The organism is Brevundimonas sp. Soil_N_31 (genome assembly GCF_057655995.1).
The window spans coordinates 1-55254 of the sequence record NZ_JBDGLE010000006.1 but is presented as its reverse complement, the minus strand read 5'-3'; the positions used below and the strand labels follow the sequence as shown (position 1 = coordinate 55254).

Genomic DNA, 55254 nt, shown 5'->3' with positions numbered 1-55254 from the left:
GCAGGGGTGTCGTCCAGGAAGCCGCGCTTATCTTCGGAAAACGCGCGAATGTCCAGCGTCTGCAAGTCCCACAACCCCTTCTCGCGCCAGGCGGTGCCGATCAGCGACACCCCCAGCGGTCCGGGAAAGGCCTCGGGGAACATGGTCAGGACGGTGGCGGTAAAGGGCATGGCGGCGGCTCATACACCAGAAACGCGGAAAAGACTGCCACCCTCTCCAGGCGGGAGAGGGCTTGAGCCTCCAAGAGCGAAGCGATTGGCTAAGGCGAAAGGGTGAGAGGTTTGTCCTGTCAGTCGGCGTTAGCCGTCACGCGACGACCCTTGGCCGACTTCCGCCGCGAACCCTCACCCTTTCGCGCAAGAACGATCGCTGACGCTCTCGTGCGCTCAATCCCTCTCCCATTGGGAGAGGGAAGCAGGTCAGGCCGGCGCGCCGCCGCCCTTGGCGATCCAGGCGTCGACCAGGTCGCCCAGAACGTCCAGCGGCACGGCGCCCGAACCCAGGACCACGGTGTGGAAGTCCTTGATGTCGAAGCGGTCGCCCAGCGCTGTCTCGGCCTTGGCGCGCAGCTCCTCGATCTTCAGCTCGCCGATCTTGTAGCTGGTCGCCTGGCCGGGGTTGGTGATGTAGCGCTCGACCTCCTTCTGGATGTCGCGCTCGGACAGCAGGGAGTTGTGGCGGAAGTAGTCCATCGCCTGCTCGCGGCTCCAGCGCTTGGCGTGCAGGCCGGTGTCGGTCACCAGACGCACCGCGCGCCACAGCTCGGTCGAGAGGCGGCCGAAGTCGGAATAGGGATCCTGATAGAAGCCCATCTCCTTGCCCAGGCGTTCGGAATACAGGCCCCAGCCTTCGGAATAGGCGCCGTAGCCGCCGAAGCGGCGGAAGCTGGGCAGGTGCTCCATCTCCTGCGCATAGGCGATCTGGAAGTGGTGGCCCGGCGCGCCCTCGTGATAGCTGATGCCCTCGATCTGGGGCTTCAGCACCTGGGTCATGTCCGACAGGTTGACGTAGTAGATCCCGGGGCGCGAGCCGTCGGGCGCGGGCGAGTTGTAGAAGGCGATCGAGGCGGTCGCTTCGCGGAAGGGTTCGACCGCACGGACCTCCAGCGGGGCCTTGGGCAGGTTGGAGAACCACTGCGGCGCCACGGCCATGACCTGGGCCACGAAGGCGCGGGCGTCGGTCAGATAGGCTTCCTTGCCCTCCGGCGTGTTCGGATACTGGAACTGCGGGTCCGTCTTCAGGAAGGCGAAGAAGTCCTGCAGCGAGCCGGTGAAGCCGACCTGGGTCTTGATCGTCTCCATGTCGCGCTGGATGCGGGCGACCTCGTCCAGGCCGATCTGGTGGATCTGGTCGGCGGTCAGGTCGGTGGTGGTCGAGAGCTGCAGGCGCGCGTTGTAATAGGCCTCGCCCTGCGGCAGGCGCCACACGCCCGCGTCGCTGTCGGCCTGGGTCTGCACCTGGCCGAGCGCCGCCAGAACCGTGTCGAAGCCGCGCTTGTAGGGGCCGGTCAGGGCCGTGCGGGCGGAGGCCAGCAGGCGGTCCTTGGTCGCCTGATCGGCGTCCAGGGCGGCGATCTTCTTCTGGAAATCGGCCCAGACCGGGTTGTCGGCGCCGCCGTCGAACGGGGCGCCGGCGACCACCGCGCGGGTGTTGTCGATCGAGGGCTCGAAGACGAAGCGCGGCGAGACCACGCCCTTGCCGGCGCGCGCCGTCAGGGTGTCAGCCACCTGACCCATATAGCGTTCGGCGGCGTTCAGGCGGGCGACATAGGCCTCGGCGTCCGAGACGCTGCCGATGCGGTGGTTGTTGATCAGGAAGACCGGCAGGCTGGTGGTCGGGTTGCCGTTGGCGGCGAACTGGAAGCCCCAGTCGCGCCACTGGTTCGACAGGCGGGCCTGCTGCACCCCGTGTTCGAACAGGCGCCAGGACAGGCGGCTCTGCTCGCTCAGCTTGGTCGGATCGAACTGGGCCTTCATCTGGGCCAGCTGAGCTTCCTGCAGGGCCAGCGAGCGTTCGGCGGCGGCGTCGGAGACGTCGTCCAGCTTGTCATAGTCGGTCTTGCGGCCCAGCGAGGTCATGCGCTGAGGGCTGAGGGCCACGCGCGCCTCGAAGGCCTGTTCGAAGAAGGCGTTGAGCCGGGCGTCCTCGCTCTGGGCCTGAACGGTTGCTGCGGCCGGCGCGGCCCCCTCGGCCATGACGGCGGGCGCGGCGGCGCAGAGCGCCAGCACGGCGGCGGATGAAATCAGAAGACGACGCATGAGAAAGACCCCCTCGGTACAATAAGGGCGGCACTCTTCCCCGAAGCGCCGCCGCAGGCAAGCTGCGGCGGCCAGGGGTCTGTTGCGATCAGCCGCCGCGCAGGTCGGTGATCGTGCGGCCCGGCGCGATCTGCTCGGCGTCGGTGATCAGGTGGACCAGGGCGGGACGGCCGCTCGCCGCCGCCTCGCGCGCCGCCGCCAGGGCCGCCGGGAAGTCGCCGGTCGTCTCGCAACGCACGGCGAAGGCGCCGAAGGCTTCGGCGAACTTCACGAAGTCGGGGTTCTTCAACTCGGTGGCGATGACGCGGGTCGGGTATTCCCGCTCCTGGTGCATGCGGATGGTGCCGAAGGTTCCATTGTCCACGACCACGACAATGACGCCCAGCCCGTACTGGGCGGCGGTGGCCATCTCATTGGCGCTCATCATGAAGTCGCCGTCGCCGGCGATGCAGACCACTTCGCGCGACGGATGGACCGCCTTGGCCCCCAGCGCCGCCGGATAGCCATAGCCCATGGCGCCCGAGGTCGGGGCCAGCTGGGTGCGGCGGGCCTGATGACGGTGGAAGCGGTGCAGCCAGGCGGCGAAGTTCCCTGCGCCGTTGGTCAGGATGGCGTTCTCGGGCAGGGCCTGCGCCAGATGGGCGATGACTTCGCTCATATTGACCGCGCTCTTGACCTCGATGGGCGAGGAGAAGGCGAGGAAGTCGGCATGGGCCGTCGCGCCCTGTTCGGTCCAGACGCGGCCCGGATCGATGGTCGACAGGGCCTGGGCCGCCAGCGAATTGTCCGCCGCCGCCGACAGGGCGGGCGCCCAGACGCGGCCCACCTCTTCGGGCCCCGGATGGATGTGGATCAGGGTTTCGGCCGTCCGGGTGCGGTCCAGCAGGGTGTAGCCCTGGGTCGGATTCTCGCCCATGCGCGCGCCGATCACCAGCAGCAGATCGGCGTCCTTGACCCGCGCCACCAGCTTGGGGTTTGGCCCCAGGCCGAGGTCGCCGGCATAGCCGGGGTGGTCGTTGCGGATCAGATCCTTGCGACGGAAGGACAGGGCGACCGGCAGGCCCAGGCGTTCGGCCCAGCCGGAGATCGCGTCGGTCGCCTCATCGGTCCAACCCGAACCGCCCAGGATCAGCATGGGGCGTTCGGCGCGCGACAGGCGCTCGCGTACCTGTTCGACGAAGGCCGGGTCCAGCGTGGCCTTGGCCGGGACGACGGGGCGGATCGGCGAGGGGCCGCCGTCCTCGTGCAGGATGTTCTCGGGCAGGGCGACGACCACCGGGCCCATGCGGCCCTGCTGGGCCGTGGCGAAGGCGCGTTCGACGACTTCCACCGTGCGCTCCGGGCTCTCGATCTCGGTCGCCCATTTGGCCAGGCCGCCGAACACTTCGCGGTAGTCGACTTCCTGGAAGGCGCCGCGGCCGCGGTCGGTCAGGGCGATCTGGCCGACGAACAGGATCATCGGCGTGGAATCCTGATGCGCCGTATGCACGCCGATCGAGGCATGGGTCGCGCCCGGTCCGCGCGTGACCATGCAGACGCCGGGGCGGCCGGTCAGCTTGCCGTAGGCCTCGGCCATGTTGGCGGCGCCGGCCTCGTGGCGGCAGACGATGACCTCGATCTTGTCCTGGACGTCGGCCAGAGCGTCGAGCACGGCGAGATAACTCTCGCCGGGCACGCAGAAGACCTTGTCGACCCCGTTCATCACCAGGGTTTCGACCAAACGGCGGGCGGCGGTTCCGGAAGCTTGCGTCATGCTTTCGCCGTTAGCAGATTGAAGGATGAATTGGCCATGCAACCTTATGGTCAAGCTTCACGTTGAAGCGTCAAATCGATCCACGGGGATTTCATCATGCGCAAGCTCATCGTTCTCGGCGTCATCGCCGCCGCCCTGACCACCGCCGCCTGCAACACGGTCGCCGGCGTGGGCCGCGACGTCTCGGCGGTCGGCCAGGCCGTCACCTCGGGCTCGGAGCGCGCCAAGAGCTGAAACTGACGGCGACGCGGCGGCGTTGCCTTGTTTTGCGTTTTCGCCACAAATCCACAGACGAAGTCCGTCATTCTGACGCGGCAATCGGAGGAATTGAGATGGGACTTCTGGACAATATCCTGGGCGGCCTCGGCGATGACGCCGCCGGCGGCCTGGCGGACCTGCTCAAGGGGCAGGGCGGCGTGGCGGGCCTGGCCGAGAAGTTCGGCCAGAACGGCCTGGGCGACGTGGCGGCCTCGTGGATCGGCAAGGGCGGCAACGCCGCGATCTCGCCGGAACAGATCGCCGCCGTCATCGGCTCGGGCCCGATCGCCGACTTCGCCCAGAAGCTGGGCATTTCGCCGGAACAGGCCAGCGAGACCCTGGCGGGCCTGCTGCCGGAAGCCGTCGACCGTCTGACGCCGGGCGGCAACGCCGATGGCGCGGACGACATGCTGGGCGGCCTGCTGGACAATCTGCCGGGCGGCCTCGGCGGCGCGCTGGGCGGTCTGTTCAAGCGTTAAGGCTTGGCGCTAGGCCTCGGCCTCATAGGTGACGCCCGTCAGATAAAGCCCGTCTGACGGCGCCACCGGGCCGCAACGCGCGCGGTCCCTGGCTTCGAGCGCATCGGCCAGGTCGACGGGACTCCAGCGGCCCAGGCCGACCTCGGCGATGCTGCCCGCCATCGAGCGCACCTGGCGATGCAGGAAGCTGCGCGCCTCGAACACCAGATGCACCTCTTCGCCGACTCTGGCGACGCGGGCCACGTCCAGTGTTTTGACCGGACTGGCCGCCTGGCAGGCGGCGTCGCGGAAGGTGGTGAAGTCGTGCAGACCGATCAGGGCCTGCGCCGCCGCATGCATGGCCTCGGCGTCCAGCGGCTTCTTGACGTGCCAGACCCGGCCCCGGTCCAGCGCCGGGCGGCCGGGCCGGTTGAGGATGCGATACAGGTATTTGCGGCCGTTGGCGGTGAAGCGGGCGTGCCAGTCGTCGCTGACCGGCGTGCAGTCCAGCACCGCCACCGCCTCATTCATCAGATGGGCGTTCAGCGCGTTCATCACGGTGCGCGCAGGCCAATCGCGTTCCAGATCGACGTGGCAGGTTTGGCCCGTGGCGTGGACGCCTGTGTCGGTGCGTCCGGCGGCGGCGATCCGCACGGTTTGGCCGCTGAAGGCGGTGATCGCCGTCTCGATGGCGCCCTGCACGGTCGGCTGGCCGGGCTGAGCCTGAAAGCCGTTGTAGGCCGAGCCGTCATATTCGACAGAGAAACGATACCGGGGCATTAGCCTTGGAGGCCGCGATCAGAAGGCTCCGCCTTCTCGACCCGACGCGGCCCGTCCAGCATGGCGCCGGCTGGGACCGCAAAGCCACGCAGCATTTCGTCGGCGGGTTGCGCCGCCTTGCCGGGACGCTGCACGCGGGTCAGGCGCACGGCGCCGGTTCCGCAGGCGATCGTCAGGGCGTCGTCCAGCACCTGACCGGGCGTCCCTTGTCCTTCGGCCAGAACCGACATCAGGGCCTTGATGCGCACCGGCTCGCCGTCGACCTGGACCTCGAACCAGGCGCCGGGGAAGGGCGACAGGCCGCGGATGTGGGCGTCCACCTCGGCGGCGGGGCAGGTCCAGTCGATGCGGGCTTCGGCCGAAGTGATCTTCCTGGCGTAGGTCGGCTCGCCCGTCTGCTCCGTCTCGGTGAAGCCGCCGCGTTCGATGGCGGCCAGGGCGCGGGGCCACAGGGCGGCGCCGACATGAGCCATGCGGTCGCCCAGCGAGGCGGCGGTGTCGTCGGCGTGGATGTCCATCAGTTCGGACAGGATGATGGCGCCTTCGTCCAGGCCTTCGCTCATCCGCATGATCTGGGCGCCGGTCTGGCGGTCCCCGGCCATGATGGCGCGCTGGATCGGGGCGGCCCCGCGCCAGCGCGGCAGTAGTGACCCGTGCAGATTGAAGCAGCCCAGACGCGGCGCCTCCAGCACTTCCGGTTTCAGGATCTGGCCGTAGGCGACGATGCAGGCGGCGTCGAGGTCCAGGCTCTTGAAGACGTCGATAGCCTCCTGCGCCTTCATGCTCTCGGGCGTGAAGACCGGCAGGCCCATGGCCTCGGCGAAGGCGTGAACCGGCGACGGCGTCAGCTTCTGACCCCGGCCCTTGGGGCGCGGCGGTTGCGAATAGACGGCGACGATCTCGTGCCCCGAGGCGATCAGCTCGGCCAGGGACGGCACGGCGAAGTCGGGGGTTCCCATGAAGGCTAGGCGCATGGGCAGGCCTTTAGACCGTGAGGCCGATTACATCCAGCGGGTATAGACGCCGCCGCCCTCGTCCCACTCGCCGCCCGCATCCAGGGCGTCGTCGAAATCGAGCAGGCGGTCGATGACCACGCCCGCCACCACGCCGACAGCGGCGACGGCCAGCAGGGTCGCGATGCTGGCGACGCCGACCTTCTCGTTGCGGGTCAGGCGGCGGCGACCGCGTTGATCAATGATGCGGGTCTTGCGAGCCATCAGGCGGCCATCCTCGCGTGCTTCTTGACCTTGGAGACCGCCCGGTCGCGACGCAGGCGCGACAGGTGGTCGATGAACAGGACGCCGTTCAGGTGATCCAGCTCGTGCTGGAAGCAGACGGCGTACAGGCCCTCGATCTCTTCTTCGATCGTCTCGCCCTGATAGTTCATGTAGCGCACGCGCACGCGCGCCGGGCGCTCGACCGCATCGTAATAGGTCGGGATCGACAGGCAGCCTTCCTCATAGGAGAACATCTCCTCGGACGACCACAGGATTTCCGGGTTGACGAAGAAGCGCGGGTTGCGGCGCTCCAGCGCCTCTTCCTCGGTCTGCGGCTCATCAGAGGCGCCCTCGACCGGCTTGTCGCCCAGGTCCATGACGACCACGCGGGTCAGCTCGCCGACCTGCGGCGCGGCCAGGCCGATGCCCGGCGCGTCGTACATCGTCTCCAGCATGTCATCCATGAGGGCGCGCACGGCGTCGGTGACGCCGCCCTCGACGGGCGCTGCGACGGTCTTCAGGATCGCCAGATCGGCGGCGTTATCGATAGTCAGGATACGACGAATGGCCATGCGGGGGAGGTAGGGCCGCCGCCCCCGAACGTCAAGAATTTCCGACCGTGGCGCTCGGACTTCTCGGCCGGCTTCAGGCGGACGGCACTTCGCGCGGCTTGCGGTCCTGGTCGATGGCCACATAGGTGAAGACGCCCTCGGTCACGCGGACCGACTGGGCCTCGGCCTGGCCGCGAGCACGCTTCCACGCCTCGACATGGACGCGGATCGACGTGCGGCCCGTGCGGATGATCTTGGCGTAGATCGACACCTCGTCGCCGACCGACACCGGCTGGTGGAAGACCATGCCGTCCAGGGCCACGGTGGCGCAGCGGCCGCCCGCGCGCTCGAACGCCGGGGTCGCCCCGGCCAGGTCCATCTGCGCCAGCAGCCAGCCGCCGAAGATGTCGCCCTCGGGGTTGGTGTCGGCGGGCATGGCGATGACGCGGCCGACGGGCTGGCCTTCAGGCAGGGTGGCGATGGGCTTGTCGTCGGACACGGCGATTTCTCGATCAGGCGAAGAGGAGGGTGGATTTCATGCGCCCTTGGCCGTCAGGTCGCAAGTTCGTTGCGGCTTCTTTCAGGGGCGCGCGACGAAACGCAGGATGGCGGGCAGGCTGGCGAACGGAGCCGACCCGTGGTCCTCGTCGGCCAGTATGGTCAGGGCCGCGCCGGTGGTCGCCGCCAGATCGCGCAGGTTGGAGACCATGCGTCGCGCCAAATGCGGGCCGGGCAGGCCGGGGGCCTCTTCTTCGGCGCCGACGGCCAGGAACAGGTCGCTGCGGCGCTGTGGCGGCTGGGTTTCGATGACGGCGGGGTTCCACCAGATCGACGGGCTGACGGCGACGAAGCGGGCGAAGGGGGCCGAGCGGGCGCGCGCCTCCAATACGAACTGGCCGGACATCGAGTGGCCCATCAGGGCGGCGCGCGCCGGATCGGCTCCATGCCGGATCGCCAGCGGCAGGACGCCTGCGACCAGTCGGCGCAGCAGGTCGGGCCCGCGCGCCTCCATGGTTCGCCCGCCCTTGTCGGCGCCGGAAACGAAGGCGAAGGCGCCCAGACGTTCGGCGTCGGGCGCCAAGGCGACGCCCAGCACCATCATCGGCCCTACGCGCGTCTTTTGCGGGCGGCGGGCCAGGCGATGCGCGGCCTCGGCGGCGGCGGTGAAATAGGCCTCGCCCTCCAGCACGATCAGCAGGGGCCAGCCCTGAGCGGGCGGCTCGCCCTCGGGCGCGCTCAGCCACAGGGTCAGGCCGGGCGCCTCGCCATCGGCGGACAGACTCAGGGCGCGGCACCCGCCGGACAGGGGCGGCGCGGAGGGCGAAAAGACGCAAGAGGCGGAATCCATGGCTTCACCCTAGCCCATCCCGGCCCCGAGATGTATTGCGACGCAGTCGCTGAATGGAGTGTGCTGTTGGCGAGTCTTGAACCTGCCGCGTCGAAAGCGGCGTCTAGCGCGACGCCCAGCCGAACGCCCGACGCGATTGCGGCCTATGGACGCGACGTGCGGCTGCGGTTTCTCGCCATCGGCGGGCTGGCGGTTCTGGCCGTATGCAGCCTGCTGCTGGACGTGGTGACGGGGCCGTCGTCGATCTCGCCCCTGGCCGTGCTTCAGGGCGTGTTCGACCCGGCCAGCCTGTCCACGGCCCAGCAGGCCATCGTCTGGCAGGTGCGCCTGCCTTACGCCCTGATGGCGATGATGGTCGGCGCGGCCCTGGCCCTGGCGGGCGCTGAGATGCAGACGGTGCTGAACAATCCCCTGGCCAGCCCCTTCACCCTTGGGGTGTCGTCTGCCGCCTCGTTCGGCGCGTCGCTGGCCATCGTGCTGGGCGTGGGGGCCGGCTTCATCGGCGCCGACTGGCTGGTGCCGCTGAACGCCTTCGTCTTCGCCTTCGGCTCGGTGCTGGCGCTTCAGGCCCTGGCGCGGATGAAGGGGTCGGGGGTCGAGAACATCGTCTTGTTCGGCATCGCCCTGGTCTTCGCCTTCAACGCCCTGACGGCGCTGGTGCAGTTCCTGTCCTCGGCCGAGGCGCTGCAGCAACTGGTGTTCTGGACGATGGGGTCGCTGTCGCGCGCCACCTGGGGCAATGTCGGGGCTCTGGGCGTAGTCCTGGCGGTGGTCGCGCCCTTCTCCCTGCTGTCCTCACGCGGCCTGACGGCGCTTCGCCTCGGCGAGGACCGGGCCATGAGCTTCGGCGTTGACGTGAAGCGCCTGCGCTTCCTGTCCCTGCTGCGGGTCAGCCTGCTGTCGGCGACGGCCGTGGCCTTCGTCGGCGCCATCGGCTTCATCGGTCTGGTCGGACCGCACATCGCCCGCCTGCTGGTCGGCGAGGATCACCGCTTCTTCCTGCCCGCCAGCATCCTGTCGGGGGCCGTCATCATGTCGCTGGCTTCGGCGGCGTCCAAGATCATCGTGCCGGGCGTACTGATGCCGGTCGGCATCGTCACCGCCGTGATCGGGGTGCCGGTCTTCCTGGTGCTGATCTTCCGCAACGGGGGACGCGCATGACCGGGCTGGATATCCAGAACCTCAGTGCCGATTACGGCGGTCGCCCCATCGTCGAGGGCCTCAGCCTGCCGCCGCTCAGTCCCGGCGAGGTGGTGTCCGTGGTCGGGCCGAACGGCGCGGGCAAGAGCACCTTCCTGCGGGCCCTGGCGGGTCTGATCCCGGCCAGAGGCGCGATCCGGCTGGACGAGACCGAACTGACCGGCCTGTCGCTGGCCGACCGGGCCAAGCGCGTCACCTACATGCCCCAGACCCTGCCGCAGGGCGTGGCCCTGACGGTGCTGGAGACCGTGGTCGCCTCGATCCGCGCCACGCCGCTGGGCGGCGCCAGCTTCACCGACAGGCAGGCCGTCGAGCGCGCCTATGAGGTGCTGCAGCGCATCGGCGCCGAGACTCTGGCCGGGCAGCGTCTGGACCGACTGTCGGGCGGTCAGAAGCAGTTGGCGGGCCTGGCCCAGGCCCTGGCGCGCGAGCCGCGCCTGCTGCTGCTGGACGAGCCGACCAGCGCGCTGGACCTGCACTATCAGTTGCGGGTGCTGGACCTGGCGCGCGAGGCGGCGGCCGAGCGGGGCATGACGGTGATGATCGTCCTGCATGACCTGCAGGCGGCGGCGCGCGTCTCGGACCGGATCGCCGTCATGGCCAAGGGGCGGCTGGTTGCCTTCGGCGCGCCCGACGAAGCCGTCACGCCCGAAATTCTGGGCGAGGTCTACCGCGTCTCGGCCCGCGTCCAGCGCTGCGATCGCGGCGTGCTGCAGGTCATGATCGACGACGTGCTGACGGACTGAGCGCCTCGGCCGCCAATCTCTTCAAGCCAAGAAAAAGGCCCGGCTGCATCTGCGGCCGGGCCTTTCCTTGTGCGGTCCTGATCGGGATCAGGGGCGGATCAGCGTCACAACGTCGCCGGTCGGGTCGACCGGGACCGGCGTGCCGGCCGGGGCGCCGCGCGGCAGGCCGCGAGCCTTATTCGAGACGTAGACAGCGTTGGTCGCGCGGTCGATGGCGATGGTCTGGGGGAAGGTGCCCGTCTGCAGGTTCGCCTTCACCGCATAGGTGTCCGAATCCAGCACCGTCACCGTGCCCGCCTGGCGGTTGGCGACGTAGATCTGCTTGACCGCGCCGTTGTAGGCGACGCTCAGGGCGCCCGCGCCGGTGGCGACCTTGTGGATCAGGGCGCCGGTGTCGGCGTTCAGCACCGTCAGCTCGCCCGACTTCTGATTGGCGACGAACAGGCGGCGGCCTTCGGAATCGACAGCCACGTTGATGGTCGAGTCGCCGTGCGACGGCCATTTGCCGACCGTCTCGCCGGTGGCCAGGTCGATGGCGGCGACTTCATTGCTGCTCATGCCCGTGACGTAGAGGCGGTTGGTCGCGGGATCGAGCGCCGCGCCCGTCAGGCCGCCGACCGTGGCGGTGATGGTGCGTTCGACCGTGTTGGTCGCGCCGTCGATGACCCAGATCAGGTTCGGCTTGGAGGCGTCGCCCGCCTCGCCGCCGACCACGCTGACATAGACCTTGTTGTTCGCCTCATCGACGACGACCTGGCGGACGTGGGCGCCTTCTTCGTCGCCGTTGCGGATGGCGGCGATCACCGCGCCCGTGCGGGCGTTGATGGCCGTAATGACGCCCGCGCGGGTGTCGGTGCCGTACAGCACCTGGGTGCGGGTGTTCAGGTTCAGGCCGTAGAGCGGATTGGCCGAGACGTCGACCGAGGATTCCGGCGCCAGCGTCTGGCCCTGCAGGCGGACGATCTGGGCCTGGTTGGCGCCGCGCGGGCCGACGGCGGCGACATAGAGGTCGTTGTCGGTCGGGTTGAAGACGATCTCGTACAGGCCGCCGGGGGCGACCTTGACGGTCTTCTCGATCGTCTGGGCCGAGGCGGTCGAAGCCACCGCCAGGGCGGCGAAGGCGGCGGCGGTCAGAATGCCGTTGCGAAGGGTGATCATGACGGTTCTCCGGGATGAAATCAGGCGGCGGAATATCAGGGAGTGGGGACCAGATCGGTCCAGTAGTCCCCGCGATAGGGGACGGCCAGGAAGTCCTTGTTGATCGTGTCCAGCGTCGCGCGCGGGTCCAGATCGGCGAACAGTTCGGGCTGGATCCACTTGGCCAGCACCTCGGTGGCGACGATGTCGATGGGCGAGTTGATCAGCTGGTGCGACAGGCCGTGCACCTTGCCCTCGCGCACCGCCTTCAGGGTCGACAGGCCGCGCCGCCCGGCTACGCGGCGCAGCGAGGCGCGCGAGGTCTCGGCGTCGTATTTCGGGCCGACGACGAAGCCGCCGGTCTTCTCCAGATGCGGGCCGCCGGTGGCGATGTAGATGTCGGGATCGCGCTCGACCACGAACTCCAGGTTCAGCTTGCCCGACGGCTGTTTCAGCACCTCGGCGCCGATGTTGCGGGCGCCGACGAAGGTCAGATAGTCGCCGATGTTCCCGGCCCCGACCGAGTTGCAGCAGTCCGGCCCGTTGCCCGCGTGAGCCTCCAGGAAGACGGTCGGCTTCTGCTCGTCCTCCAGGCCCGCCACGCGGTCGGAGATGACCTTCAACCGGGCGGCGCGGAAGGCGTTGTAGGCCTCGGCCTGTTCCTCACGGCCGATCATGGAGCCCAGCAGGCTCAGGCTGCGCGGCTGGTTCTCGAAGGGGTGCTGGAAGAAGTCGATATAGGCGACGCGCACGCCCGCCTGCTCCAACTGGGCGGTCTGGGCGTCGGTCGGGCCGGAATCCAGCGACACCAGGGCGACCTGCGGCTGGGCGCCTAGCACCGCCTCGACATTGAAGGCGGCGGCCGAACTCGGCGTCTTGGGCAGGGTCGCCAGCGTCGGGGTTTTCTCAAGATAGGCGGCGTAGATGTCCGGGCTGAGGCGGTTCACGTCGCCCGCCCATGCGGCCAGCAGGCTGACCGGATCGGGATGGATCAACGACAGGGCGATCAGGAAGCGACTGTCGTCGATCGACAGCTTCGTCACCGGCGGGGTGATCGCCAGCGGCCGGTCGCGCAGGTCGGTCAGCAGGGAGGTCGGTGCGGCCTGGTCGCGGCGCGTGCAGGCGGCGGCCCCGGTCGCCATTAGGGCGGCGGCGCCCAGCAGCAGGGCCCGACGTCCCGGGTTGAAATCGGCCATCAGCCCCATCCTCACAAGTCCCAGCTCATGCCCATCCAATAGCGACGCCCATCGCTTTGGAAGCCGCAATCGACGGCATGCGGCGTCTTGCTTTTCAGACGGAGGCAGGGATGCGTCGCAAGGACGCGGGTGGCCGCGAACGAGGCCAATATGCTTGCGGCGCCGGTCTTCAAGCTGGTCGCTCCGTCCTCAGATCGTGAGGATGGTGGGTAGTAATAATCACTCGCACTTGCAAGCGCGGTGTATCGGACAAGCTGACGAAAGACGCCCGGGGGCATCGAAAAGAGGTTAGGCGGCGGGCGTGGCCTGCAGCGCCGCAGGCGGTTCCTGCACCATGAAGGGCCCCATGGCGAAGGCCGCCACGGCGGCGCCGGCCGACAGGGCCAGAACCGCTACGACGACATAGGCCGTCACGGCGCGCGAACGGCGGCGGCGAAACCCTCCCGGCCTGACGTTGCGGACCAGCACATAGGGCTGATTGCTGAAGGCCTCGGAGCCCACGATGTTATGCTGAGACAAGAATACGCTCTCGACTGTCCTGTGACGGACCGTTCAGAGAGCGGCCACATGAGGCCAAAGGATGGCGAACGGCGCTCGGCTTCTACAAAACTACAGCGAAGTCAACTGCCAAGGTTGACGTTGATCGCTCGACCGCCGCGCGTCTGGACCCGGCGCATCACCACCATGATGTCGTCTCCCGCCTTGACCGGAGAGATCAGGAACCAGCTGCCGTCCGGCAGACCGCTGAAGCTGAAGGCGCCGTCGGCGCACGCTTCGGCGCGCTCGAACGAGCGGTAGTCGGCGCCCTGTTCTCCTGCCGAGCGGGCGCGCACTACGGCGGCGGGCACGGCGGCGCGGTCGGTCGAGCCGTACAGGCGCTGCATCCGGGCGCGGGTGTAGGGGGTGTCGGGGATCAGGCCCACATTGCCGACGCAGTTGAAGCTGCGGCCGTCCTGGGCGAAGGCGACGCGGCCGTTGATCGAGGCTTGGCCGGAGCGCGTCGACCAGGTGAAGTCGTCGGCGCTGAACTCGGCCGGGCCGCTCGTTCCGCCGCCCATCGGCGTTGTGGCGCAGGCGGCCAGGGTCAGGCCGGCGGCCGCTGCGGCGGCCAGGGCGGCCAGGGCGGTCAGGCGCGAACGGCGCGCGTTCGAGGGGCGGTCGGTCATCGTGGGTCGGCTCCCGGCTTTCTCGGATCAGGCGAGTTTCGGCATGACCCCCGTCGCAGGGGCGAGTCAAGGTTGCCCGGCGTCGCGGCCTGCTCCACAAGAGGCGTCGGAGACCGGACGACAGAGGCCGGCCGAAGTGAATTCAGGGATTTCATGACCGTCACCATCGACGACATCCGGGCGGCGCAACAACGCATCGCCGGCCAGGTCGACCGCACGCCCGTCCGCTATTCCCGCCGCTTGTCGCAGCTGACCGGGGCGGAGATCTGGATCAAGTTCGACAATCTGCATTTCACCGGCAGCTTCAAGGAGCGCGGCGCCCTGAACCGGCTGTTGCAGCTGACGCCGGACGAGATGAAGCGCGGCGTCGTCGCCGCCTCGGCGGGCAACCACGCCCAGGCCCTGGCCTATCACGGCGGCCGTCTGGGCGTGCCCGTGACCATCGTCATGCCCGAAGGCACCCCCTTCGTGAAGGTGGACGGCACCCGCGCCCACGGCGCCAACGTCGTCATCCACGGCCTCGACTTCTCGGGCTCGACCGAGGAGGCCAAGCGGCTTCAGGCCGAGCATGGCTATGTCTTCGTCTCGGCCTTCGACGACGAGGGCATCGTCGCGGGGCAGGGGGTCTGCGGCCTGGAGTTTCTGGAGGACGCGCCGGACCTCGACGCCCTGATCATCCCCATCGGCGGCGGCGGCCTGATCGCGGGCAGCGCCATCGCCGCCAAGGCGGTCAAGCCGGACATCAAGATCTTCGGCGTCGAGGCCGCCCGCTATCCGTCCTTCACCGCGCGCCGTCGCGGCGAACCGGCCAAATGCAGCGGCCAGACCATCGCCGAGGGCATCGCCATCAAGGCCGTGGGCGAGATTCCCTTCGCCCTGGCCGACAGCCTGATCGACGAGGTCTTCGTCTGCGAAGAGGCTGACTTCGAAAAGGGCGTGGCCCTGCTGGCGACGCTGGAGAAGACGGTGGCCGAGGGCGCCGGGGCCGGCGGCCTGGCCGCCATCCTGGCCAACCCGGAACGCTTTAAGGGCATGAAGATCGGCGTCGAGCTGACCGGCGGCAACATCGACGCCCGCATGCTGGCCGTGGTGCTGAACCGTGAAATGGTCCGCGAGAAGCGGCTGATCGTCTATCGCATCCTGGGCGACGACCGCCCCGGCATGCTGTCGGCCATGGCCGCCGTGATCGGCGGGCTGGGCGGCAACATCATCGACGTGGTGCACAACCGGCTGGCGCTGGACGTGCCCGCCAAGGGCGCCGAGTTCGACATCATGGTCGAGACCCGCGACGCCCGTCATGCCGAGGAAATCGGCGCCGCCTTGAAGGACCAGGGTTATGAACTTCGCATGGGCTAAGCGCCCCCTCGGCGCCGCTATGGCCGCGACCGCCCTTCTGGCTCTCGCCGCTTGCGGCCGTCCCGCCGCCGCGCCTGAAGACCTGGCGAAGAATGCGGCGGAATCAGCCGTCTACATGAAGAAGAACGCCTCGGAAGAGGGGGTGCAGACCCTGCCGTCCGGCCTGCAGTACAAGGTCGTGGCCTCCGGTCCGGCGGGCGGCGTCAGCCCCGATCGCAACGACCTGGTCAGGGTCGATTATGAAGGCACGCTGACCGACGGCACGGTGTTCGACAGCTCGTTCAAGCGCGGCGCCCCGGCGGTCTTCTCGCCCGAGGGCGTGGTGCCCGGTTGGACGGAGGCCCTGCAGCTGATGAAGCCCGGCGACGAGTGGATTCTCTTCCTGCCGCCCGAACTGGGCTACGGCGAGATGGGCGGCCCGCCGATGATTCCGGGCAACGCCGTGCTGGTGTTCCGCCTGAAGCTGCTGGACGTTGCGCCGGTCCCCGGCGGCGGGCGCGGCGTCGGCTCGGCGATGGGGTAAAGCGTCTTCCTTCTCCCCTTGTGGGAGAAGGGCTTTAAATGCGTTCGCTGATCTTGATGGCGGCCTTGCAGCCGACCTTGATGACGCTGCTGAGCAGGCGATAGGCGGGCGCCTCGCGGCTGCCGTGCTCGATGGCGTGGTCGTGGTGGGCCAGTTCCTCTTCGCGGAACTTGGTCAGTTCGGCGGCCAGTTCGGGATCGCGGTCGCGGATCTCCTCGATCTGATCGGCGTAGTGTTTCTCGATGACGCTCTCGACCGCCTCGGTGCAGGCGTGGGCGGCCTTTTCCGAGATCAGGGCCGTCCCGGCGCCCAGGGCCGTGGCCGCCAGCTTCCACAGCGGGATCATGGCCGTGGGGCGCACCCGGTTCTCGTTCAGCAGCGTCTCGAAGCGGGCCAGGTGGACGGCCTCGTGTCCCTCCATCTCGGTCAGATCGGCGGCGATGGCGTCCTTGCCCTTGCGGCCTTCCAGCACGGCGCGCTGGGCGCGGTAGATGTGGACGGCGGCGAACTCGCCCGCGTGATCGACGCGCAGCATCTCGGCCAGGCGCGCCTTGTCCTGACCCACGCCGGGGCGAGCCAGGGGGATGCGGCGGGCGGCGGAGACGGCTTCGGCTGATTGGGTCATGACGCCTCTATCCTAGCTCCTCGGCGCGCGGGCGTCCTTGGGACGTTTCGCCGCCAGCAGGCTGAAGATAGCCAGCGCCAGGGAGATCACAAAGTTCCAGCCCGCCATCGACAGGCCGGCGAAGCTCCACGGAATGTCGCCGCAGGAGACGAAGCCCGTGCTTCCGCCCGTGCCGTCGACGAGGGCCGTCAGCGCCGACAGGTCGATGGTGGTGCTCGGCGCGGCCATGCAGGTGGCGGGCAAGGCCCACCAGCGCAGCTCGCCCCCGGCGTGATAGCCCGCCGTAATCGCCCCGGTCAGGAAGATCGCCGCCAGCAGGAAGGAGGCGATGCGCGGCGTGCCCCGGCTGGCCCGGCTGAACAAGGCCCAGAAGGTGGCGGCCCCGGCGATGGCGACGGCGGCCCAGTAAACCTCGCGTTGCTTCAGGCACAGGTTGCAGGGCGCCAGGCCCGCGAACCGCTCGAACGCGTGGGCCGCGCCCAGCATGGCCAGGGCGGCGGTCAGGGCGAAGGCCGTCCACCAGCGGGTCAGCAATTTGTAGATCGCGCTCATCTGCGCCTCACAGGAACCAGGCGCCTCTCATAAACTGAGCGGGGACCGGCGTCGATCAGTGACCGATCAGCTTGACCATAAAGAAGGCGCCGACCAGCAGCGCCAGGAACAGCACGGTGAACAGGGCCAGCCGCTTCTCGACGATCGCCAGCATGGGCGGGCCCCAGCGCTTGAGCACGAAGGCCACCAGGAAGAAGCGGGCGCCGCGCGTCACGACGCACAGAGCGATGAACAGCGCCAGATTGAACTGGAAGATGCCCGAGGCGATGGTGATCAGCTTGAAGGGGATCGGCGTCAGCCCCTTGATCAGGATGACCCAGGCGCCGTGCTGCTGGAACAGGGCCTTGGACGCCTCGAAGGTGTCGGCCTTGCCCAGCAGGGCCAGCATCCACATGCCGACGGGCTCCAGCCAGTAGCCGATGGCGTAGCCCAGGATTCCGCCCAGCACCGAGGCGATGGTGCAGACCGTGGCGTAGAAATAGGCGCGTTCCGGCTTGGCCAGCACCATGGGGGCCAGCATGACGTCGGGCGGAATCGGGAAGAAGGAGCTTTCGGCGAAGGAAACGACGGCCAGCGAGCGCGTGGCGTGACGGTGGCGGGCCAGGGAGAAGACCCAGTCGTAGAGCTTGCGAAGCATTCAGGCGTCCCGATCGAGGCCCCCGCCTCTCGTCCCTCGCCCGATAGCAGGCCAGACGAAACGGCGCGAGAGGCGAACGATCGCCTGCGACACCGGAACGTGTGCCGTTTCAGTCCACAGCCGCCTTGCGCCCGACACCGCCCCGCCAGTAGGTTCCGCCCCAATCAGCGGCCGCGCCATGCAGGCCTGAGCCGCGTCAAACCAAAAGAGAGAGGAGACGCGCCATGCAGGATGCCGCCAAACTCGACCAGGAAAACCCCCTCGGCGTCGACGGTTTCGAGTTCGTCGAATTCACCGGCCCCGAGCCCGAGGCGATGATCTCGCGCCTGGAGCTGATGGGTTTCACCCCCACCCATGTGAACCCGGCCAACGGCGTGGTGCGCCTGAAGCAGGGCGACATCACCATGCTGGTCCACCGCACGCCCGCCGGCCAAGCGGCGGACTTCGCCAAGGATCACGGCCCCTCGGCCAACGGCATGGCCTTCCGCGTCGCCGACGCCAAGGCCGCCTATGAGGGCGCGCTGGCGCGTGGCGCCCGCAAGGCCGAAGGCACGGGCGGCGGCGCCCTGGCCGGCGACTACCCCTATGTGCTGCAGGGCATCGGCGGCAGCCTGCTCTATGTCGTCGACCAGTACGGCGAGACCGGCTCCCTGTATGACGCCTGGGATGAGATCGAGGGCTGGGAAGAGGCCGAGCGCAAGAACTCCATGGGCCTCGAAATCCTGGACCACCTGACCCACAACGTCCGTCGCGGAGAGATGCGCACCTGGTCGGGCTTCTACAGCTCGGTGTTCAACTTCGAAGAGCAGAAGTATTTCGATATCAAGGGCAAGGCGACGGGCCTGTTCTCGCAAGCCATGATCGCGCCCGACCGCGCCATCCGCATCCCGCTGAACGAGAGCCAGGACGAGAATTCCCAGATCGAGGAATTCATCCGCCGCTACAACGGCGAGGGCATCCAGCACATCGCCCTGACGACCGAGAACATCTTCGAGACGGTCGAGGCCATGCGCGAACGCGGCGTCGACTTCCAGGACACCATCGAGACCTATTTCGAGCTGATCGACAAACGCCTGCCGGGCCACGGCGAGGACGTGGAGCGGATGCGCAAGAACCGCATCCTGATCGACGGTTCGGACGAGGAAGGCCTGCTGCTGCAGATCTTCACCCAGGACACCTTCGGGCCGATCTTCTTCGAGATCATCCAGCGCAAGGGCAATGAAGGCTTCGGCAACGGCAACTTCCAGGCCCTGTTCGACTCGATCGAGCTGGACCAGATCCGTCGCGGCGTCATCAAGGTCGACGCCTGAATGCGGTTTCGGCCACCGCACTGGCTGCCCTGGCTCGGGCCCGCGTTCGCGGGCTTGGCGGCAGGCACGGTCTCAAACCGATGGCCGGAGGGCGGATTCTGGGGAATCCTCTTGATCGCCCTCATCTGCGGTTTCGCACCCATCGTGGCCTACCGCATCTGGAAACGACTACACCACCGTTGAGGCTTTCCTCCCCACTGCGTGGGGAGGGGGACCACGAAGTGGTGGAGGGGCCTTGCGACGGTAAAACCAAGCTGCCCCTCCGTCTCGTTGGCTACGCCGCCGATCCACCTCCCCATGTCATGGGGACGAGAAAAATAATGGGGAGCCTGAAATGAAATCCATCGCCTTCGCCGCCGCTGCGGCCGCCGCCTTGCTCGCTTGCCCGGCCGTCGCTCAGGATGCGCCGCAATGGTCGCTGGCCATCCACGGCGGCGCGGGCGTGATCGAACGCGCCCAGCTGAGCCCGGAACGCGACGCCGCCTATCGCACGGGTCTGCAGGCCGCGCTGGACGCCGGGTCGGCCGTGCTGGCGCGGGGCGGCTCGTCGCTGGACGCCGTTCAGGCCGCCATCGAGGTGATGGAGGACAATCCCCTGTTCAACGCCGGGCGCGGCGCCGTCTTCACCTCGGCCGGTAAGAACGAACTGGACGCCGCCGTCATGGACGGAACGGACCTGAACGCCGGGGCCGTCGCGGGCCTGACCCGCACGCGCCACCCCATCGCCGCCGCCCGCGCGGTGATGGAGAAGTCGCCCCACGTCATGCTGATCGGCGAAGGCGCCGAGACCTTCGCCCGCACGGCCGGGCTGGAGGAGGTGGCGCCGTCCTTCTTCTTCACCGAAAGCCGCTGGCAGGCCCTGCTGAAGGCGCTGCGCGACCGGGGCGAGCCCCTGCCGCCGCGCCCGGAAGGCGCGCCCGCCGAACCGGCCCGCCTGGGCCCGGCCGCGCCGCTGGCCTTCAACCTGCATGAAGCCCCGCTGGACGAGCGCAAATTCGGCACCGTCGGCGCCGTGGCCGTCGACAGCCAGGGCCGCCTGGCCGCCGGCACCTCGACCGGCGGCACCACGGCCAAGCGCTGGGGCCGGGTCGGCGACGTGCCGATCATCGGCGCGGGCACCTACGCCTCCAACGCCGACGGTTGCGCCGTCTCGGCCACCGGCACGGGCGAGTATTTCATCCGCGCCACGGTCGCGCGCGACATCTGCCGCCGCACGGCCGAAGGCGCGACCGTCCAGGCCGCCGCCGACGCCGAGATCGCCGAGGTCGGGACCATCGGCGGGGACGGCGGCGTCATCGTCATGGGCAAGGACGGCGTCCACGCCTTCTCGATGAACACCTCGGGCATGTATCGTGGATCGGTGTCCTCAAGTGCGCCTGCCCGCGTGGCCATCTACGGCGACGAAGTGTCGCGATGACCGGCCAGGTCGTCGATCTCGAACAGAAGTTCGCGGCCTTCTCCGATCACTGGCGGCCGCGCGTCGCGGCGCAGCTGAACGGTCAGGACGTGCGACTGGTCAAGGTGCAGGGGATCTTCCCCTGGCATAGCCATGTCGAGGCGGATGAGATGTTCCTGGTCTGGAAAGGCCGGTTCCGGGTCGAGTTCCGCGACCGGATCGAGACGCTGGAGCCCGGCCAGTTCATCGTCGTCCCGCGCGGCGTCGAACACCGCACCGCCGCCGACGAGGAGGCCGAGGTGATGATTTTCGAGCCGTCCGAGGTCGTAAACACGGGCGACGCTCCGACCTCCGACTTCACGGCGCCGATGGGGCAGGCGATATGAGCAAGGGCGACCATTCCGGCGTCGTCGTTCCGCCGCCCGCGATCTATTTCGCCTTCCTGCTGGGCGGCTGGGGGCTGGGCCAGTGGCTGGTCGAGCCGTCGCTGGGTCTGGCGACCGAGGTTCGGCGCGGCGCGGCCCTGGCGTTGATCCTGGGCGGCCTGTTTCTGGACGGAGCTGCGGCCGGCTATTTCCGTCGTCTGGGCACCCCGCCCGAGCCGTGGAAGCCGACGACGGTCCTGGTCACGGGCGGCCTCTACCGCTTCAGCCGCAACCCCATCTATCTGGGCTTCGCCATTACCTATCTGGGGCTGGCGATCGCCATGGACAGCCCGATCGCCCTCGGTCTGCTGCTCCCCTGCCTGATCGTGGTCGACCGCTTCGTCATCGCCCGCGAGGAACGCTATCTTTCCGTCCGTTTCGGCGCCGAATACGACGCCTATCGCCAGAAGGTCCGTCGATGGCTGTGAGCCCTGAAACCCCCGCGCCCCACGCTGACGAACTGTCGGAAATGGCCATCGAGGAATTGGACGCCGCCTGCGGCCTGCGCTGGGTCGAGCTGAAGGCCGTCACCCCCTGGGGCGACACCTATGAAGGCATGGCCCCGTCCGGCCGCACGGTCGAGATCGAGCGCCGCTACCTGTGGGCGCACGAACCCGCGGGCGCCGTCATCGTCGAGGTCGAGGTCCGCGACCCGGCCCAGCAGACCGGCGCCGAAGCCCGCGCCGTCATCTCGCCCCCGAACAGTTGATCGAACGGCGTCCGCCCCGCTCATCTCCCCGCTTCCCAATCGCCTCAGCCAAGACTAGCCTCGCCCTATGAAACTCGCCTCGCTCAAGCACGGCCGTGACGGCCGCCTCGTCGTCGTCTCCAACGACCTGAACTGGTTCACGGACGCCTTCCTGATCGCCCCGACGCTGCAGGCGGCGCTGGACGACTGGGAGCGGTGCGAGCCGCTGCTGCGCGCCCTGGCCGAGAGCCTGGAGCACGAAGGCGTGCCGCGCGGCCGCTTCCACGAGCGCGACGCCGCCGCCCCTCTGCCCCGCGCCTATCAGTGGGCGGACGGCTCGGCCTATGTGAACCACGTCGAACTGGTGCGTAAGGCGCGCGGCGCCGAGATGCCGCAGAGCTTCTGGACCGACCCGCTGATGTATCAGGGCGGCTCCGACGGCTTCCTGTCGCCGCGCGACGCCATCCCGCTGAAGGACGAGGCCTGGGGCTGCGACCTGGAGGCCGAGATCGTGGTTGTGACCGGCGACGTCCCGCTGGGCGCGACGCGGGAAGAGGCCCTGGCGGCGATCCGTCTGGTCGGCCTGGTCAACGACGTCTCGCTTCGCAACCTGATCCCGGCCGAACTGTCCAAGGGCTTCGGCTTCGTCCAGTCCAAGCCGGCCAGCGCCCTGTCGCCGGTCTTCGTCACGCCGGACGCCCTCGGCGACCGCTGGAAGGACGGCAAGCTGTCGGGCGCGCTGCTGGTTCAGATCAACGGCCAAGACTTCGGCAAGGCCGACGCGGGCGTCGACATGACCTTCGACTTCGGCACGCTGATCGCCCATCTGGCCAAGACCCGCTCCTTAAGCGCCGGGACGGTCATCGGCTCGGGCACGGTGTCGAACAAGGACGCCGACGGCGGCCCCGGCAAGCCGGTATCCGAAGGCGGCCTGGGCTATTCCTGCATCGCCGAGATCCGCACGGTCGAAACCATCCAGACCGGCGCGGCCAAGACCCCCTTCCTCAAGCACGGCGACACCGTCCGCATCGAAATGCTGGACGACAAGCACCACACCCTGTTCGGCGCCATCGAACAGACGGTGGCGGCGGCCTGAGCCTTCAGGCCTCCCTCATCCGATAAAAACTGGCGGCGGCGGCGCTTCACCGATTGACGGAGGCTTCGCCGCCGCTAGATTGCGCCGCCTTGAGCCTAGCCGTGCCGGTGTGGTGAAATTGGTAGACGCGCCGGACTCAAAATCCGGTTCCGCAAGGAGTGTCGGTTCGAGTCCGACCACCGGCACCAGCTGACTTCAAGTCTCCGCTGAGGATTGGAGCGACGCTCTCCTCGGCGCATCGTATCGCGCATGACGATCCGCTAGCGGGATCGCGGACGCTTCAACGGACAAGGGAGCGGCGCCGACCAGGGCGCCGTCCTCGGCGCAGAACGGATTCATTTGCCGCTCCCAGCCGCCGTTGAGCGAGCAGGAATAGCAGCCCGACAGCATCACGCAGCCGCCGAGGACCGCGAGGGCTTTCCATGGGCGTGCGGGCATCATCGTCCTTCCTCGTCCCTCGTCTGCAACGCGACTTGTAGCACGGCGATGCGCCCGGCGGGCCGTCGCGGCGCAGCTTGCGCGCGTCTTGCGCATTCAAGAGACGAATGCCTCTTGAACAACCGGACACAAGTGTCCACTTAGCGTCTCATGAACCGTCCCTTGCGACAAGACGCCGCGGAACGCCGCGAAAGGCTGCTGAAGGCGGCCGAGGAGGCCTTTGCGCGCGACGGGCTGGACGTGCCCCTGCACCTGATCGCCGAAAAGGCCGGGGTGGGGCGGGCGACGCTGTATCGAAATTTCGCCGATCGGTCGGCGCTGGTGCTGGCGATCTTCGTCGAGCAGATCGAGGATCTGGGCCGCCGCACGCGCGCGCGGCTGGATGATCCCGACGCCTTCCTGTGGTTCCTGGAACAGCTGGTCGCCCTGATGATGACCAGCGCCGGCCTGTCCGCGCTCATCCGCGACCTGAAGGTCGAGGCGATGGAGCCGGTGCGCCAGGGCGTGCGCGAAGCCGGGGCCGAGGCCCTGGCCGTGTCCCAGGCGGCGGGGCGGGTGCGGCCCGACCTGACGGTCGAGGACATTCGCGTCCTGGCCCTGATGCTGGGGGCGCCGTCGCGGGCGGTCGTCTCGCCCGAGGACCGCATCGCCCTCAGCCGCCGCTCGCTGGAGCTGGCGCTGGACATGGTGCGCCCGCAAGGCGGGGCCCGCGCATGAGCCGCCATCACTGGAATCTGCCGTGGGAGGATTTCTTCGCCACGCTGAAGCCGCACGAGCGGCCGGTCATGCCCGGCTCGCCGTCCACGCCGGACCACGCCATGCCCTGGCGTCTGGCCTATGGCCTGGTCGGCGCCCTGGTCACTCTGACCGGCAGTCTGGGCAATGCGGCGGTGACGGCCAGTCAGCCGCAACTGGCGGGATCGCTGGGCGTGACCCTGGCCGAGGCGGCCTGGCTGCCGGTCATCTTCGTCATGACCAATGCGAGCATGAACCTGCTGCTGGTCAAGTTCCGGCTGCAATACGGCCTGCGGCTGTTCGCCGAGATCGTGCTGATCGTCTTCCTGGCCGCCGCCCTGGCGCACCTGTTCCTGCAGGACTTCGTCTCCACCCTGGTGGTTCGCGCGGTCGCCGGGGTCGCGGCCGCGGGCATGACGACCCTGGGCATCCTCTACATCATCCAGGCCTTCCCGGCGCAGCACCGCCTGAAAAGCATCATCCTGGGCGTCGGCCTGTCCAGCCTGGCCATCCCCATGGCGCGGCTGGGTTTGACCACCCTGCTGGACCGCGACCTGTGGCGGGCCTTCTACATGTTCGAGGTCGGGCTGGTGCTGGTGACGCTGGCCGCCGTCTTCGCCCTGAAGATGCCGCCCGCCCAGCGCATCAAGAGCTTCGAGCCGCAGGACTTCATCACCTTCGCCCTGTTCGCGCCGGGCATGGCGCTGCTCAGCGCCGTGCTGGGCCTGGGGCGGATCGTCTGGTGGCTGGAGGCGCCGTGGGTCGGCTGGGCCCTGGCCGCCGCCGTCCTGTTGCTGTCGGCCGCCGCCATTCATGAATACAACCGCGCCAACCCCCTGATCGACCTGCGCTGGCTGGCCGGACGCGACATCGTGCGGCTGATGCTGGCCATCCTGCTGGTGCGGATCGTGCTGTCGGAACAGACGACCGGCGCGGTCGGCTTCCTGCAGCAGATGGGGCTGGGCAACGACCAGATGCATGACCTGTTCTGGGTCATGCTGGCGGCCACAGCGGCGGGGTCGCTGGTCAGCGCCTTCACCCTGAACCCGACCAAGCTGTGGAAGCCGATCTCCATCGCGCTGGGCCTCATCGCCCTGGGCGCCTATCTGGACAGCCACGCCACCGTGCTGACGCGGCCGGGCGAGCTGTACGTCAGCCAGGCCCTGCTGGCCTTCGCCGCCGCCTTCTTCATCGGGCCGACGATGATCATCGGCTTCGGCAAGGTGCTGCAGGGCGGCGGCAAGAGCTTCATCAGCTTCATCATCTTCTTCTCCCTGTGTCAGAACGTCGGCGGTCTGATGGGCTCGGCCCTGATCGGCACCGTCCAGACCCTGCGCGAGAAGTTCCATTCCAACCAGCTGGCCGAGAGCATCGGCCTGGGCGATCCCGAGACGGTGCAGCGGCTGCAACAGCTGGGCGGCGCCTACGCCCATGTCATCGACGACCCGGCCCTGCGCCAGAGCGCGGCCCTGCGCCTGCTGCACCAGCAGGTCAGCCAACAGGCCCAGGTGCTGGCCTACAACGACGTCTTCCTGATGATCGCCGTGGTCGCCGCCGTCGGCGCCGTCTGGGTCGCCGTCAACCATTACCGCCCCCGCATCGAGGCGCTGTGCGCCCGCCGTCGCGACGCCGCCCAGGCGAGCCAAGCGCCGGCGCCCTCCGCCGAGTGAACCGGATACGACCATGACCGACGCCTCCCCCTCCGCCCCGCCGCCTCCCGCCCAAGCCCCAACGCCGGCTCCGGCGCCGCCGCCCGCGCCCGCCGCGCCCCCGCCTCTCGTCTCCAAGGAGCGGCGGATGATGTGGGGCGTGGTCCTGGGCGTGATCGCCCTGATCGGGGCCGGGCTGATCCTGCACGCCTGGGGCCTGCCGCCGTTCTCGGGCGGACCGCAGACGACGGACAACGCCTATGTGCGCGGCCAGGTGACGATCATCAGCCCCCAGGTCAGCGGCTATGTCACCTCAGTCGAGGTGCAGGACTTCCAGACGGTGAAGCAGGGCCAGCTGCTGGCCACCATCGACGACCGCATCTATCGTCAGCGGCTGGAGCAGGCGCAGGCGTCGCTGCACTCGGCCGAGGCGGCCCTGGCCAACTCGGCCCAGAGCCAGGCCTCGGCGCGCGGATCGGTGGCCCAGACGCGCGCCGCCATCGCCGCCGCCCAGTCGGCCGTGACCAAGGCCCGCGCCGATGCGACGCGCGTGCGCACCCTGTTCGAGGGCGGCTGGGTCGCCCAGGCCCAGGTCGACGTGGCCCAGAACGCCCTGCGCGCCGCCGAGGCTCAACTGGCCGAAACCCGCGCCGCCGAGGACGTGGCCCAGACCGGCGTGACCTCGGCCGTGGTCAGCCGCGGCTCGCTGGAGGCCGCTGTCGAGAACGCCCGCGCCCAGGTGCGCCTGGCCCAGATCGACCTGGACAATACCCGCATCGAGGCGCCGCGCGACGGCCGGCTGGGCGAGATCTCCATGCGTCAGGGCCAGCAGGTGGCGGTCGGCACGCAGATGACGGCCCTGGTCCCCGACGTGGTCTGGGTCACGGCCAATATGAAGGAGAACCAGATGCGCGACGTGCGCGTCGGCCAGCCGGTCAAGATCACCGTCGACGCCCTGGGCGGCCGCGTCCTGACCGGCAAGGTCGAGCGCATCTCGCCCGCCACCGGCTCGGAGTTCAGCGTCATCCGCCCCGACAACGCCACCGGCAACTTCACCAAGGTGGCCCAGCGCATCCCCGTTCGCATCGCCGTCGATCCGGGGCAGGAAGGCGTCGAGCGTCTGTCGCCCGGCATGTCGGTGACGGCGCGGATTCAGGTGAAGGACTAGGCTCCAGGTCTGGTCCCGCTCATCGCCTGACTTATTGTTGCAGCGCGAAAAACTTCACCTTTGCAGGGTTGCGTCAGCCTGTCGCAGGCTGCATCTGCTCTCCATGACCCGAGCCCCGACCCCGCCCGCCGAGATCGAGGCCAAGCCGTCGCTTCCCGCCAAGGGGCCGGGCTTCGCCGAATTCGTCTGCCTGATCGCCGTGATGATGGCGCTGAACGCCCTGGCGATCGACGCCATGCTGCCGGCCCTGCCCCACATCGGCGAAGACCTGGGCGTGACCAATGAGAACAGCCGCCAGTGGGTGATCACCGCCTATCTGCTGGGCTTCGGCGTGGCGCAGCTGCTCTACGGCCCGTTGTCGGATCGGTACGGTCGCCGCCCGGCGCTGTTCGCGGGCATAGGGATCTATGTCGCCTTCAGCGTGCTGGCCGCCTTCGCCCACACCTTCGACATGCTGATCCTGTCGCGGGTCGGCATGGGGATCGGGGCCGCGGCGACGCGGGTGCTGGCCGTCTCCATCGTGCGCGACCGCTATGCCGGGCGGACCATGGCGCGCGTCATGTCGCTGAGCTTCCTGGTCTTCCTGGGCGTGCCCATCCTGGCGCCCGCCGTGGGACAGATGATCATGCTGGTCGCGCCCTGGCCGTGGATCTTCGGCGTCTTCGCCCTGGCGGGCGGCGCCTTCATGATCTGGGCGGGACTGCGCCTGCCCGAGACCCTGCACGCCGAGGACCGCATGCCGATCAATCTCGGCCGCATCGCCGGCGCCTTCCGCTTCGCCCTGACCAGCCGCCAGGGCATGGGCTACACCCTGGCCATGACGGTCATCAGCGGGGCGCTGTTCGGCTTCATCAACTCCTCGCAGCAGATCTTCTTCGACGTGTTCAAGGCGCCGGGCCTGTTCCCGGTCGTCTTCGCCCTGGTGGCGGCGGGCATCGCCGTGGCCTCGATCCTGAACGCCCGCCTGGTCGAGAAGCTGGGCTCGCGCCTGATCGCGCATACGGCCCTGATCGGCTTCATCGGCTTCAGCGCCCTGCACGCCGTGATCGCCTGGCTGGGCCACGACAGCCTGTGGATGTTCGCCGCACTGCAGGCCTGCAAGATGTTCTGCTTCGGCTTCATCGCCGGCAATTTCGGCGCCATGGCCATGGAGCCGATGGGCCATATCGCGGGCACGGCCTCCTCGGCCCAGGGCTTCATCTCCTCGATCGGCGGGGCGCTGCTGGGCTTCGCCATCGGCCAGCAGTTCGACGGTTCGACCGTGCCGATGACCGTGGGCTTCGTCCTGCTGGGCGTCGCGGCGTTGGCGCTGGTGCTGGCGGCCGAGAAGGGGCGGCTGTTCAAGGCGCAACACCTGCCGCCGCCCGCAGCAAAGGCTTGATCTTTCGGGCGCGAGGGGGCCTTTTCGGGCGCATCTGAATACGGAGCGTTCGATGACCCTGAAGCTGGTCGGGCGGGTTTCCGCCCTCGCCCTCGCCGCCGCCCTCGCCACGTCCCTGGGCGCCTGCGCCACGACCGGAGAGATCACCCCCATGACTCCTCTGGTCCCCGCCACGCCGGCGCCGGCCCCCGCGACCGACTACGTCAACGACGCCCACTCCTACGCCCGCCCGGCCGAGGCGCGGGTGACGCACGTCGACCTGGACCTGGCCGCCGACTTCGCCGCCAAGACCTTGGCGGGCAAGGCGACGCTGGACGTGACCGGCCGTCCTGGCGCGACCGAGGTGGTGCTGGACGCCAAGATGCTGGACATCAAGGGCGTGACCGACGCCCAGGGCCGCGCCCTGCAATGGAGCCTGGGCGCGTCTGATCCGATCAAGGGCCAGCCCCTGACCGTGCGCATCCCGGCCTTCCAGGGCGGCGAGACGCAGAAGATCGTCGTCGACTATTCCACCCGCCCCGACGCCTCCGCCCTGCAGTGGCTCAGCCCGCAGCAGACGGCGGGCGGCCAGAAGCCCTATCTGTTCAGCCAGGGCCAGGCGATCCTGACCCGCACCTGGATTCCCACCCAGGACAGCCCGGGCATCCGCCAGTCCTACAGCGCCCGCATCACCGCCCCCGCCGACCTGACCGTCGTCATGTCGGCCGAGCAGCTGACGCCGAAGGGCGAGGCGGCCGGCGCCGGGACCAAGGCCTGGCGCTTCAAGCTGGACAACCCCATCCCGCCCTATCTGATAGCCATCGGCGTCGGCGACCTGGCCTTCGCCCCGTTCGACGAGCGCACCGGCGTCTGGGCCGAGCCGAGCCAGCTTCAGGCCTCGGCGCACGAGCTTCAGCCGACCGCCGAGATGGTGGACGCGGCCGAGGCCCTGTACGGCCCCTATCGCTGGGGCCGCTACGACCTTCTGGTCCTGCCGCCCAGCTTCCCCTTCGGCGGCATGGAGAACCCCATGCTGACCTTCGCCACCCCGACCATCATCGCCGGAGACCGCTCGCTGGTCTCGCTGGTGGCGCATGAGCTGGCGCATAGCTGGTCGGGCAACCTCGTGACCAACGCCACCTGGGACGACTTCTGGCTGAACGAAGGCTTCACCTCCTATTTCGAGAACCGGATCATGGAGGCCGTTTACGGCCGCGACGCCGCCGTGCAGGAGCAGGTTCTGGCCTGGGGCGGGCTGCAGGACGAGCTGAAGGAGTTGGCCCCGGCCGACACCCGCCTGCACCTGGAGCTGACCGGGCGCGATCCCGACGACGGCATGAACACCATCGCCTATGACAAGGGCGCCGCCTTCCTGCGGACCATCGAACAGATCGCCGGGCGCGAGGCGTTCGACGCCTGGCTGCGCGGCTATTTCGAGCGCAACGCCTGGCGGCCGATGACGTCGGAGCGTTTTCTGGAGGACATCCGCACGCACCTGATCAAGGGCGACGCAGGCCTGGAGCAACGGCTGCAGCTGAACGCCTGGGTCTATGAGCCGGGCCTGCCGTCCAACGTCCAGGCGCCGGTGTCGCACGCCTTCGAGCCGGTCGATGCGGCCGCGCGCGCCTTCTACGTCGCCAAGGGCCCGGCCTCGGCCGTGCCGTGGAAGGACTGGAACACCCAGCAGCGCCTGCGCTTCCTGTCGTGGCGGCCCGAGGGGCTGGCGGCGGGCGCCGACTGGCTGAGCCCGGCTCAGCTGGCTGATCTGGAAAGCACGCTGAAGCTGGACCGCGAAGGCAACGCAGAACTGGTCTTCGCCTGGCTGCAGGCCGCCCTGGCCAACCGCTACGAGCCCGCCGTAGCTGTGGCCGACCGCTTCCTGACCAGCCAGGGACGGCGCAAATTCGTCCTGCCGCTGTTCCAGACCCTGTGGGTCGAAGGCGACTGGGGCCGCCCGATCGCCACGCGCATCTACGCCAAGGCCCGGCCGTTGTATCACCCGGTCACCAGCAACTCGGTCGATCAGGTGGTGGGGCGCCCGTAAGACCGCCTAGAGGTTCGTCACCTCCGCCCCGTCCTCGCGCGCCAGCTGGTCTGCGAGGATGGAGCGGTGGCAGCCGCAGGCGTCGGCCTCGAAGCACAGCAGGGCGACGCGCCGTTCGCCCGCCGCATGGCGCAGTTGCTGGAAGGCGGCCTCGGCGTCCGGCTCCTGCATATGGGCGCTGAAGACGGCGCGAATGGTCGCGGCGTCGCCCTTGCGCGCCGCGTCGCGCCCGGCCTTGGGCGTGCCCAGGGCGCGCAGCTGCAGATAGTCGAGCCCCTCGGCCTTCAGGCTTTCGCCCAGCACGGTCTTGGAGAAGCCGGCGATGCGTGACGAGGCGACCGCCCGCACATCGGCGACCATTTCGACCCCCGCCGCCTTCAGCCGGTCGATGACCTGGGCCTGCGTCGCGCCTTCATAGCCGATGGTGAACAGCTTCATGCGGCGATGATGCGCGCAGGATCGCTTGACGCCAAGCCCGGCTGCGGCTCCCCTGCGCCGCGACTGGAGGCGCTGATGATCCGAACCCTGAAGACCCTGTCCCTGGCCGCCGCCCTGATGCTGGCGGCCGCCCCTGCGGCCTACGCCCAGAACCTGCTGATCCGGGGCGGGCCGATCCATACCGGCGACGAAGCCCGGCCGACCGCCGAGGTGGTGGTCGTGCGCGACGGACGCATCGCCTATGTCGGCGCGGCGAACGGCGCGCCCTCGCCCGAGGGGCTGGAGGTGGTGGACCTGAAGGGGGCGGCGCTGTTCCCCGGCTTCACCGACGGCCACGCCCACCTGGACGGCATCGGCTGGCGCGAGACGACGCTGAACCTGGAAGGCTCCGCCTCGGTCGTCGAGGCCATGCAGAGGCTCCGCGCCTGGGCCGAGGCCCATCCCGAGGGCGTCATCGTCGGCCGCGGCTGGATCGAGACCCATTGGCCCGAGAAGCGCTTCCTGACCGCCGCCGACCTGGACGCCGCCGCGCCGGGCCGGATCGTGATGCTGACCCGCGCCGACGGCCATGCGGTGGCCGTGTCCAGCGCGGCGATGAAGGCGGCGGGGATCGACGCCTCGACGCCCTCGCCCTCGGGCGGGGACATTCTGAAGGGACCGGACGGCCGGCCGACGGGCCTGCTGGTCGACGCTTCGGGCGATCTGATCGCGGGCCTGGCGCCCCAGGCCGATGCGGCGGCCACGCGCGCGGCCTATCGCGCGGGCTTCGACGTCTACGCCCGCTACGGCTGGACCGGCATCCACTTCATGAGCGCGCCGTGGAAGGACGTGCCTCTGCTGGAGCAGATGGCGCGCGACGGCGAGGCCACGGCCCGCGTCTACAACAACATCGACATGGGCGACGCGCGCGCCCTGATGGCGGGCGGCCCGCGCGACGCGGGCGACGGCCTGGTCATCACGCGGGCGATCAAATTCTACGCCGACGGCGCCCTGGGCTCGCGCGGGGCCAAGCTGTTCGAGCCTTATTCGGATCGCCCGGACGCCACCGGCCTGATGCGCACCTCGCGCGAGGAGGTCATGCCCCTGTATCAGGAGGCGCTGCGCACCGGCGTCCAGATCGCCACCCACGCCATCGGCGACCAGGGCAACCACGACGTCGCCGCCTGGTATGAAGAAGCCCTGCGCGCCGTGCCGAAGGCCGAGTGGAAGCTGGCCGATCCGCGCTGGCGCATCGAGCACGCCCAGATCATCCGGCCTAGCGACTATCACTATTTCGACGAACTGCCGATCATCGCCTCCATGCAGCCCAGCCACGCCATAGGCGACCTGCATTTCGCCGCCGACCGCCTGGGCGACGCGCGGCTGGACGGGGCCTACGCCTGGCATACGCTGGTGGATCGCGGGGTGATCGTGGTCGGCGGCTCGGACGCGCCCGTCGAACGGGGCGATCCGCTGATCGAGTTCTACGCCGCCGTGGCGCGGCGCGATCTGAACGGCTTCCAGGGTCCGGATTGGCGCCCGAACGAAGCGGTCGATCGGGCGACGGCGCTGAAGATGTTCACCCTGTGGCCCGCCTACGCCAGCTTCCGAGAGAATGAACTGGGCACCATCGCGGTGGGCAAGCGCGGTGACTTCACCGCCTTCGACATCGACCTGATGACCGTCCCCGCCGCCGACATCCCCAAGGGCCGGGCCGTGCTGACGGTCGTGGGCGGGCGGATCGTCCACCGGGCGGACTGAGGGGGCCGACTGATCGGGCAGGCGGGCAGGGCGGAATCCCGCCCCTTCTCGTTGCGGGGCGGGGCCGCTTCGGTTAAGCCCCGCCCATGAGATTTTCGCCTCCGGCTACGTCTGCGGCCGGGGCTTGGCGTTGGAGCGTCTGAGATGGCTGATTTCGCCCCCGGTCTGGTCACTGTGTTCGGAGGCTCGGGCTTCATCGGAACCCAGGTCGTGCGCGCCCTGGCCCGTCGCGGCTGGCGCGTGCGCGTCGCCGCGCGCAACGCCAAGAGCGCGCCCGTGCTGCACATGGCCGGCGACGTCGGCCAGGTTCAGGTCGTGCGCTGCGACATCACCGACAAGGCTGCGGTGGCGCAGGCCGTCCGCGGCGCCGACGCCGTGATCAACCTGGTCGGCATCCTGTTCGAGACCGGCGGCCGCAAGTTCCAGACCCTGCACGTCGAGGGCGCGACCAACGTCGCCGAGGCGGCCAGGGCGGCGGGCGCCAAGCGTCTGACCCATATCTCGGCCCTGGGCGCCGACGCCAACGGCAAGGCCGACTACGCCCGCACCAAGGGCGAGGCCGAGGCCGCCGTGCGCGCCGCCTTCCCCGGCGCAGTGATCGTGCGCCCGTCGATCGTCTTCGGCTCGGGCGACCAGTTCCTGAACCGCTTCGCCGCCATGGCGACCTGGTCGCCGGTCCTGCCGCTGATCGGCGGCGGCCAGACCAGGTTCCAGCCCGTCTACGTCGCCGACGCCGCCGAGGCCGTCGCCCGCGCGACCGTCGCCCCCGAAGCCGAGGGCGAGACCTATGAGCTGGGCGGCCCGTCGGTCTGGACCTTCGAGGACATCCTGAAGTTCATCCTGCGTGAAACCAACCGCAGGAACATCCTTCTGCCGCTGCCCTTCCCGGTCGCGCGTCTGATCGGCTCGCTGGCCCAGATCCCGGCCATGATCGGCCTGGTCCCGGCCCTGACCAGGGATCAGGTGGTGCTGCTGGAGAGCGACAACGTCGTGGCGCCGGGCGCCAAGGGCCTGGCCGACCTGGGCGTCGAGCCTTCAGGCCTGGAGGCCATCGCGCCGAGCTATCTGTGGCGCTACCGCGACGGCGGCCAGTACGCCGAAAGCCCCGCCGCCTGACTTCGGCGCGTCTTCCTGCCTCCGTCATCCTCGGGCTTGACCCTAGGATCGAGTGAAGACGCGCGCTCTCGACTTCATGCGCCCTGCCGATGGTCAGACCGATCCTCGGGTCAAGCCCGAGGATGACGGCTTAGGGTTATCGATTCTACAGCGCGCCCGTCACGCCCAGGCCGATGATGCCGACGACGCCGACCACGATGCGCCACCAGGCGAAGGGGCCGAAGCCGCGCTTGGACACGAAGTCGAGCAGGAAGCGCACCACAGCCAGGGCCGAGACGAAGGCGGCGATGAAGCCGATGGCGATCAGGCCCAGGTCGCTGAAATCCAGCACGTCGCGGTTCTTGAACAGATCATAGAAGACCGCCGCCCCCATGGTCGGCAGGGCCAGGAAGAAGCTGAACTCGGCCGCCGACCGCTTGTCCGTGCCCAGCAGCAGGCCGCCGGCGATGGTGGCGCCCGAGCGCGACACGCCGGGGATCATGGCCAGGCACTGGAACAGGCCGATCAGGAAATAGACCCGGAAGGGATAGCGGTCCGCGTCGAGATAGGCCGGAACCTTGTTCATCCGGTCCAGCCACAGCAGCAGCACCCCGCCGACGATCAGGGCGACGCAAACCACCAGCGGCGTCTCGAACAGCACCGTCTTGATGAAGCCGTAGGCCAGGAAGCCGATCACCACGGCGGGGGCGAAGGCGACCAGCAGGCCGATCAGGAAGCGCCGCGCCTCGGGGTCGAAGGGCCAGCGCGTCGCAAGGAACCACAACCGCTTCAGATAGACGCTGATGATGGCCAGCAGGGCGCCCAGCTGGATGACGATCTCGAACGTCTTGCCGGTGCTTTCAAAGCCGAGGAAATGCCCCAGCAGCAGCAGGTGGCCGGTGGACGACACCGGAATGAACTCGGTCAACCCTTCGACCAGACCCAGAAGGATCGCCGTCAGCCAGTCCGCCATGAATGCTCCGTCTCGATCTTTACGTCGGGCGCGCTGCGCCCTGCGACGTCCCGTCTCCTCTCCTTAGCGTCCCAGCCCCGCCGCCGCCATTGGCGCGGGCGCTGTTTTGAGCGACAAGGGCAGTGAAATGACCGCCTCCCCCCTCGACGCCGCCCATGAGACCACGCGCCGGATCACCACCTTGTCGGTGGCGACGGCGGTCCTGCTGATCGTCATGAAGGCCTTCGCCCTGGGCGCGTCCGGCTCGGTCTCCATCCTAGCCAGCCTGGCGGATTCGACGCTGGACCTGATCGCGTCGCTGGCGACCTTTTTCGCCGTGCGCTGGGCCGCCGCCTCGCCCGACGACGACCATCGCTATGGACACGGCAAGGCCGAGGGCCTGGCCTCCCTGGTGCAGGCGGGCATGGTGCTGGCGTCCGGCGTCTTCATCGGCTGGGAGGCGGTGCAGCGCATCTTCGACCCGCGCCCCGTCACCTCGGGCGGCTGGGCCGTCGGCGTGGTCGTCCTGTCCATCGCCGTCACGGCGGGCCTGGTGTGGATGCAGACGCGGGCGATGAAGAAGACCGGCTCCCTGGCCGTGGCGGGCGACCGCACCCACTACGTCGCCGACCTGGCCGCCAGCGTCGTGGTGCTGATCGGGGTGATCTCGGGCGCCTTCCTCAAGGCGCCGGGGCTGGACGCGGCGGCGGGCCTGGTGGTCGCGGTCTGGCTGGCCTGGGGCGCGATCAATCTGCTGAAGGGCGCGGCCGGCCACCTGCTGGACCAGGCCGCCTCGGACGAGGAGCGCGCCGCCATCGTCGCCGCCGTGACCGAAGACCCCCGCATCGCCAACGTCCACCAGCTGCGCACCCGCATGGCCGGTCAGGCCCTGATGGTGCAGATGCACGTCGACCTGGACCCCGAGCTCAGCCTCAAGGCCGCGCACGACATCATCCTGGACGCCGAGAAGCGGGTGCTGAAGGCCTTTCCCCACGCCGACATCCTGATCCACGCCGACCCGCGCGGCGCGGCCGAACCGCACGGCGGCGCCTTCGCCCCCGCTCGCCCGACGGCGCCGGAACCGACCGCGCCCGACGCGCCTGTGGCCCGCACCGGCCCCTGGTCCTGACCCCCTGCGACAATCGCGCGCGGTAAACGGAGCCTTAACGCGCGCGGGCGCATGAAGGCGGACGATGTCCACGCCCGCCGTCCTCTATCATTTCGCCTTTCATCCGGCTTCGCGCACGGCGCGGCTGGCGCTGGGCGAGGCCAAGGTCGAGTATGGCGAGGAGGCGGTGCGTCCGTGGGAGGACGACTGCCCCCTGTTCGAGCTGAACCCCTCCGGCATGCCGCCGGTGCTGACGACGACCGAGAAGAACCGGCCGCTGACCCTGTGCGAACTGGACGCCGTCCTGGGCTGGCTGGAAGACCGTTCCAAGGGCGACTTCCTGCTGCCCGCCGATGCGGCCGAACGCGCCGAGGCGCGCCGTCTGGCGACCTGGTTCAGCCGCCGCTTCACCGACGAGGTGGACGCCGTCCTGCTGCATGAGCGGATGGAGAAGCCCCTCCTGCGCCTGGGACCGCCCGACGCCCGCATGCTGCGCGAAGGCCGCGAGGCGCTGAAAAGCCATCTGACGGTGCTGGAGCCGCTGGCGTCGAGTCGCGAGTGGCTGGCCGGGCGCCGTCTCAGCCAGGCCGACCTGATCGCAGCGGGCCATCTGTCAGTGCTGGACTATTTCGGCGAGATCGCCTGGGCGTCCTGGCCGTCGCTGAAGCTGTGGTACTCCAAGCTGAAGTCGCGCCCCTGTTTCCGCCCTCTGCTGGGCGACCGTTTCCCCGGCGTGCATCCGGCGCCCTGGTACGCCGACCTCGACTTCTGAGGCTCCACAGGGCTAAAGCGAAATCGGTTCACATGCGATCGCATGTGAACCCAGATCTTCGCTCAAGCATTTATTTTGGACCATTGATCTGAGTTTGGATTGATTCAATCCAAACCGATAATGGTCTAAAGCGCCCTCATGGCGGCCGATCCCCGCATCTTCATCCGACAACGCGCCGCCGAACTGGGCTTCGGCGTGTGCCGCTTCGCCTCGGCCAGCGATCCGTGGAGCGCGGGCGAGAAGCTGGCCCATTTCGTCGATGCGGGTCGTCACGGCGACATGGGCTGGATGGAGACGACGCTGGAGCGCCGCGCCCATCCCACCGCCATGTGGGACGCGGCGAAGACCGCCATCGTGCTGGGCATGAACTACGGCCCCGACGAAGACCCCCGGCCCGAGCTTGAGGACGCCTCGGCGGGCTATATCTCCGTCTATGCGCGCGGCGACGACTATCATGAGGTCATCAAGGGGCGACTGAAGATCCTGGCGGGCCAGATCGCCGCGCGGCTGGGTCAGGAGGTCAAGGTCTTCGTCGACACCGCCCCCCTGATGGAGAAGCCGCTGGCCCAGCGGGCGGGCCTGGGCTGGCAGGGCAAGCACACCAATCTGCTCAGCCGCACCCACGGCAACTGGCTGTTCCTGGGGACTATACTGACCGCCGCCGAGATCGAGCCGGACGAGGCCGAGGTCGAGCATTGCGGCCGCTGCACCGCCTGTCTGGACGCCTGCCCGACCCAGGCCTTTCCGGCGCCGTTCCAGATCGACGCCCGGCGCTGCCTCTCCTACCTGACCATCGAATATGCGGGCGCCTGGCCGCGCGAGTTCCGCATCGCGACGGGCAACCGCATCTACGGCTGCGACGACTGTCTGGCCGCCTGTCCGTGGAACAAGTTCGCGCAAGGCGCGTCGGAGGCGCGGCTGCAGGCGCGCGACGCGCTGAAGTCGCCGCCGCTGGCGGACCTGCTGGCGCTGGACGACCCCGCCTTCCGCGCCCTGTTCACCAAGAGCCCGGTCAAGCGCATCGGCCGCGACCGGTTCATTCGCAATGCCCTGTATGCGGCGGGCAATTCCGGGGACGCTGCGCTGATCGCGCCGGTCGAGGCCCTGCTGGACGACCCCGCCTCCGTGGTGCGCGGCGGGGCGATCTGGGCGCTGTCGCGTCTTTCGCCGGAACGGTTCGCGGCCGAGCGCGCGGCGCGGCTACGGCAGGAAACGGACGAAGAGGTTCGCCAAGAATGGTCCTTCTCTCCTTGAGGGAGAAGGTGGCAGGCGCAGCCTGACGGATGAGGGGTGTTTGCGGGAGGCTTGAAGGTCGGACACGCCCCGGCCTCATTGTCTGAAGGTCGCGTTGACACCCCTCATCCGAGCGCCTTGCGGCGCCCACCTTCTCCCTCAAGGGGAGAAGGATCATTCCACATCAAACGCCAGCATCAGGGTCTTCTGCGCCGGATTGGCGTTGTCGTCGGACAGGATGTAGAGGCGCGTGCCATCTGCGCGGCGCTCGGCGGCGATCCCCTCGAAATTATCCGTCAGGCCCGGCAGCTTCAGCTCGACCAGCACCGGCCCCAGCGCGCCGTCGGCGTCCATCCGGCGCACGCGGGCGCGCACGTCGAAGGGCGGGCACCACGACCGCTGCACCGCGAACCAGCCGTCGCCGCCGGGATCGCGCTCCAGCCCCGTCAGCCGCCAGCTGTCGGCGGGCCGAGTGGGCTCGACCACGGTGCGGCAGCCTTGCTCTGAACAGTCCCACACGCCGCCGCCTTCGCCGCCGACGCGCCAGCCGCCGGGGGCCGTCGCCAGCGCTTCCAGGCCTTCATTCAGCGGGAAGTCGACCGCCGGATGCGGCCGCGCTTCGGGCTGGGCGTTCAGCGTGTCCAGTGGGCCATAGCTCCAGATGCGATGCTCGCGCTCGAAGCTGACCAGCACCTCGCCGTCTGTCAGGGCCAGCCCCTCGGCGTCGCCCGCGGCCTTATCGGCGATCGGTTCACCGTCGGCGGTCGTCAGCCGCCGCACCCGCAGATCGTGCAGCCCCGTCAACTTCCCGTCTGCATCCAGCTCAAGCCGCCCGCGCACCAGATCGCCGGAATCCGACACGGCGACGAAGTCGCCGTCGCCCGTCAGCTTCAGGTCCGACAGTCCGTGCAGGCTGGAGACGGGCGCCGCGATCAACTGCACCCCGCCCGCATAGCGCACGCCCTTGGCCAGCCGGGCGCCGCCCGGCCAGCCCAGGCCGACCTGCCGCGTCGAGCCGCCCGCGGGCGCCCAGCCGTCGGCCGTCGCCGCCGGCGTCCAGGGATGGGACGTGACCGCCGCCCCGGCGCAGGCGGCCAGGGCGAGGGAGATCAGGGCGGCGACATAGAGGCGGCGATTCACGCCGCGCGCTTGTGCGGAACGCGCGCGCCCTTGCTGCTGACGGCCTTCGGTTCGGCCTCGAACAGTTCGGCCAGCTTCTCGGTCATGGCGCCCGCCAGCTGTTCCACGTCGACGATGGTCAGGGCGCGGCGATACCAGCGGGTCACGTCGTGGCCGATGCCGATGGCCAGCAGTTCGACTGGGCTGCGCGTCTCGATCTTCTCGATCACCTGGCGCAGGTGCTTGTCCAGATAGAGGGCGGCGTTGGCCGACTGGGTGGAATCATCGACGGGCGAGCCGTCCGAGATGACCATCATGATCTGGCGCGCCTCGGGCCGGGCCAGCAGGCGGTCATGCGCCCATTCCAGCGCCTCGCCGTCGATGTTTTCCTTCAGCAGACCCTCGCGCATCATCAGGCCCAGGTTCTTCTTCGCCCGGCGCCACGGCGCGTCGGCGCCCTTGTAGATGATGTGGCGCAGGTCATTCAGACGGCCGGGGTTGGCGGGCTTTCCGGCGCTGATCCAAGCCTCGCGCGACTGACCGCCTTTCCAGGCGCGGGTGGTGAAGCCCAGGATCTCGACCTTGACGCCGCACCGCTCCAGCGTCCGCGCCAGGATGTCGGCGCACACCGCCGCCACCATGATCGGCCGCCCGCGCATCGAGCCCGAGTTGTCGATCAGCAGGGTCACGACCGTGTCGCGGAACGGACTTTCGCTCTCCATCTTGAACGACAGGGGGCTGGTCGGATCGGTGATGACGCGGGTCAGGCGCGCCGTGTCCAGCATCCCTTCCTCGAGGTCGAACATCCAGCTGCGGTTCTGCTGGGCCAGCAGCCGCCGCTGCAGCTTGTTGGCGAGGCGCGAGACCACGCTGCCCAGGGTCGACAGCTGGGCGTCCAGCAGGGCGCGCAGCCGGTCCAGCTCCATCGGGTCGCACAGTTCGGCGGCGTCGATGACCTCGTCATAGGCGGTGGTGAAGGCGCGATAGACCTCGACCGCCCGGCCGTCGTCCTGGGTCTGCTGATGGTTGGGGCGGTCGCCTTCGCTCAGTTCGGGGGCGTCTTCCCGGCCCTCGCCGTCGGGTTCGCCCGGCGTGCCGTCGGGGCGGGCCTGGCGCTCGTCCTCGGCGGACTGGTCGTCGGCCGTGCCGTCCAGGGAGTCGCCGCCCTCGCCGCCGTCCTGTTCTTCCTGCTCGTCCTGATCCGCCTGGTCCTGATCGGGCTTGTCGGCGTCGTCCTCGCCGTCCTCTTCGGGCGAGTCGCCGCCGTCGGCGTCGCCGGGGTCCAGGTCCAGCGCGCGCAGCAGATCCTTCATGCGCGCGCCGAAAGCCGCCTGGTCGTCGCCCAAGGCCGCCAGGGCGTCCAGCTCGGCGCCCGCCTTGGCCTCCAGTTCGGCGCGAACCCGGTCCAGCATGGTTTTGGCGCCGTCAGGGGCGGGCTCGCCCGTCATCCGTTCGCGTAGCAACAGGGCGGCCGCCTCGGCGAGCGGCACCTGGGCCGCCTCGGCGCGCAGGGCGCCTGATTTCTCCAGCCGTGTGACCAGGGCGGACTCGAGGTTGCGCCGCACGCCTTTCAGCTCGCGCGCGCCGACGGCCTCGACGCGGGCCTGTTCGACGGCGTCGAACACCTCGGCCGCGTTCATGTCGACGGGGCGCAGCCGCGCGTCCAGCGCGGGGTCGTGATTGGCCAGACGCAGCGCCATCCGGTCGGCCTGACCACGCAGGGTGGCGCTTTCAGGCGCGGCCGGATCGCGCGGCGGGTGGGGCAGGGTCAGCACGCCGCTGGACAGCTTGGGTCCGTCGCCGCCGAAGCGCACCTCCAGCTCGGCCTGTTCGGCCAGGGCTCGAGCGGCGTGCGCCAATGCGCGCTTGAAGGTCTCGACGGGGGTCTCTGCGGCGGCCATGCGCCACACATAGCCCATGGCGCGCCGAGGGGAAGAGGGCGAAGCGCCCTACCGGGGTTTCAGCCGCACCCGCATGACGCCGCCGGGGCCGACCTCGACATCGAACCGGCCGGTGGCGCGGACCAGTTCGGACAGCTTGGCGTGACCGTAGGTGCGTTGGTCGAAGTCGGAGTAGGTGTTGCGCAGGCGGTTGGCGACGCCGCCGATGTTGACCCAGCCGTCGCCGTCCTCGTCCATGTCGGTGATGGCGGTGGCGATCAGGGGAACGGCTTCGGCGGGTTTGCGCTCGGCCGGCGGCGCCGCGGCCACGCCCGGCTCGGCGGCGGCGCGCCCGGTCAGGTTCTCGGTGTAGATGAAGCGGGTGCAGGCCTGACGGAAGCTCTCGGGAGTCTTGCGTTCGCCGAACCCATAGACTGGCACGCCCTGTTCACGAATGCGCGCCGCCAGCCGGGTGAAGTCGCTGTCCGACGACACCAGGCAGAAGCCGTCGAACCGTCCCGAGTGCAGCAGGTCCATGGCGTCGATGACCAGGGCGATGTCGCCCGAGTTCTTGCCCTTGGTGTTCTGGAAATTCTGCTGCCACTGAATCGCCCAGCGCGGCAGCACGTCGATCCATCCCCGCAGCGCCGGGCTGGCCGCGTCGCCGTAGATGCGCCGCGCCGAGGCTTCGCCCAGGGTCGCGATCTCGGTGAACAGCGCCTCCGCGATCCGGGCCGAGGCGTTCTCGCCGTCGATCAGCACGGCCAGGCGCGGGGCGCGGGCGGCGGGGTTGAAGGCGTCCGTCGGCATGAAGGCTCCGGCGAGGGGAGGAGAGGCGCGAAGGCTCGCCCCGGCCGCGCTCGGGGTCAACCGTAAAGAAAACGGCCGGCGAGGTCGCCCTCGCCGGCCGTCGTCGTTTCAGACGGGCTCGAAACGGCTTACTGAGCCGGCTTCGGCGCCTCGGCGGCGCGCACCTCGACCGGCAGGCCCAGGGCGTCCAGCTGTGGCTTGACGACCGAGGCGTCGCCGACCACCACCCAGACGAAGCTGGACGGCTTGATGGCGGCGCGGGCGGCGGCGTCCATCTGGGCCGCCGTTAGGCCGTTGATACGGCCCGCCAGCGTTTCCTGATAGTTGTCCGGACGGCCGTACAGTGCGTTGCTGCGCAGGGCGCCCAGCACCTGGAACGAGGTTTCATAGCTGCCCGATAGGGCGCGCGTGTCGCCCAGGACGGTGCGTTCGCGCTCGGCCGCCGTCACGCCTTCAGCGCCCAGGAAACGGTCGTACTGGCTGATCAGGGCGGCGATGGATTCGCCCGTGCGGTTGGCCTGAACCGGCGCGTTGACGATATAGGGCGCGCGGTTCTCCAACTGGCTGATGGTGCCGCGCACGCCGTAGGACCAGCCCTTGGTCTCGCGCAGGTCGGCGTTGATCCGCGACAGGAAGTCCGTCCCCAGCACGGTGTTGGCCGTGGTCAGGGTCAGCAGGTCGTCCGTGCCCGACACCGGCAGCACCTGGCCGCCGTAGATCAGCGACTGGGGCGACTGCGGCCGGTCGATCAGCACGATGCGCGCCGAGGTCTGAGGCAGGGCGGCGTCGAACGCCTTGGTTCCCCTGGCCGTGGTCGGGGCGCGCCAGTTTCCGAAGGCCGCCTCAAGCTGCGGCTTCAGTTCGGCCAGCGGCAGGTCCGACACCACGAACAGCTTGGCGTTGTCCGGACGGATCCAGCGGGCGTGTTCGGCCGCCAGGTCGTCGCGGGTCAGACCGCGGATCACCGCCTCGTCGCCCGTACCGCCGAACGAACGGCCGTAGGGATGGCTCGCGCCATAGATCAGCGGGGGCAGGGCGCGCCCGGCGATCGACGCCGGCTGGGTCTTCTCATTGGCCAGGGCGGCCAGGCGCGTGGCGCGCAGGCGCTCGATCTCGGCCGGAGCGAAGGCGGGATTGCGCACCACGTCCGACAGCAGGGTCAGCGACGGCTGCAGGTTGGTCGTCACGGCCGACAGATTGGCCACCGTGCGGTCCATCGACGAGCCGACGGAGACGCTGGCGCCCAGGCGTTCCTGCGCCTCGGCCAGGGCCTTGGAGTCGCGCGTCGTCGTGCCTTCCTGCATGACGTTCAGCATCAGGGTGTGGGCGCCCAGGCGATCGGCGCGGTCGGCCGCGACCCCGGCGTCGAATTCCAGCGCCACGCGGGTCACAGGCACGGTGGTCGAGCGGGCGTAGACGATCTCGATGCCGTTCGACAGGGCGGCGCGCTCGACAGCCGGGAAGTCGACGTTGGACACCTGGCCGATGGCCGGGGCGGCGTCGCGGGCCACGCGCTGGATCGGTGCGGCCGGCGCCGGGGTCGCGCCGGACGGCGCGGCGGCGGCCTCGACATAGGCCTCGCGCTCGCCCGGCATGACGATCTGGCTATAGACGGGGCGGCTCAGCCACTTGCGCAGGGCGGCCTGGACCTGGGCCGGGGTCACGGCGGCGTAGGCCGCCAGCTCCTTCTTGTAGAAGTCCGGATCGTTTGAATAGAGCTGCCCCTCGGCCAGGACCGAGGCCTTGCCGTTGGCCATTTCCAGGCCCTGGATGCGCTGCGAAGCGTAGCGCGTCACCACGCGATCGATCTCGTCCTGGGTCGGGCCGTTGGCGATCAGGTCAGCCAGGACGGCGTCCATGCGACGAGCCACGGCGTCGGCGTCCGCGCCCGGCTTGACCATGGCGGAGTAGCTGAACATGCCCAGGCGCTGGAAGGTCTGATTGCCGGCCGAGACGCTGGAAGCGGTTTGCTCGTCACGCACCAGCACATTGTCCAGGCGCGAGCTGGCCAGTCCGCCCAGCACCGAGGCGCCGACGCTCAGCGGCACCGAGTCCGGATCGCCCAGGCCCGGCACGGCCCAGGTGCGGCTGATGCGGGTCTGGGCCACGCGGTCGTGCAGCACCTGTTCGACCGGCGCCGCCAGGGTCGGCACGGGCGCCGCCGCCGGGGTGTTGACCGGTCCGCGCGCGATGGCGCCGAAATACTTCTCAGTCAGCTCGCGGGCCTTGGCCTCGTCGATGTCGCCCGACAGGACCAGGACGGCGTTGTTGGGGCCGTAGTTCTCACGGAACCAGTCGCGCACCGTCTCCATGCTGGCCGAGTCCAGGTCGGCCATCGAACCGATGGTCGAGTGGCGATAGGGGTGGCCCTCGGGGAACAGGGCTTCCAGCGTGGCGTAGTAGGTCAGGCCGTAGGGCTGGTTGTCGCCCTGGCGCTTCTCGTTCTGGACGACGCCGCGTTGCAGATCCAGCACCTCCTGGCTGACCTGCCCCAGCAGATAGCCCATGCGGTCGGATTCCAGATACAGGGTGTACTCCAGCGCCGGGGTCGGCACCGTCTGGAAATAGTTGGTGCGGTCGAACCAGGTCGTGCCGTTCAGGCCCGTGGCGCCCGCCGCGTTCATCGTCTGGATGTGGCTGGAAGGCGAGTTTTCCGACCCGCCGAACATCAGGTGCTCGAACAGGTGCGCAAAGCCGGTCGAGCCCTTGGGCTCATCCTTCGATCCGACATTGTACCAGACCGACACCGCCACGACGGGCGCCTTGCGGTCCTCGTGGACCAGCACGGTCAGGCCGTTGTCGAGCTGGAAGCGCTTCCACGGAATGTCCACGCGGGCGATCAGCTCCGACACCGGCGCCCCGCGCAGGGGCTCGGCCTGGGTCGTCGTCGCAGCGGAGGCGGCGGCCGCAGGCGCGGCGAGAACGGGCGTGCTCACGGCCAGCAGGGCGGCGAGCGCGACGGAAGAGGCGGCAAGGCGCATGATGATTTCAGTCCCCAAAGGATCATGTTGAGGTAGACCTTAACCGCGCGCGCGGTCGCCGCAACGCGACACATCGCTATATGAACGATTGTTCATCTTCGGCGCGCCCGGCCGGCGCTTGATCGGAGCGGGGGTCCAGGCCCGCCGCCGCCTCCAGTTCGCGCACCCGATCCCGCAGCGTCTTGCGCTCTCGCATCAGGGCCAGCCATTCTTCCATGCCCGCCTCGCGCTGGGCGGCGTTGACCGCCCAATACTCCTGCTTGGCCGGATGCGGGTCCGCCTCGTCCCAGATCGCCAGGCGGCTGGAGGCGCACTGATCCTCGTTCAGCGCCAGCGCCTTGATCAGCTCCAGCGGAATGTCGTCCAGCGTCACCTCGCCGCGTCCCCGCGCCCGCTCGCTCCTTTGCGCCATCCGGCCATAGGCCTCGGCCAGTTGGGCCAGGGCCCTGGCCTCGTCCCACATCCGTCCCCGCATGGCCCGCGCCGAGGCCCGCATCGCCGTCTCGGCCAGAACTTCCGCCGTCTCGTCCGCGTCCCCTTCGGACGGCGCGAACAGGGCTTCGGCGCGAACCGCCTCGGCCGCCGCCCGCTCGGCCTGCATCCGCTCGCGCGCCTCGGCCTGTTCGCGCGCCCGCGCATCGCCCCAGTCGCGCTTGGTCGCGCCATGGACGGTGATGCGTTTGCGCAGGGCATGCTGCGACACCCGCCACCGCTCGCTCAGCTCCGGCACGGTCGCCCCGTTGCGATAGGCCTCCAGAATGATCTCCCACGTCGCCCGCGACAGGCGATAGTGCGCGGGCTTGGCGTCCAGGGTCTCCTCCATGCGCGCAAGGATAGGGCCGGCGCCGACCCAGGCGGGTCGCTGCTATGGGAGGCAGGCCGTCCCGATGTAATGAAAGGAATATTTGCGGCCGATTGCGATCGCTGCGGATGACACTGCGGCTATATCAGGCTCATGCAGCCTCTGAACGCCCGCACCACGTCGGCAATGTCCAAGGTCCGCCAAGAGCGAACGACGCCTGAAGAGCGCGTCGCAGCGGTTCTTCGTGAACTTGGCAAGGCCTATCGGCGAAATGTCCGTAGCTTGCCGGGCAAACCGGACTTCGCCAACCGCTCCAAGGGTTGGGTCGTGCAGGTTCATGGGTGCTTCTGGCATCATCATGACTGCAAGCGAGGAACGGTGCCGGTCAACAATCGGGAGGAATGGTTGGTTAAGTTCGAGGCGAATCGGGTGCGGGATCAACGCGTCGAGGCCGACTTGCGCGGCATGGGCTTGGAGGTGGTCACGGTCTGGGAGTGCGAGACCCGCCATCACGCCGCTCTCGCAGAGAGATTGGTCAACCTCAGGTAAGGGCTTCACCCGGGCCCAACCCTTGGATGGTATGCTGTTGACACGCGAATCGTGTTCGCGTTTTGTTTGCGTGTATTTAAGGAGGGCGAAGCCGTCATGACATTGCGCCTGATTGACCTTTTCAGCGGCGCCGGCGGCATGAGCTTGGGCTTCTACGACGAGCTGTTTTGCGGCGGGTTCACCCCGGTGCTGGCGATCGACAATGACGCCGCCGCCGTCCAAACCCACGAGCTCAACTTCCCAGGCGAGGCCGTTAAAGCCAATATCGAGGAATGGCTTCTCCAGAATGAAGTGCCGCCGGCCGACGTGGTGATCGGAGGCCCTCCCTGCCAAGGCTTCAGCTTGCTGAACAAGAAGCGCGACGGCGACGCTCGTCGCGCCTTGTGGGAGCCCTTCATCGAAATCGCCGAGCGTTCGGGCGCGCGCGTCTTCGTGATGGAGAATGTGGCGGAACTCTACCGCTCGCCCGAGCGCATTTTAATTGAGAAGAAGGCCCGTCAACACGGCTTCCAGACACAGGCCGCCATTTTGAACGCCGCGGATTACGGCGCGCCGCAAACGCGCAAGCGCACCATCATCCTAGGCTGGCGGGATGCGAACAATCTCCCGAATTTTCCGCCCTTGCCGACACACGCCGACCCTAAACTGAAGAGTAATCTCCCGCGTTGGAGGACGGTCCGCGACGTTATCGGAGATCTTCCCACGGACCCGTTCGGCACGGAAATCGGCGAGGCTAAGACCTTCGACTTGCACTTCGGGCGCAATCCTACGGAAAAAAGCATGCAGCGTTATCGGGCGGTGCCGCCTGGCGGCAATCGTTTCGATCTGCAATCCAATCGCCCGGACATCACTCCCAACTGCTGGATTAGGAAGATCAGTGGGGGAACAGATCTGTTCGGCCGACTGTGGTGGGACCGCCCTTCAGTCACGATCCGCACGGAATTCTATAAGCCTGAGAAGGGGCGGTATCTCCATCCGGAGGCCCATCGCCCGATCACTCACCGTGAAGCCGCGCGCCTCATGGGCTTTCCGGACGAGTTCAAATTCTCCGGTACGAAGGTAGAGGTGGCCCGCCAAATCGGCAACGCCGTGCCGCCGAATTTGGCGGGCGCGCTCGCTGCAACTGTGCTGACGGCGCTTACCGACCGTTCAATGGCTGCATAGTCGTTATCCGCACGGGAAGCGTTTCGTAACCAATCTGCCGTCCAGATGGCGGCATGCGAAAAGTGCCTCCATCCTTAGTTTTGCCGGGCCACCCCGATCATGTCTTTCTCGACCGCTTGGCGAGAGAGATCGCCGGGCGTCTCGGCACACGGCCTGCAGACGCCTTCGTGGGTGCGGTGATCGAAGCGATTGAGTTTGTTCTCGATCCCATACGGACCGGCCGCACGACACTTTCAGAACTCGATAATGTCGAAAAGACATTCATCGGCTTGAAAATTGAGCACTTCGTCCGAGATCTGCTCGATGCGCCTAAAGGCGTTCGTGACCTCACGCTTTTGGATCACGATGTGGATATAAAGAATACGGTCAGCCGATCGTGGAGTTGGATGATCCCGCCGGAAACCTATCGCGATGAGGAGCCCGTCATCCTGCTCGCAGCCGACGAAGACGAGCGCAAATCTTGGATGGGGTTGATGGTGGCGCGCGAAGCGTATCTCGGTGCGCCTAATCGGGACGGCAAACGCGGGGTGCTTTCCTCAGCTTACGGCAACATCCTCTGGCTGGCATCGGGTGTCGCCTGGCCGCCAAATCGCTGGGCGGGCCTCGATATGAAGCGCTTTCGTGAACTCCGTCAGATAAAGATCGGGAGGCGGCGAGCCGCGATGTTCTTTCTCGAGAATGATCGACGGATCACACACCGGACCGTTCTTGCGGCGCTGCTCTTCGACCAAAAGGACCCGATGAAGCGACTCCGGGCGAACGGCGGCGCGCCCGATGTTCTGCGACCGCTGGGCGTTGCGCTGTTGTCAGGGCGTTATGATGCGCCACTGGCCCGAAAACTCGGTTTTCAGCTGGCGACCGACGACTTCGTCGCTGTGAAGCCCAAGTCGGACGAGGAATTGAATCTTCTTCGTAATACCGGAGATTTGAACTGATCCTCAATCCTCGTCCATCTTCAGGGCGGCGATGAAGGCTTCCTGCGGGATCTCGACCTTGCCGAACTGACGCATGCGCTTCTTGCCGGCCTTCTGCTTCTCCAGCAGCTTCTTCTTGCGGGTGGCGTCGCCGCCGTAGCACTTGGACGTCACGTCCTTGCGCAGGGCGCGCACCGTCTCGCGGGCGATGATCTTGCCGCCGATGGCCGCCTGGATCGGGATGGTGAACATGTGGGGCGGGATCAGCTCCTTCATCTTCTCCACCATGCCGCGGCCGCGCGTCTCGGCGCGGGCGCGGTGGACCAGCATCGACAGGGCGTCCACCGGCTCGGCGTTGACCAGGATCGACATCTTCACCAGGTCGCCGACCTTGTAGTCGGTGATCTCATAGTCGAACGAGGCGTAGCCCTTCGAGATCGACTTCAGGCGGTCGTAGAAGTCGAACACCACTTCGTTCAGCGGCAGCTCATAGACGACCAGGGCGCGGCTGCCGACGTAGGACAGCTCGATCTGGCTGCCGCGACGATCCTGGCACAGCTTGATCACGCCGCCCAGGTATTCGTCGGGCGTCAGGATGGTGGCCTTGATCCACGGCTCGCTGATCGTCTCGATCTGCATGACGTCGGGCAGGTCGGCCGGGTTGTGCAGGTCGATCTCGGTCCCGTCGCGCAGGCCGATCTTGTAGACGACCGAGGGGGCCGTCGCGATCAGGTCCAGGTTGAACTCGCGGCTCAGGCGCTCCTGAATGATCTCCAGGTGCAGCAGGCCGAGGAAGCCGCAGCGGAAGCCGAAACCCAGAGCCGCTGAGGATTCCATCTCATAGGTGAAGCTGGCGTCGTTCAGGCGCAGCTTGCCGATGGCGGCGCGCAGGTCTTCGAAGTCGGCGGCGTCGACCGGGAACAGGCCGCAGAAGACCACCGACTGCACGTCCTTGAAGCCCTTCAGCGCTTCGGCCGTGGGTTTCTTCTCGTCGGTGATGGTGTCGCCGACGGCGGCGTGGGCGACTTCCTTGATCTGGGCGGTGATGAAGCCGACCTCGCCGGGGCCGAGTTGATCGACCGGGGTGTTCTTGGGCAGGAAGACGCCGACGCGGTCGACCAGGTGCGACGAGCCGGTCTGCATCATCTTCACGCGCATGCCGGCCTTCAGCACGCCGTCGAACACCCTGACCAGCAGCACCACGCCCAGGTAGGGGTCGTACCAGGCGTCGACCAGCATGGCCTTCAGCGGGGCGTTGACGTCGCCCTTGGGCGCGGGCAGGCGGGCGACGATGGCCTCCAGCACGTCCTCGATGCCGATGCCCGACTTGGCCGAGCACATGACGGCCTCCGAGGCGTCGATGCCGATGACGTCTTCGATCTGGGCCCGCACCCGGTCCGGCTCGGCGGCGGGCAGGTCGATCTTGTTCAGGACCGGGACGATCTCGTGATTGTTGTCGATGGCCTGATAGACGTTGGCCAGGGTCTGGGCCTCGACGCCCTGCGAGGCGTCCACCACCAGGATCGAGCCTTCGCAGGCGGCCAGCGAACGCGACACCTCATAGGCGAAGTCGACGTGCCCCGGCGTGTCCATCAGGTTCAGGACGTAGGTCTCGCCGTCCTTGGCCTTGTAGTTCAGGCGCACGGTCTGCGCCTTGATGGTGATGCCGCGCTCCTTCTCGATGTCCATATTATCAAGAACCTGTTCCGACATTTCGCGCGCGGTCAGGCCGCCCGTGAACTGGATCAGGCGGTCGGACAGGGTCGACTTGCCGTGGTCGATGTGGGCGACCACCGAAAAGTTGCGGATGCGTTCGATAGGGGGCGTCGTCATGGTTCGGCGCGCGTAGCACGGCCGGAGCGATTGCGCCACGACGCTGACGCGACCTTCAGGCAATCAGGCGCTTCGCCGTTCGGCATGAGCCCTTGCGGCTATACCTAGGCTTTTGAGCGTACGAGAATCGCCTTCCGATATGATTTCTTTGTTATTCCGTGGCTCACGCACGCGTCCCCCTGAGGGGCGATCAAAAATATGCCTAGCCGCGCACCCTGCTGCTGTTCCTGGTCCCCGTCACCTTAAACAGAATTCGAACAAGGCCCGCTCGGGTGGGCCTTGTCCTCCGAGTGCACTATCAAGAACCGCATGGAAACCGACACATAAAGCCCGCGGGCGAGGTGGGAAAGGCGCGTTCCTTGGGGGCGCGACAGGGGGCGGCATAGCCGAGCCGCAGTTCCTCATGCGTGCTTGTCAACCTTCGTCCGCTACCTCCGCCGCCTCAGTCGAAACCGCCGCGCGGCGGCTCGGCCAGGCGGGGCATCCCCTCCATCGGCGTCAGATATTCGCGCCAGACGTGGTGGGTGCGTTCCCGGATCAGCTCCATCTCGCAACTGGCGGCCATGACTGTACGGATCGTGCCCGGCTTCCAATAGGTGTCCACGGCACCACACGCCGTCTCCATGTAGCCCCGCCACAGCCGCTCACCCTCGCGGATTTCCGCGATCAGCGCCTCGGAATCTCTTTCGTCGTTCTCCCGCAGGACCGCATAGGCGGTGTCCGTATATAGGCGCAGGTTTTGCTCCAGGGCCCTGACGTCGCGCCCCGCACAGACGTTTTGTTCCATAGTCGAGCCTGCGTTGGCGCAGTCGACGTCGGACCAGTCGTCCTGAACCGCCGCCGAACTGATCGAAAGCGCACCAAACAAAACCACCAGCGCCGCCATCGCGATCTCCCTTGAATGGATCTAGTGCCCGATACTGGCATTGGCGGCGGATGATGGCCATTCGGGAAAAGGGCGACGCGCAGCCCACCCCCTGGCCCCCGGAGCCTTCCCATGTCCGACGCCCCATCGTGGGTTCGGCAGCCATTGAGCTGCGCAATGCGCCGGAAGATGAAAACCGACCTTCGCCAGGTGCAGGCTGGCCTCAAAGACTTCGGCGAGAAGGCTGGCCGACCGCTTCACGATGCGGGAGCACGACAACCTGGCGGACGACCTTCTCACCAACGCCGCCAAGGGATTGGGCAAGGAAGGCGGCGGCTTCTGGCCATCCATCGCCAGCGAGAGCCAACGGCAGCGGGCGGTGCGGATCGCGCCATATCGGAGGGGGCGGTGAGTTCCCCCGACCGCATGGCCGAGGGGCTTTTGCTACAAGCTTGCGCTTGATTCCCTTTATGTTACGGGCACATAAAGTAGGAAGTGAAGATTTTTGTAAGGTAATCGGCGGTGTTGCCAGTTCTGATTTCAGGCCCCTCGCAGAATAGCTGAACGCTGCCTACTGGCACACCGTCGAGAAGATAAGTGATGATGAGGTACGGTTGTTCTGCCGCTACCGCGTTTGTCGGAAAGAGAGTTGCGGCGCCTGCAGCCGATGAAGCCATCAAAGCTACAGCGAGGGCTAGATGGACGAGTTTTTTCAAGGGTGTTCCTCCTATTTGCCTTCCTCCTGAAGGCACGGTCACGATTGGAAGTTGCGTAACTGAACGCCAATAACCTCTGCGTGATCGCGCTGTAGTGACGCAGTTGGTCGGCCGTGCTGCCAAAGTTCAGCGGATCCTTCTGCTGATCTTCCGCTCCCTGAAACTCGCGTATGGCTCGCTTTGGCGAGCCTTTTTCATTGGAGGCTGCATGGCCGTCCTTGTGCTTCCGTCTGTCCCAGCGCCAGCGGGCGTGGGCGTCGAACTGCTGACCCCTACGATGTCAACGCCGAGAATGCGTTGTTTTTAATAGAATTTCTTGCTCTGCCGTGTTCGATCTATCCGCGCCGTGGCGGGTTTCCGGGGTGGTTTCGTGGGCGTATCCTGGGCGCTTGAACCCTGGGTTCTTTTACTGAAGACTGGCTTCGATCGTGTCCACGAAAGCGAGTTCGGCTGGGTCTAATACGCCATCTGCATCGACGATCCTTCGTAAGGATCGACGAAGGAGGCGGTTGTCCGCCTGCGCAACACGTGCGAGCGATTTATAGAAGCTGACGTGGTCAGGGGTCAAAAGAGACAGGCGCTGTCGCAGTCGTAATTCGTCTAGGGGACCCTCTTCGTAGCGATCGAAAACATGCACCAACAGTTGGTCTTGTTCATCTGGATCGAAACGCCCGTCGGCGGCGCCTACCGCAGTCAGGATAGTCAGGTCATCAGCGCAGAGACGGAATGCTCGATCCTCATGCGCCTCAGGGCGAGCGAGCAGGGGGTGACTTAGGAAAAAGGCTTTGGGTTCAGTGTGGACCTCGCCCGTTGAGGCGTCGAACACTTCCTGAACTCGCTCCAGGGCAAACCGACGAACCCTCTTCCTCAGATGACAGAAGCAAAACAGCATCGGGCCGGTTTTACCGACCTCAACCTTTCGGACAGTGACGATGCGTTGAGAGATACGGCCTCCAGCATCCTCGTAGATGATATGAAAGACGAGCGGTGCGGTATCCGCGGCGTCGATGTTCGCGTCCATCTCATCGCTATCGTCTTTTATGGCAGAAGAACGTCGTCCACCCGTGGCCAAGAAGCGTGCGGCGGCAGCTTCCCGGCCTAAGGTGGCCTTGACCGTCACGAAGTGATCCAAGCCCAACCAGCTCATGCCGTTGCCCTCACGATCAGTTCGCCTTTTGTGCTAAAGATGCCGCCTTTTTCCAGCTCGGTGATGCGCTGTTGAAGGACTTCGCGCAGCTGCGCGCTGGTTGACGCGAACCCAAAGGCTCGTGACGCAGCCATGATGAGATCGTCACGACCCGCTCCGAAGTTTGTATCTACGATTTCCAGGAGGGCGGCGTCGATTTCAGCCGGAGGCAGAGCTCCAGGCTTGCGAAGGCTAGACGACCCCACCTGTGAGCGGTCTCTTACGACGATGGCCTGACCGGGCACGGTGTAGAATGGCCCACCTTCAATCAGCCCGTGCTGCGCCGCTGCTGAGACAGCGCGTTCCACGGCGGCGCGAATCCGCGACCCCGCACGACCAAGGCCCCATAAGATACGAATTCTGGCGATGATTTCATCAAGGTGGACGGGGCCTTCGGCTTGCACGACTTTGACGACATAGGCCGCCATCTGGGCCAAGGGCGTCTCGTGAGGTTCGACGCTCCGGTTCACCAGAAAATCAGCTTCCGCATAAAGGCTGTGATGGTGCTCGAACGTCGAGCCCGTTTCCATCACTGCGGTGACGATATCCGTATGATCGTCAACCTGCTCGGCTTCGAATGACAGGGGCACTGCGCGGGCGGGACGATAGCCGTCTTCGTCGCGGGCAGCCCATTCGGCTCGTGCAGCAGCGATGGCGTCTTCGATTTTCTTCAACTCAGCCTGCGGCCGCAGATACCAGTCAGCGCTCCATACACGGTGAATGATCCAACCATGGGATTCGAGCACCTGTTGGCGCAGCCGGTCACGGTCGCGAGCCGAACGAGAAGAGTGGAACTGAGCGCCGTCGCATTCGATGCCCAGAGTGAAGCGGCCGGGCTTGTCAGGGTCTGAAACCGCCAAGTCGACACGGAATCCGGATGCGCCGATCTGACGTTTGACGTCATACCCCAGAGCCTGGAGGCGTTCGCAGACTTGGATTTCGAACTCGCTGTCGAAGTCCTCCCCAGTCACCTCGCCGAGGCCAAAGTTCCCGGTCTCCGCGAAGGTCAGGAACAGCTTAAGAGCGGCCACACCTCTGGAGCGAGATCGCTCCAGGTCGATGTCCGCACCTGTGAAGTTGCAGAAAACTTCGCACCGCATCTTGGCTCGAGAGATCAAGACGTTCAGCCGCCTTTCGCCGCCCTCACCACTCAACGGACCGAAGGCGTGGGCCAGGTAGCCCGTTTCCGTCTTGCCATAGCCGACGGAGATGAAGATCACGTCTCGCTCGTCGCCTTGGATGTTCTCCAGATTCTTGACGAAGAAGGGTTCGTGTGACGCCCCGCTGAAGAACTCCTCAACGTCAGGGTTGCCGCGACGAAGGAGTTCCAGTTCCTTGAGGACGGCCTGGCGCTGCGCCACCGAGAAGGTCGCCACGCCGAGAGTCTGTTCTGGGTGTTCCCGGGCATGCCGGATCACTGCTTCTGCGACCGCTTTCGCTTCTTTGGGGTTGGTGCGGGTGCCGCCCCGGTCATAGGCGGTGTCCTTCATCAGATTGAATTTGAGCCCCATGCCAGCGACGGCGTCATAGGGGCTGGGCACGATGAAGAGTTTGTTCTCGTAGAACTCTTTGTTCGAAACTGCGATCAGTGACTGATGCTTCGAACGGTAGTGCCAGCTGAGCATGCGGTGGGGCATGCCTTTGGCTAGGCAGAGTTCCAGTATGCTTTCAGCATCTTTCGCCTGAATGGTGACGCCGTCGTCTGTTTCCTCGCCATCGTCCTCACCGGTGAGCTTTTTGAAGAAGGCGGTCGGCGGAAGCTGACGCTCGTCTCCCACGACGACGATCTGGTTGACGCGTGCGATGGCACCTAAGGAGTCGACAGGCTCGATTTGACTGGCTTCGTCCATGACCAGCAGGTCGAACTGGATGCCGCCAGGTTTCAGGAATTGGGCGACTGAAAGCGGGCTCATCATGAAGACAGGCTTCAACTGCTGAATCGCCGGGCCTGCCTCGTCCAAGAGGACGCGGATGGGCAGGTGCCTACGCTTCTTCGCCATTTCAGCGTTGAGCACACCCAGCGGGCCTATGCCGCTAGCGCCGCGCGGACGGCCATCCGCATGGGCGGCGACAATCTGTTCTTGCGCGAGACTAATGCGCGCCTTGTCGAGTTGCCGGAAGGTCGCCACCCGATTGTTGTGATCGTCGCCATCGAACGCTCGCAGTTCGGGCCAAGTGGTGAACAACGCAACGCGCAGTACTTCTGCGTAGGCTTGTTCGAAGGCCGGAAGGAGCGACTTGTGGTCAAGCGTTCCATCATGGAGCGCGTTGACCAGAGATTCTCCGCCAAGATCAGACAGTGCACGCGCTCGGGAAGCGAAGGCGACAAAGCGGCTCAGCCCCTCGAGGTCATCTATCCATTCCGCCAGACGGGCTTCCAGAGTCTCTAGATGAACTTCCGCTACAGCACTGACCTCAAACGCACGCGGCAGATCAAGCGCGAGCTCCGTGAAAACTTGTTGGAGAGCAGTCTCCAATTCCGGCAACGCCTCAGTCAGAGCGACGCGAGCGGATTCGATTGGTTTGATGTCTGTGGTTTCCGCCAAGCGACCCCAGGTCAGGCGCGGCAGGGCTTCGTGGGTGCGACGCCAAGTCAGTATGGCGTCCAACTGATCCCAGTTTGATCGTTCGCTTTTCCAGGCGGTGCCGAATGCCGTTCCGGCGGCTTCAGCGGCGACGAAGGCGGCCTTGGCGTTCTGAGCGGCGATCATGCGATCGATAAAAGCCACACGCTCTGTCGGTGACTTTGGCAATTCGATCGTCAGATAGGAGCGCAAAAGAGCGATCTGCGTGCGATATGCACCATCCAAGAAGCGCAGCAAGCTGGTCCCCTTGGTCACGACCGCCAATCGAACAGGAGCAAGGTCTGCCGTTCGGCCGGCTTCGTTGAAGACCTTTTCAGCATCTTCCCAGGCGCTGACGTAGGTTCGTCCCGCTTTGATAAGGTGCTGACCCGACACCATCGTCAGCGACAACGGCACGGAATACACCTCGAACGCCGTCCTGGCGTGGGCCGACGACACCGGC

Annotated in this window: 53 protein-coding genes and 1 tRNA gene (1 of these 54 only partly in view); 26 read left to right on the top strand and 28 right to left on the bottom strand. The window is 67.7% G+C overall.

Features of this window, described 5'->3' with window-relative positions; all coding sequences use genetic code 11:
- The 3 genes from trmD to AC3A3G_RS11060 form a co-directional block, all read right to left on the bottom strand.
- Positions 1 to 170, bottom strand: the beginning of a protein-coding gene (gene trmD / locus AC3A3G_RS11070; protein WP_303705396.1) for a tRNA (guanosine(37)-N1)-methyltransferase TrmD. It extends 541 nt beyond the left edge of the window; 170 of the gene's 711 nt are visible here — the first part of the coding sequence; the start codon lies at positions 168 to 170; its stop codon lies beyond the left edge, outside the window.
- Between the two features lie 249 nt (positions 171 to 419).
- Positions 420 to 2258, bottom strand: coding sequence for a DUF885 domain-containing protein (locus tag AC3A3G_RS11065; RefSeq protein ID WP_487488210.1), 1839 nt, complete (start codon positions 2256 to 2258; stop codon positions 420 to 422).
- A gap of 88 nt (positions 2259 to 2346) precedes the next feature.
- Complete coding sequence (locus AC3A3G_RS11060) at positions 2347 to 4011, bottom strand: thiamine pyrophosphate-binding protein (protein ID WP_368925130.1); 1665 nt, start codon at positions 4009 to 4011, stop codon at positions 2347 to 2349.
- Between the two features lie 96 nt (positions 4012 to 4107).
- On the opposite strand from AC3A3G_RS11060, the gene AC3A3G_RS11055 reads away from it, so the two are divergent.
- Positions 4108 to 4245, top strand: a complete 138-nt coding sequence (locus AC3A3G_RS11055; RefSeq protein WP_087140513.1) for an entericidin A/B family lipoprotein — start codon at positions 4108 to 4110, stop codon at positions 4243 to 4245.
- Between the two features lie 98 nt (positions 4246 to 4343).
- On the top strand, positions 4344 to 4748 hold the full coding sequence (locus AC3A3G_RS11050; RefSeq protein ID WP_087140512.1) for a YidB family protein: 405 nt from the start codon (positions 4344 to 4346) through the stop codon (positions 4746 to 4748).
- Between the two features lie 9 nt (positions 4749 to 4757).
- Here the strand turns inward: AC3A3G_RS11050 and truA are convergent, their stop codons facing one another.
- From truA to AC3A3G_RS11020, 6 genes are all read right to left on the bottom strand, one after another.
- Positions 4758 to 5507, bottom strand: coding sequence for a tRNA pseudouridine(38-40) synthase TruA (truA, locus tag AC3A3G_RS11045; protein WP_368925132.1), 750 nt, complete (start codon positions 5505 to 5507; stop codon positions 4758 to 4760).
- Positions 5507 to 6481: a methionyl-tRNA formyltransferase gene (gene fmt / locus AC3A3G_RS11040; RefSeq protein WP_487488209.1), complete on the bottom strand. Its 975-nt coding sequence runs from the start codon at positions 6479 to 6481 to the stop codon at positions 5507 to 5509. The genes truA and fmt overlap by 1 nt, the downstream gene beginning before the upstream one ends.
- Before the next feature lie 27 nt (positions 6482 to 6508).
- A complete protein-coding gene (locus AC3A3G_RS11035; RefSeq protein ID WP_125900438.1) occupies positions 6509 to 6724 on the bottom strand; it encodes a hypothetical protein in 216 nt (71 codons plus the stop codon).
- Entirely contained in the window at positions 6724 to 7296 is a 573-nt protein-coding gene (gene def / locus AC3A3G_RS11030; RefSeq protein ID WP_200166427.1) for a peptide deformylase, read from the bottom strand. Before def ends, AC3A3G_RS11035 begins: the two co-directional genes overlap by 1 nt.
- 73 nt (positions 7297 to 7369) lie before the next feature.
- Complete coding sequence (locus AC3A3G_RS11025) at positions 7370 to 7774, bottom strand: acyl-CoA thioesterase (protein ID WP_200166429.1); 405 nt, start codon at positions 7772 to 7774, stop codon at positions 7370 to 7372.
- An 81-nt stretch (positions 7775 to 7855) separates the two neighbouring features.
- Positions 7856 to 8623, bottom strand: a complete 768-nt coding sequence (locus AC3A3G_RS11020) for an alpha/beta hydrolase (RefSeq protein WP_487488208.1) — start codon at positions 8621 to 8623, stop codon at positions 7856 to 7858.
- A 60-nt stretch (positions 8624 to 8683) separates the two neighbouring features.
- Here AC3A3G_RS11020 and AC3A3G_RS11015 point away from each other — a divergent pair, with 60 nt between their 5' ends.
- Together AC3A3G_RS11015 and AC3A3G_RS11010 are read left to right on the top strand one after the other, a co-directional pair.
- Positions 8684 to 9784 (top strand): FecCD family ABC transporter permease, encoded by a 1101-nt coding sequence (locus AC3A3G_RS11015; RefSeq protein ID WP_487488207.1) that lies wholly within the window; start codon positions 8684 to 8686, stop codon positions 9782 to 9784.
- Positions 9781 to 10569 carry an ABC transporter ATP-binding protein gene (locus tag AC3A3G_RS11010; protein WP_200166435.1) on the top strand — a complete coding sequence of 263 codons (789 nt, stop codon included), beginning with the start codon at positions 9781 to 9783 and terminating at the stop codon, positions 10567 to 10569. The genes AC3A3G_RS11015 and AC3A3G_RS11010 overlap by 4 nt, the downstream gene beginning before the upstream one ends.
- A gap of 87 nt (positions 10570 to 10656) precedes the next feature.
- Here AC3A3G_RS11010 and AC3A3G_RS11005 read toward each other — a convergent pair whose 3' ends face one another.
- The 4 genes from AC3A3G_RS11005 to AC3A3G_RS10990 form a co-directional block, all read right to left on the bottom strand.
- On the bottom strand, positions 10657 to 11727 hold the full coding sequence (locus tag AC3A3G_RS11005; protein WP_200166437.1) for a YncE family protein: 1071 nt from the start codon (positions 11725 to 11727) through the stop codon (positions 10657 to 10659).
- A 35-nt stretch (positions 11728 to 11762) separates the two neighbouring features.
- The gene (locus tag AC3A3G_RS11000) at positions 11763 to 12902 is read right to left on the bottom strand and encodes an ABC transporter substrate-binding protein (protein ID WP_487488206.1); all 1140 of its coding nucleotides are present in this window, start codon (positions 12900 to 12902) and stop codon (positions 11763 to 11765) included.
- A gap of 288 nt (positions 12903 to 13190) precedes the next feature.
- Complete coding sequence (locus AC3A3G_RS10995; RefSeq protein ID WP_125900446.1) at positions 13191 to 13421, bottom strand: hypothetical protein; 231 nt, start codon at positions 13419 to 13421, stop codon at positions 13191 to 13193.
- 101 nt (positions 13422 to 13522) lie between these two features.
- Entirely contained in the window at positions 13523 to 14068 is a 546-nt protein-coding gene (locus AC3A3G_RS10990) for a hypothetical protein (RefSeq protein ID WP_200166441.1), read from the bottom strand.
- A gap of 153 nt (positions 14069 to 14221) precedes the next feature.
- Here AC3A3G_RS10990 and AC3A3G_RS10985 point away from each other — a divergent pair, with 153 nt between their 5' ends.
- On the top strand, positions 14222 to 15424 hold the full coding sequence (locus AC3A3G_RS10985) for a threonine ammonia-lyase (RefSeq protein ID WP_200166443.1): 1203 nt from the start codon (positions 14222 to 14224) through the stop codon (positions 15422 to 15424).
- Positions 15405 to 15947, top strand: coding sequence for an FKBP-type peptidyl-prolyl cis-trans isomerase (locus tag AC3A3G_RS10980; protein WP_200166445.1), 543 nt, complete (start codon positions 15405 to 15407; stop codon positions 15945 to 15947). Before AC3A3G_RS10985 ends, AC3A3G_RS10980 begins: the two co-directional genes overlap by 20 nt.
- A gap of 34 nt (positions 15948 to 15981) precedes the next feature.
- Here the strand turns inward: AC3A3G_RS10980 and AC3A3G_RS10975 are convergent, their stop codons facing one another.
- The 3 genes from AC3A3G_RS10975 to AC3A3G_RS10965 are packed head-to-tail and all read right to left on the bottom strand — an operon-like array spanning position 15982 to position 17761.
- Complete coding sequence (locus tag AC3A3G_RS10975; protein WP_088411004.1) at positions 15982 to 16572, bottom strand: demethoxyubiquinone hydroxylase family protein; 591 nt, start codon at positions 16570 to 16572, stop codon at positions 15982 to 15984.
- A gap of 12 nt (positions 16573 to 16584) precedes the next feature.
- The gene (locus tag AC3A3G_RS10970) at positions 16585 to 17124 is read right to left on the bottom strand and encodes a disulfide bond formation protein B (RefSeq protein WP_200166447.1); all 540 of its coding nucleotides are present in this window, start codon (positions 17122 to 17124) and stop codon (positions 16585 to 16587) included.
- Positions 17125 to 17179: 55 nt separating this feature from the next.
- Positions 17180 to 17761, bottom strand: coding sequence for a YqaA family protein (locus AC3A3G_RS10965; RefSeq protein WP_125900452.1), 582 nt, complete (start codon positions 17759 to 17761; stop codon positions 17180 to 17182).
- A 224-nt stretch (positions 17762 to 17985) separates the two neighbouring features.
- On the opposite strand from AC3A3G_RS10965, the gene hppD reads away from it, so the two are divergent.
- The 12 genes from hppD to AC3A3G_RS10905 all read left to right on the top strand — a co-directional run bounded on the left by hppD (position 17986) and on the right by AC3A3G_RS10905 (position 30070).
- Positions 17986 to 19071: a 4-hydroxyphenylpyruvate dioxygenase gene (gene hppD / locus AC3A3G_RS10960; protein WP_200166449.1), complete on the top strand. Its 1086-nt coding sequence runs from the start codon at positions 17986 to 17988 to the stop codon at positions 19069 to 19071.
- Between the two features lie 334 nt (positions 19072 to 19405).
- The gene (locus tag AC3A3G_RS10955) at positions 19406 to 20488 is read left to right on the top strand and encodes an isoaspartyl peptidase/L-asparaginase family protein (protein WP_487488205.1); all 1083 of its coding nucleotides are present in this window, start codon (positions 19406 to 19408) and stop codon (positions 20486 to 20488) included.
- Positions 20485 to 20853: a cupin domain-containing protein gene (locus tag AC3A3G_RS10950; RefSeq protein WP_125900456.1), complete on the top strand. Its 369-nt coding sequence runs from the start codon at positions 20485 to 20487 to the stop codon at positions 20851 to 20853. The genes AC3A3G_RS10955 and AC3A3G_RS10950 overlap by 4 nt, the downstream gene beginning before the upstream one ends.
- Entirely contained in the window at positions 20850 to 21320 is a 471-nt protein-coding gene (locus AC3A3G_RS10945; RefSeq protein WP_487488204.1) for a methyltransferase family protein, read from the top strand. Before AC3A3G_RS10950 ends, AC3A3G_RS10945 begins: the two co-directional genes overlap by 4 nt.
- A complete protein-coding gene (locus AC3A3G_RS10940) occupies positions 21311 to 21601 on the top strand; it encodes a hypothetical protein (RefSeq protein ID WP_368925151.1) in 291 nt (96 codons plus the stop codon). Before AC3A3G_RS10945 ends, AC3A3G_RS10940 begins: the two co-directional genes overlap by 10 nt.
- Before the next feature lie 67 nt (positions 21602 to 21668).
- Positions 21669 to 22676, top strand: coding sequence for a fumarylacetoacetate hydrolase family protein (locus AC3A3G_RS10935; RefSeq protein ID WP_487488203.1), 1008 nt, complete (start codon positions 21669 to 21671; stop codon positions 22674 to 22676).
- 103 nt (positions 22677 to 22779) lie between these two features.
- Positions 22780 to 22864, top strand: a tRNA-Leu gene (locus AC3A3G_RS10930).
- 412 nt (positions 22865 to 23276) lie between these two features.
- Entirely contained in the window at positions 23277 to 23831 is a 555-nt protein-coding gene (locus tag AC3A3G_RS10925; RefSeq protein WP_368925153.1) for a TetR/AcrR family transcriptional regulator, read from the top strand.
- Positions 23828 to 25519: an efflux MFS transporter permease gene (locus AC3A3G_RS10920; protein ID WP_487488202.1), complete on the top strand. Its 1692-nt coding sequence runs from the start codon at positions 23828 to 23830 to the stop codon at positions 25517 to 25519. Before AC3A3G_RS10925 ends, AC3A3G_RS10920 begins: the two co-directional genes overlap by 4 nt.
- Positions 25520 to 25532: 13 nt before the next feature.
- Entirely contained in the window at positions 25533 to 26666 is a 1134-nt protein-coding gene (locus AC3A3G_RS10915) for an HlyD family secretion protein (RefSeq protein WP_487488201.1), read from the top strand.
- A gap of 103 nt (positions 26667 to 26769) precedes the next feature.
- Positions 26770 to 28047: a multidrug effflux MFS transporter gene (locus AC3A3G_RS10910; RefSeq protein ID WP_200215560.1), complete on the top strand. Its 1278-nt coding sequence runs from the start codon at positions 26770 to 26772 to the stop codon at positions 28045 to 28047.
- Positions 28048 to 28099: 52 nt separating this feature from the next.
- On the top strand, positions 28100 to 30070 hold the full coding sequence (locus tag AC3A3G_RS10905) for a M1 family metallopeptidase (protein ID WP_487488200.1): 1971 nt from the start codon (positions 28100 to 28102) through the stop codon (positions 30068 to 30070).
- A gap of 6 nt (positions 30071 to 30076) precedes the next feature.
- On the opposite strand, the gene AC3A3G_RS10900 is transcribed toward AC3A3G_RS10905, so the two are convergent.
- Entirely contained in the window at positions 30077 to 30508 is a 432-nt protein-coding gene (locus AC3A3G_RS10900) for a DUF488 domain-containing protein (protein WP_487488199.1), read from the bottom strand.
- Between the two features lie 75 nt (positions 30509 to 30583).
- Here AC3A3G_RS10900 and AC3A3G_RS10895 point away from each other — a divergent pair, with 75 nt between their 5' ends.
- The gene (locus AC3A3G_RS10895) at positions 30584 to 32248 is read left to right on the top strand and encodes an amidohydrolase (protein WP_487488198.1); all 1665 of its coding nucleotides are present in this window, start codon (positions 30584 to 30586) and stop codon (positions 32246 to 32248) included.
- A gap of 144 nt (positions 32249 to 32392) precedes the next feature.
- Positions 32393 to 33364, top strand: coding sequence for a complex I NDUFA9 subunit family protein (locus AC3A3G_RS10890; protein WP_487488197.1), 972 nt, complete (start codon positions 32393 to 32395; stop codon positions 33362 to 33364).
- A 145-nt stretch (positions 33365 to 33509) separates the two neighbouring features.
- Here the strand turns inward: AC3A3G_RS10890 and AC3A3G_RS10885 are convergent, their stop codons facing one another.
- Positions 33510 to 34316 (bottom strand): undecaprenyl-diphosphate phosphatase, encoded by an 807-nt coding sequence (locus AC3A3G_RS10885; RefSeq protein WP_200168744.1) that lies wholly within the window; start codon positions 34314 to 34316, stop codon positions 33510 to 33512.
- Positions 34317 to 34443: 127 nt separating this feature from the next.
- Between AC3A3G_RS10885 and AC3A3G_RS10880 the strand changes: the two genes are divergently transcribed.
- From AC3A3G_RS10880 to queG, 3 genes are all read left to right on the top strand, one after another.
- A complete protein-coding gene (locus tag AC3A3G_RS10880) occupies positions 34444 to 35424 on the top strand; it encodes a cation diffusion facilitator family transporter (protein ID WP_487488196.1) in 981 nt (326 codons plus the stop codon).
- Positions 35425 to 35488: 64 nt separating this feature from the next.
- On the top strand, positions 35489 to 36175 hold the full coding sequence (fzlA, locus tag AC3A3G_RS10875; protein ID WP_125900468.1) for an FtsZ-binding protein FzlA: 687 nt from the start codon (positions 35489 to 35491) through the stop codon (positions 36173 to 36175).
- A gap of 138 nt (positions 36176 to 36313) precedes the next feature.
- On the top strand, positions 36314 to 37429 hold the full coding sequence (gene queG / locus AC3A3G_RS10870; RefSeq protein WP_487488195.1) for a tRNA epoxyqueuosine(34) reductase QueG: 1116 nt from the start codon (positions 36314 to 36316) through the stop codon (positions 37427 to 37429).
- A 153-nt stretch (positions 37430 to 37582) separates the two neighbouring features.
- Here queG and AC3A3G_RS10865 read toward each other — a convergent pair whose 3' ends face one another.
- The 5 genes from AC3A3G_RS10865 to AC3A3G_RS10845 all read right to left on the bottom strand — a co-directional run bounded on the left by AC3A3G_RS10865 (position 37583) and on the right by AC3A3G_RS10845 (position 45021).
- Entirely contained in the window at positions 37583 to 38548 is a 966-nt protein-coding gene (locus AC3A3G_RS10865) for an esterase-like activity of phytase family protein (protein ID WP_487488194.1), read from the bottom strand.
- The gene (gene cobT, locus AC3A3G_RS10860) at positions 38545 to 40428 is read right to left on the bottom strand and encodes a cobaltochelatase subunit CobT (RefSeq protein WP_487488193.1); all 1884 of its coding nucleotides are present in this window, start codon (positions 40426 to 40428) and stop codon (positions 38545 to 38547) included. Before cobT ends, AC3A3G_RS10865 begins: the two co-directional genes overlap by 4 nt.
- Positions 40429 to 40476: 48 nt before the next feature.
- Positions 40477 to 41217 (bottom strand): NYN domain-containing protein, encoded by a 741-nt coding sequence (locus AC3A3G_RS10855; RefSeq protein ID WP_487488192.1) that lies wholly within the window; start codon positions 41215 to 41217, stop codon positions 40477 to 40479.
- A gap of 128 nt (positions 41218 to 41345) precedes the next feature.
- Entirely contained in the window at positions 41346 to 44198 is a 2853-nt protein-coding gene (locus AC3A3G_RS10850) for a M16 family metallopeptidase (RefSeq protein WP_487488191.1), read from the bottom strand.
- Positions 44199 to 44274: 76 nt separating this feature from the next.
- Positions 44275 to 45021: a hypothetical protein gene (locus tag AC3A3G_RS10845; RefSeq protein WP_487488190.1), complete on the bottom strand. Its 747-nt coding sequence runs from the start codon at positions 45019 to 45021 to the stop codon at positions 44275 to 44277.
- Positions 45022 to 45153: 132 nt separating this feature from the next.
- Here AC3A3G_RS10845 and AC3A3G_RS10840 point away from each other — a divergent pair, with 132 nt between their 5' ends.
- From AC3A3G_RS10840 to AC3A3G_RS10830, 3 genes are all read left to right on the top strand, one after another.
- A complete protein-coding gene (locus tag AC3A3G_RS10840) occupies positions 45154 to 45549 on the top strand; it encodes a very short patch repair endonuclease (RefSeq protein WP_487488189.1) in 396 nt (131 codons plus the stop codon).
- A 96-nt stretch (positions 45550 to 45645) separates the two neighbouring features.
- Positions 45646 to 46713: a DNA cytosine methyltransferase gene (locus tag AC3A3G_RS10835; RefSeq protein ID WP_487488188.1), complete on the top strand. Its 1068-nt coding sequence runs from the start codon at positions 45646 to 45648 to the stop codon at positions 46711 to 46713.
- Positions 46714 to 46766: 53 nt separating this feature from the next.
- Entirely contained in the window at positions 46767 to 47648 is an 882-nt protein-coding gene (locus tag AC3A3G_RS10830; RefSeq protein ID WP_487488187.1) for a NaeI family type II restriction endonuclease, read from the top strand.
- 3 nt (positions 47649 to 47651) lie between these two features.
- Here AC3A3G_RS10830 and lepA read toward each other — a convergent pair whose 3' ends face one another.
- The 5 genes from lepA to AC3A3G_RS10805 form a co-directional block, all read right to left on the bottom strand.
- A complete protein-coding gene (gene lepA, locus AC3A3G_RS10825; RefSeq protein ID WP_292060689.1) occupies positions 47652 to 49460 on the bottom strand; it encodes a translation elongation factor 4 in 1809 nt (602 codons plus the stop codon).
- A 442-nt stretch (positions 49461 to 49902) separates the two neighbouring features.
- The gene (locus AC3A3G_RS10820) at positions 49903 to 50346 is read right to left on the bottom strand and encodes a lysozyme inhibitor LprI family protein (RefSeq protein WP_200168736.1); all 444 of its coding nucleotides are present in this window, start codon (positions 50344 to 50346) and stop codon (positions 49903 to 49905) included.
- Positions 50347 to 50798: 452 nt separating this feature from the next.
- Entirely contained in the window at positions 50799 to 51041 is a 243-nt protein-coding gene (locus AC3A3G_RS10815; RefSeq protein ID WP_487488186.1) for a hypothetical protein, read from the bottom strand.
- Between the two features lie 406 nt (positions 51042 to 51447).
- Complete coding sequence (locus tag AC3A3G_RS10810; RefSeq protein WP_487488185.1) at positions 51448 to 52188, bottom strand: TerB family tellurite resistance protein; 741 nt, start codon at positions 52186 to 52188, stop codon at positions 51448 to 51450.
- Positions 52185 to 54140 carry a DUF3320 domain-containing protein gene (locus tag AC3A3G_RS10805; protein ID WP_487488287.1) on the bottom strand — a complete coding sequence of 652 codons (1956 nt, stop codon included), beginning with the start codon at positions 54138 to 54140 and terminating at the stop codon, positions 52185 to 52187. The genes AC3A3G_RS10810 and AC3A3G_RS10805 overlap by 4 nt, the downstream gene beginning before the upstream one ends.
- Between the last annotated feature and the right edge of the window lie 1114 nt (positions 54141 to 55254).

Coding starts and splice junctions, on each gene's coding strand:
- AC3A3G_RS11065 (WP_487488210.1), bottom strand. CDS start 2,258: ATGCGTCGTCTTCTGATTTCATCCGCCGCCGTGCTGGCGCTCTGCGCC.
- AC3A3G_RS11060 (WP_368925130.1), bottom strand. CDS start 4,011: ATGACGCAAGCTTCCGGAACCGCCGCCCGCCGTTTGGTCGAAACCCTG.
- AC3A3G_RS11055 (WP_087140513.1), top strand. CDS start 4,108: ATGCGCAAGCTCATCGTTCTCGGCGTCATCGCCGCCGCCCTGACCACC.
- AC3A3G_RS11050 (WP_087140512.1), top strand. CDS start 4,344: ATGGGACTTCTGGACAATATCCTGGGCGGCCTCGGCGATGACGCCGCC.
- truA (WP_368925132.1), bottom strand. CDS start 5,507: ATGCCCCGGTATCGTTTCTCTGTCGAATATGACGGCTCGGCCTACAAC.
- fmt (WP_487488209.1), bottom strand. CDS start 6,481: ATGCGCCTAGCCTTCATGGGAACCCCCGACTTCGCCGTGCCGTCCCTG.
- AC3A3G_RS11035 (WP_125900438.1), bottom strand. CDS start 6,724: ATGGCTCGCAAGACCCGCATCATTGATCAACGCGGTCGCCGCCGCCTG.
- def (WP_200166427.1), bottom strand. CDS start 7,296: ATGGCCATTCGTCGTATCCTGACTATCGATAACGCCGCCGATCTGGCG.
- AC3A3G_RS11020 (WP_487488208.1), bottom strand. CDS start 8,623: ATGGATTCCGCCTCTTGCGTCTTTTCGCCCTCCGCGCCGCCCCTGTCC.
- AC3A3G_RS11010 (WP_200166435.1), top strand. CDS start 9,781: ATGACCGGGCTGGATATCCAGAACCTCAGTGCCGATTACGGCGGTCGC.
- AC3A3G_RS11005 (WP_200166437.1), bottom strand. CDS start 11,727: ATGATCACCCTTCGCAACGGCATTCTGACCGCCGCCGCCTTCGCCGCC.
- AC3A3G_RS11000 (WP_487488206.1), bottom strand. CDS start 12,902: ATGGCCGATTTCAACCCGGGACGTCGGGCCCTGCTGCTGGGCGCCGCC.
- AC3A3G_RS10990 (WP_200166441.1), bottom strand. CDS start 14,068: ATGACCGACCGCCCCTCGAACGCGCGCCGTTCGCGCCTGACCGCCCTG.
- AC3A3G_RS10985 (WP_200166443.1), top strand. CDS start 14,222: ATGACCGTCACCATCGACGACATCCGGGCGGCGCAACAACGCATCGCC.
- AC3A3G_RS10980 (WP_200166445.1), top strand. CDS start 15,405: ATGAACTTCGCATGGGCTAAGCGCCCCCTCGGCGCCGCTATGGCCGCG.
- AC3A3G_RS10975 (WP_088411004.1), bottom strand. CDS start 16,572: ATGACCCAATCAGCCGAAGCCGTCTCCGCCGCCCGCCGCATCCCCCTG.
- AC3A3G_RS10970 (WP_200166447.1), bottom strand. CDS start 17,124: ATGAGCGCGATCTACAAATTGCTGACCCGCTGGTGGACGGCCTTCGCC.
- AC3A3G_RS10965 (WP_125900452.1), bottom strand. CDS start 17,761: ATGCTTCGCAAGCTCTACGACTGGGTCTTCTCCCTGGCCCGCCACCGT.
- hppD (WP_200166449.1), top strand. CDS start 17,986: ATGCAGGATGCCGCCAAACTCGACCAGGAAAACCCCCTCGGCGTCGAC.
- AC3A3G_RS10955 (WP_487488205.1), top strand. CDS start 19,406: ATGAAATCCATCGCCTTCGCCGCCGCTGCGGCCGCCGCCTTGCTCGCT.
- AC3A3G_RS10950 (WP_125900456.1), top strand. CDS start 20,485: ATGACCGGCCAGGTCGTCGATCTCGAACAGAAGTTCGCGGCCTTCTCC.
- AC3A3G_RS10945 (WP_487488204.1), top strand. CDS start 20,850: ATGAGCAAGGGCGACCATTCCGGCGTCGTCGTTCCGCCGCCCGCGATC.
- AC3A3G_RS10940 (WP_368925151.1), top strand. CDS start 21,311: ATGGCTGTGAGCCCTGAAACCCCCGCGCCCCACGCTGACGAACTGTCG.
- AC3A3G_RS10935 (WP_487488203.1), top strand. CDS start 21,669: ATGAAACTCGCCTCGCTCAAGCACGGCCGTGACGGCCGCCTCGTCGTC.
- AC3A3G_RS10920 (WP_487488202.1), top strand. CDS start 23,828: ATGAGCCGCCATCACTGGAATCTGCCGTGGGAGGATTTCTTCGCCACG.
- AC3A3G_RS10915 (WP_487488201.1), top strand. CDS start 25,533: ATGACCGACGCCTCCCCCTCCGCCCCGCCGCCTCCCGCCCAAGCCCCA.
- AC3A3G_RS10910 (WP_200215560.1), top strand. CDS start 26,770: ATGACCCGAGCCCCGACCCCGCCCGCCGAGATCGAGGCCAAGCCGTCG.
- AC3A3G_RS10905 (WP_487488200.1), top strand. CDS start 28,100: ATGACCCTGAAGCTGGTCGGGCGGGTTTCCGCCCTCGCCCTCGCCGCC.
- AC3A3G_RS10900 (WP_487488199.1), bottom strand. CDS start 30,508: ATGAAGCTGTTCACCATCGGCTATGAAGGCGCGACGCAGGCCCAGGTC.
- AC3A3G_RS10895 (WP_487488198.1), top strand. CDS start 30,584: ATGATCCGAACCCTGAAGACCCTGTCCCTGGCCGCCGCCCTGATGCTG.
- AC3A3G_RS10890 (WP_487488197.1), top strand. CDS start 32,393: ATGGCTGATTTCGCCCCCGGTCTGGTCACTGTGTTCGGAGGCTCGGGC.
- AC3A3G_RS10885 (WP_200168744.1), bottom strand. CDS start 34,316: ATGGCGGACTGGCTGACGGCGATCCTTCTGGGTCTGGTCGAAGGGTTG.
- AC3A3G_RS10880 (WP_487488196.1), top strand. CDS start 34,444: ATGACCGCCTCCCCCCTCGACGCCGCCCATGAGACCACGCGCCGGATC.
- fzlA (WP_125900468.1), top strand. CDS start 35,489: ATGTCCACGCCCGCCGTCCTCTATCATTTCGCCTTTCATCCGGCTTCG.
- queG (WP_487488195.1), top strand. CDS start 36,314: ATGGCGGCCGATCCCCGCATCTTCATCCGACAACGCGCCGCCGAACTG.
- cobT (WP_487488193.1), bottom strand. CDS start 40,428: ATGGCCGCCGCAGAGACCCCCGTCGAGACCTTCAAGCGCGCATTGGCG.
- AC3A3G_RS10855 (WP_487488192.1), bottom strand. CDS start 41,217: ATGCCGACGGACGCCTTCAACCCCGCCGCCCGCGCCCCGCGCCTGGCC.
- AC3A3G_RS10850 (WP_487488191.1), bottom strand. CDS start 44,198: ATGCGCCTTGCCGCCTCTTCCGTCGCGCTCGCCGCCCTGCTGGCCGTG.
- AC3A3G_RS10845 (WP_487488190.1), bottom strand. CDS start 45,021: ATGGAGGAGACCCTGGACGCCAAGCCCGCGCACTATCGCCTGTCGCGG.
- AC3A3G_RS10840 (WP_487488189.1), top strand. CDS start 45,154: ATGCAGCCTCTGAACGCCCGCACCACGTCGGCAATGTCCAAGGTCCGC.
- AC3A3G_RS10835 (WP_487488188.1), top strand. CDS start 45,646: ATGACATTGCGCCTGATTGACCTTTTCAGCGGCGCCGGCGGCATGAGC.
- AC3A3G_RS10830 (WP_487488187.1), top strand. CDS start 46,767: ATGCGAAAAGTGCCTCCATCCTTAGTTTTGCCGGGCCACCCCGATCAT.
- lepA (WP_292060689.1), bottom strand. CDS start 49,460: ATGACGACGCCCCCTATCGAACGCATCCGCAACTTTTCGGTGGTCGCC.
- AC3A3G_RS10820 (WP_200168736.1), bottom strand. CDS start 50,346: ATGGCGGCGCTGGTGGTTTTGTTTGGTGCGCTTTCGATCAGTTCGGCG.
- AC3A3G_RS10810 (WP_487488185.1), bottom strand. CDS start 52,188: ATGAGCTGGTTGGGCTTGGATCACTTCGTGACGGTCAAGGCCACCTTA.
- AC3A3G_RS10805 (WP_487488287.1), bottom strand. CDS start 54,140: ATGAGCCCGCTTTCAGTCGCCCAATTCCTGAAACCTGGCGGCATCCAG.